Annotated in this window: 47 protein-coding genes and 2 tRNA genes (2 of these 49 only partly in view); 39 read left to right on the top strand and 10 right to left on the bottom strand. The window is 63.7% G+C overall.

Annotated features, from left to right (window positions below; translation table 11 throughout):
* On the top strand, nucleotides 1–4,404 hold the end of the coding sequence (locus C7435_RS13640) for an autotransporter outer membrane beta-barrel domain-containing protein (protein WP_147422702.1). It extends 5,985 nt beyond the left edge of the window; the window shows 4,404 of its 10,389 coding nt (coding positions 5,986–10,389); its start codon lies beyond the left edge, outside the window; it ends in the stop codon at nucleotides 4,402–4,404.
* Nucleotides 4,405–5,125: 721 nt separating this feature from the next.
* Here C7435_RS13640 and C7435_RS13635 read toward each other — a convergent pair.
* Nucleotides 5,126–5,200 (bottom strand) — tRNA-Thr (locus C7435_RS13635).
* 401 nt (nucleotides 5,201–5,601) lie between these two features.
* On the opposite strand from C7435_RS13635, the gene murA reads away from it, so the two are divergent.
* The 9 genes from murA to C7435_RS13585 all read left to right on the top strand — a co-directional run bounded on the left by murA (nucleotide 5,602) and on the right by C7435_RS13585 (nucleotide 10,744).
* Nucleotides 5,602–6,873, top strand: coding sequence for a UDP-N-acetylglucosamine 1-carboxyvinyltransferase (gene murA / locus C7435_RS13625; RefSeq protein ID WP_121212107.1), 1,272 nt, complete (start codon nucleotides 5,602–5,604; stop codon nucleotides 6,871–6,873).
* 18 nt (nucleotides 6,874–6,891) lie between these two features.
* Nucleotides 6,892–7,353 carry a DUF2948 family protein gene (locus C7435_RS13620; protein ID WP_121212106.1) on the top strand — a complete coding sequence of 154 codons (462 nt, stop codon included), beginning with the start codon at nucleotides 6,892–6,894 and terminating at the stop codon, nucleotides 7,351–7,353.
* Nucleotides 7,350–7,832 (top strand): UPF0262 family protein, encoded by a 483-nt coding sequence (locus C7435_RS13615; RefSeq protein WP_121212105.1) that lies wholly within the window; start codon nucleotides 7,350–7,352, stop codon nucleotides 7,830–7,832. The genes C7435_RS13620 and C7435_RS13615 overlap by 4 nt, the downstream gene beginning before the upstream one ends.
* The gene (locus C7435_RS13610) at nucleotides 7,829–8,263 is read left to right on the top strand and encodes an arsenate-mycothiol transferase ArsC (RefSeq protein WP_075189570.1); all 435 of its coding nucleotides are present in this window, start codon (nucleotides 7,829–7,831) and stop codon (nucleotides 8,261–8,263) included. Before C7435_RS13615 ends, C7435_RS13610 begins: the two co-directional genes overlap by 4 nt.
* 120 nt (nucleotides 8,264–8,383) lie before the next feature.
* A complete protein-coding gene (infA, locus tag C7435_RS13605; protein ID WP_011643070.1) occupies nucleotides 8,384–8,602 on the top strand; it encodes a translation initiation factor IF-1 in 219 nt (72 codons plus the stop codon).
* A 23-nt stretch (nucleotides 8,603–8,625) separates the two neighbouring features.
* Nucleotides 8,626–9,252, top strand: coding sequence for a Maf family nucleotide pyrophosphatase (locus tag C7435_RS13600; protein ID WP_075189571.1), 627 nt, complete (start codon nucleotides 8,626–8,628; stop codon nucleotides 9,250–9,252).
* The gene (locus C7435_RS13595; RefSeq protein WP_121212104.1) at nucleotides 9,249–10,322 is read left to right on the top strand and encodes a ribonuclease E/G; all 1,074 of its coding nucleotides are present in this window, start codon (nucleotides 9,249–9,251) and stop codon (nucleotides 10,320–10,322) included. The genes C7435_RS13600 and C7435_RS13595 overlap by 4 nt, the downstream gene beginning before the upstream one ends.
* 42 nt (nucleotides 10,323–10,364) lie before the next feature.
* Nucleotides 10,365–10,532 carry a DNA gyrase inhibitor YacG gene (locus C7435_RS13590; protein WP_075189573.1) on the top strand — a complete coding sequence of 56 codons (168 nt, stop codon included), beginning with the start codon at nucleotides 10,365–10,367 and terminating at the stop codon, nucleotides 10,530–10,532.
* A gap of 137 nt (nucleotides 10,533–10,669) precedes the next feature.
* A tRNA-Phe gene (locus tag C7435_RS13585) sits at nucleotides 10,670–10,744 on the top strand.
* Nucleotides 10,745–10,819: 75 nt separating this feature from the next.
* Here C7435_RS13585 and C7435_RS13580 read toward each other — a convergent pair.
* Both C7435_RS13580 and C7435_RS13575 read right to left on the bottom strand, forming a co-directional pair.
* Nucleotides 10,820–12,205, bottom strand: a complete 1,386-nt coding sequence (locus C7435_RS13580; RefSeq protein WP_075189574.1) for a hypothetical protein — start codon at nucleotides 12,203–12,205, stop codon at nucleotides 10,820–10,822.
* Nucleotides 12,206–12,479: 274 nt separating this feature from the next.
* The gene (locus C7435_RS13575; RefSeq protein ID WP_121212103.1) at nucleotides 12,480–13,580 is read right to left on the bottom strand and encodes an NADH:flavin oxidoreductase; all 1,101 of its coding nucleotides are present in this window, start codon (nucleotides 13,578–13,580) and stop codon (nucleotides 12,480–12,482) included.
* A gap of 195 nt (nucleotides 13,581–13,775) precedes the next feature.
* Between C7435_RS13575 and C7435_RS13570 the strand changes: the two genes are divergently transcribed.
* The 5 genes from C7435_RS13570 to C7435_RS13550 are packed head-to-tail and all read left to right on the top strand — an operon-like array spanning nucleotide 13,776 to nucleotide 19,432.
* Entirely contained in the window at nucleotides 13,776–14,780 is a 1,005-nt protein-coding gene (locus C7435_RS13570) for an ATP-grasp domain-containing protein (protein ID WP_121212102.1), read from the top strand.
* On the top strand, nucleotides 14,777–16,084 hold the full coding sequence (locus C7435_RS13565; protein ID WP_121212101.1) for a bifunctional folylpolyglutamate synthase/dihydrofolate synthase: 1,308 nt from the start codon (nucleotides 14,777–14,779) through the stop codon (nucleotides 16,082–16,084). Before C7435_RS13570 ends, C7435_RS13565 begins: the two co-directional genes overlap by 4 nt.
* 52 nt (nucleotides 16,085–16,136) lie before the next feature.
* Entirely contained in the window at nucleotides 16,137–17,630 is a 1,494-nt protein-coding gene (locus C7435_RS13560) for a flavin-containing monooxygenase (RefSeq protein ID WP_121212161.1), read from the top strand.
* Nucleotides 17,627–18,460: an SDR family NAD(P)-dependent oxidoreductase gene (locus tag C7435_RS13555; RefSeq protein ID WP_121212100.1), complete on the top strand. Its 834-nt coding sequence runs from the start codon at nucleotides 17,627–17,629 to the stop codon at nucleotides 18,458–18,460. Before C7435_RS13560 ends, C7435_RS13555 begins: the two co-directional genes overlap by 4 nt.
* A gap of 9 nt (nucleotides 18,461–18,469) precedes the next feature.
* Nucleotides 18,470–19,432, top strand: coding sequence for an alpha/beta fold hydrolase (locus tag C7435_RS13550; RefSeq protein WP_075189579.1), 963 nt, complete (start codon nucleotides 18,470–18,472; stop codon nucleotides 19,430–19,432).
* Nucleotides 19,433–20,045: 613 nt separating this feature from the next.
* Here the strand turns inward: C7435_RS13550 and C7435_RS13545 are convergent.
* Complete coding sequence (locus C7435_RS13545) at nucleotides 20,046–20,945, bottom strand: hypothetical protein (RefSeq protein ID WP_233350779.1); 900 nt, start codon at nucleotides 20,943–20,945, stop codon at nucleotides 20,046–20,048.
* Nucleotides 20,946–21,834: 889 nt separating this feature from the next.
* On the bottom strand, nucleotides 21,835–25,275 hold the full coding sequence (locus C7435_RS13540; RefSeq protein WP_121212099.1) for a pyruvate carboxylase: 3,441 nt from the start codon (nucleotides 25,273–25,275) through the stop codon (nucleotides 21,835–21,837).
* Nucleotides 25,276–25,940: 665 nt separating this feature from the next.
* Between C7435_RS13540 and C7435_RS13535 the strand changes: the two genes are divergently transcribed.
* From C7435_RS13535 to C7435_RS13510, 6 genes are all read left to right on the top strand, one after another.
* Nucleotides 25,941–26,330: an ArsR/SmtB family transcription factor gene (locus tag C7435_RS13535; RefSeq protein WP_121212098.1), complete on the top strand. Its 390-nt coding sequence runs from the start codon at nucleotides 25,941–25,943 to the stop codon at nucleotides 26,328–26,330.
* Nucleotides 26,327–26,917 carry an SRPBCC domain-containing protein gene (locus C7435_RS13530; RefSeq protein WP_121212097.1) on the top strand — a complete coding sequence of 197 codons (591 nt, stop codon included), beginning with the start codon at nucleotides 26,327–26,329 and terminating at the stop codon, nucleotides 26,915–26,917. The genes C7435_RS13535 and C7435_RS13530 overlap by 4 nt, the downstream gene beginning before the upstream one ends.
* A gap of 2 nt (nucleotides 26,918–26,919) precedes the next feature.
* Nucleotides 26,920–27,489, top strand: coding sequence for a DUF4287 domain-containing protein (locus C7435_RS13525; protein WP_121212096.1), 570 nt, complete (start codon nucleotides 26,920–26,922; stop codon nucleotides 27,487–27,489).
* Between the two features lie 303 nt (nucleotides 27,490–27,792).
* Entirely contained in the window at nucleotides 27,793–29,058 is a 1,266-nt protein-coding gene (locus tag C7435_RS13520) for a threonine ammonia-lyase (protein ID WP_121212095.1), read from the top strand.
* Between the two features lie 89 nt (nucleotides 29,059–29,147).
* Nucleotides 29,148–29,801, top strand: coding sequence for a fructose-6-phosphate aldolase (gene fsa / locus C7435_RS13515; RefSeq protein ID WP_075189586.1), 654 nt, complete (start codon nucleotides 29,148–29,150; stop codon nucleotides 29,799–29,801).
* A 123-nt stretch (nucleotides 29,802–29,924) separates the two neighbouring features.
* A complete protein-coding gene (locus C7435_RS13510; protein WP_121212094.1) occupies nucleotides 29,925–31,106 on the top strand; it encodes a lipase family protein in 1,182 nt (393 codons plus the stop codon).
* Nucleotides 31,107–31,234: 128 nt separating this feature from the next.
* Here the strand turns inward: C7435_RS13510 and C7435_RS13505 are convergent, their stop codons facing one another.
* Complete coding sequence (locus C7435_RS13505) at nucleotides 31,235–32,308, bottom strand: DUF2855 family protein (protein ID WP_121212093.1); 1,074 nt, start codon at nucleotides 32,306–32,308, stop codon at nucleotides 31,235–31,237.
* A 285-nt stretch (nucleotides 32,309–32,593) separates the two neighbouring features.
* On the opposite strand from C7435_RS13505, the gene ccoN reads away from it, so the two are divergent.
* The 8 genes from ccoN to ccoS are packed head-to-tail and all read left to right on the top strand — an operon-like array spanning nucleotide 32,594 to nucleotide 40,508.
* Entirely contained in the window at nucleotides 32,594–34,246 is a 1,653-nt protein-coding gene (gene ccoN, locus C7435_RS13500) for a cytochrome-c oxidase, cbb3-type subunit I (RefSeq protein WP_121212092.1), read from the top strand.
* A 9-nt stretch (nucleotides 34,247–34,255) separates the two neighbouring features.
* Nucleotides 34,256–35,014 carry a cytochrome-c oxidase, cbb3-type subunit II gene (ccoO, locus tag C7435_RS13495; RefSeq protein ID WP_075189590.1) on the top strand — a complete coding sequence of 253 codons (759 nt, stop codon included), beginning with the start codon at nucleotides 34,256–34,258 and terminating at the stop codon, nucleotides 35,012–35,014.
* Nucleotides 35,015–35,018: 4 nt separating this feature from the next.
* Entirely contained in the window at nucleotides 35,019–35,222 is a 204-nt protein-coding gene (locus C7435_RS13490) for a cbb3-type cytochrome c oxidase subunit 3 (protein WP_075189591.1), read from the top strand.
* Entirely contained in the window at nucleotides 35,209–36,132 is a 924-nt protein-coding gene (gene ccoP / locus C7435_RS13485; RefSeq protein WP_121212091.1) for a cytochrome-c oxidase, cbb3-type subunit III, read from the top strand. Before C7435_RS13490 ends, ccoP begins: the two co-directional genes overlap by 14 nt.
* A 41-nt stretch (nucleotides 36,133–36,173) precedes the next feature.
* On the top strand, nucleotides 36,174–37,655 hold the full coding sequence (gene ccoG, locus C7435_RS13480; protein WP_121212090.1) for a cytochrome c oxidase accessory protein CcoG: 1,482 nt from the start codon (nucleotides 36,174–36,176) through the stop codon (nucleotides 37,653–37,655).
* The gene (locus C7435_RS13475; RefSeq protein WP_170150478.1) at nucleotides 37,655–38,125 is read left to right on the top strand and encodes a FixH family protein; all 471 of its coding nucleotides are present in this window, start codon (nucleotides 37,655–37,657) and stop codon (nucleotides 38,123–38,125) included. Before ccoG ends, C7435_RS13475 begins: the two co-directional genes overlap by 1 nt.
* The gene (locus tag C7435_RS13470; protein WP_121212088.1) at nucleotides 38,113–40,308 is read left to right on the top strand and encodes a heavy metal translocating P-type ATPase; all 2,196 of its coding nucleotides are present in this window, start codon (nucleotides 38,113–38,115) and stop codon (nucleotides 40,306–40,308) included. The genes C7435_RS13475 and C7435_RS13470 overlap by 13 nt, the downstream gene beginning before the upstream one ends.
* Nucleotides 40,308–40,508 (top strand): cbb3-type cytochrome oxidase assembly protein CcoS, encoded by a 201-nt coding sequence (gene ccoS / locus C7435_RS13465; RefSeq protein ID WP_075189596.1) that lies wholly within the window; start codon nucleotides 40,308–40,310, stop codon nucleotides 40,506–40,508. The genes C7435_RS13470 and ccoS overlap by 1 nt, the downstream gene beginning before the upstream one ends.
* Here the strand turns inward: ccoS and C7435_RS13460 are convergent.
* Nucleotides 40,505–41,260 (bottom strand): DUF2189 domain-containing protein, encoded by a 756-nt coding sequence (locus C7435_RS13460; protein WP_121212160.1) that lies wholly within the window; start codon nucleotides 41,258–41,260, stop codon nucleotides 40,505–40,507. The two genes, ccoS and C7435_RS13460, sit on opposite strands and share 4 nt — an antisense overlap.
* 125 nt (nucleotides 41,261–41,385) lie before the next feature.
* Between C7435_RS13460 and C7435_RS13455 the strand changes: the two genes are divergently transcribed.
* From C7435_RS13455 to C7435_RS13435, 5 genes are all read left to right on the top strand, one after another.
* The gene (locus tag C7435_RS13455) at nucleotides 41,386–42,099 is read left to right on the top strand and encodes a sulfite exporter TauE/SafE family protein (protein ID WP_121212159.1); all 714 of its coding nucleotides are present in this window, start codon (nucleotides 41,386–41,388) and stop codon (nucleotides 42,097–42,099) included.
* 127 nt (nucleotides 42,100–42,226) lie between these two features.
* Nucleotides 42,227–47,089 (top strand): alpha-2-macroglobulin family protein, encoded by a 4,863-nt coding sequence (locus C7435_RS13450; RefSeq protein ID WP_121212087.1) that lies wholly within the window; start codon nucleotides 42,227–42,229, stop codon nucleotides 47,087–47,089.
* Between the two features lie 2 nt (nucleotides 47,090–47,091).
* Nucleotides 47,092–49,158, top strand: a complete 2,067-nt coding sequence (gene pbpC / locus C7435_RS13445) for a penicillin-binding protein 1C (protein ID WP_121212086.1) — start codon at nucleotides 47,092–47,094, stop codon at nucleotides 49,156–49,158.
* Between the two features lie 119 nt (nucleotides 49,159–49,277).
* Nucleotides 49,278–49,799: a hypothetical protein gene (locus C7435_RS13440; protein WP_147422701.1), complete on the top strand. Its 522-nt coding sequence runs from the start codon at nucleotides 49,278–49,280 to the stop codon at nucleotides 49,797–49,799.
* A gap of 66 nt (nucleotides 49,800–49,865) precedes the next feature.
* On the top strand, nucleotides 49,866–50,936 hold the full coding sequence (locus tag C7435_RS13435) for an isoaspartyl peptidase/L-asparaginase family protein (protein WP_121212084.1): 1,071 nt from the start codon (nucleotides 49,866–49,868) through the stop codon (nucleotides 50,934–50,936).
* 31 nt (nucleotides 50,937–50,967) lie between these two features.
* Here C7435_RS13435 and C7435_RS13430 read toward each other — a convergent pair whose 3' ends face one another.
* Nucleotides 50,968–51,876: a LysR family transcriptional regulator gene (locus C7435_RS13430; protein WP_075189601.1), complete on the bottom strand. Its 909-nt coding sequence runs from the start codon at nucleotides 51,874–51,876 to the stop codon at nucleotides 50,968–50,970.
* A 100-nt stretch (nucleotides 51,877–51,976) separates the two neighbouring features.
* Here C7435_RS13430 and C7435_RS13425 point away from each other — a divergent pair, with 100 nt between their 5' ends.
* The 3 genes from C7435_RS13425 (at nucleotide 51,977) to C7435_RS13415 (ending at nucleotide 54,393) form a co-directional block, all read left to right on the top strand.
* Nucleotides 51,977–52,450 (top strand): tetratricopeptide repeat protein, encoded by a 474-nt coding sequence (locus tag C7435_RS13425; protein ID WP_075189602.1) that lies wholly within the window; start codon nucleotides 51,977–51,979, stop codon nucleotides 52,448–52,450.
* A 194-nt stretch (nucleotides 52,451–52,644) separates the two neighbouring features.
* Nucleotides 52,645–53,274, top strand: a complete 630-nt coding sequence (locus tag C7435_RS13420; RefSeq protein WP_121212083.1) for a carbonic anhydrase — start codon at nucleotides 52,645–52,647, stop codon at nucleotides 53,272–53,274.
* 111 nt (nucleotides 53,275–53,385) lie between these two features.
* A complete protein-coding gene (locus C7435_RS13415; protein WP_121212082.1) occupies nucleotides 53,386–54,393 on the top strand; it encodes a fumarylacetoacetate hydrolase family protein in 1,008 nt (335 codons plus the stop codon).
* 438 nt (nucleotides 54,394–54,831) lie between these two features.
* On the opposite strand, the gene hspQ is transcribed toward C7435_RS13415, so the two are convergent.
* Nucleotides 54,832–55,167: a heat shock protein HspQ gene (gene hspQ / locus C7435_RS13410; RefSeq protein ID WP_075189605.1), complete on the bottom strand. Its 336-nt coding sequence runs from the start codon at nucleotides 55,165–55,167 to the stop codon at nucleotides 54,832–54,834.
* Between the two features lie 221 nt (nucleotides 55,168–55,388).
* Between hspQ and C7435_RS13405 the strand changes: the two genes are divergently transcribed.
* A complete protein-coding gene (locus tag C7435_RS13405) occupies nucleotides 55,389–56,519 on the top strand; it encodes a Ppx/GppA phosphatase family protein (RefSeq protein ID WP_075189606.1) in 1,131 nt (376 codons plus the stop codon).
* Nucleotides 56,516–57,346 (top strand): RlmE family RNA methyltransferase, encoded by an 831-nt coding sequence (locus C7435_RS13400; RefSeq protein WP_233350777.1) that lies wholly within the window; start codon nucleotides 56,516–56,518, stop codon nucleotides 57,344–57,346. Before C7435_RS13405 ends, C7435_RS13400 begins: the two co-directional genes overlap by 4 nt.
* Nucleotides 57,347–57,387: 41 nt before the next feature.
* Here the strand turns inward: C7435_RS13400 and C7435_RS13395 are convergent, their stop codons facing one another.
* On the bottom strand, nucleotides 57,388–57,671 hold the 3' end of the coding sequence (locus C7435_RS13395; RefSeq protein ID WP_121212081.1) for a putative bifunctional diguanylate cyclase/phosphodiesterase. Its footprint extends 1,768 nt past the window's final position; 284 of the gene's 2,052 nt are visible here — the last part of the coding sequence; its start codon lies off the right edge, out of view; its stop codon occupies nucleotides 57,388–57,390.

Here is a 57,671-nt window from a genome sequence, read left to right as displayed (position 1 = left end):
GGGTCGGACTCGGTCAATCTGAGCTTTGCGGTCGGCGGGACCGGCGGCACGGGCAATACCGGCAATACGGTCACCGTCAACAATTCCGGTTCGATCACCGCCTGGGGCGAAGCATCCCACGCGATCTTCGCCCAGTCGGTCGGCGGTGGCGGCGGGGATGGTGGTTTTGCCGGCCTCGACTCCAGCGCCTTCGGAACCCAGATCATTGGCGACCAATGCCTGCCTGAATCCGAGACGCCTTGTGCGCCGACCGGCGGCGGCGGTGCGGGTGCCGGCGGGATCGGCTCGAACACATTCAACCTGGCAACCTCGGTCGGCGGCTTCGGCGGCACCGGTGGGCATGGCGGCGATGTGTTTGTGACCAATAGCGGCACGCTCGTCACCGTGAACAAGGACGCTCATGTCGTCTTCGCCCAGTCTGTCGGCGGCGGCGGCGGCAATGGTGGGCCCAGCATGTCGGCGACAGGTGCAGCCGGGGCCAGCGAGTCGGCCTCGATCGCGATAACCGTCGGCGGGTCTGGCGGCGCGGCCGGTAATGGCGGTGATGTGTCCGTCGACAATGAGGGCACGATCATATCCTGGGTCCGTGGCTCCAACGGTGTCTTTGCCCAGTCCATCGGCGGCGGCGGCGGCAATGGTGGCAGCGCGACCGGATTTGCAATCACGCGTGACGCATCCAGCGTCAATGATGACACCAAGAATCTTGAGCTGGTCGCCGTGGTTGGCGGATTTGGTGGTGCCGCGGGCAATGGTGGCGATGTCACGGTTGCCAATAGCGGCGCAATCACGACCTTCGGCGCCGGTTCGGACGGCATCAAGGCCCAGTCTGTCGGCGGCGGCGGCGGCAATGGCGGCGGCACGTCGCTGGATGGCGAGGAACTGGATGCCCTGTTGTCCAGCAGTGACAATGACTCGCTGAGTTTCACGCTGGGTGGATTTGGCGGAGCTTCGGGTGATGGCGGCGATGTGCGGGTCACCAATTCGGGTTCGATCAATACCTGGGGCGATGGTGCGCGCGGTATTTTCGCACAATCGGTTGGTGGCGGTGGCGGCGAAGTCGGCATGGGCGGTGCAACCGCCACCGGCACGATCGCGATCGGTGGGTTTGGCGGCGCAGCGGGCGATGGCGGTGATGTCACCGTCATCAATACCGGTTCGATCCAGACCTCCGGCACACGCTTTTTCAGCGCCGATGATGACCCGAATTACGGTGAAGACGGCGACCTAGCCTATGGCATTTTCGCCCAATCTATCGGCGGTGGCGGCGGCAATGGCGGCGCCGGCAATATGGACGGCTCACGCGATACCCGGAATGCCGTCATCGAAAACAATGGCGATCTGGGCAGCACTTTCCAACCGGACATCAGCATCGGCATGGGCGGCTTTGGCGGCGCATCCGGTGATGGCGGCAATGTGGTTGTGACCAATAGCGGTTCGATCGTCACGACCGGTGACAATGCCCACGCCATTCTCGCCCAGTCGATCGGCGGCGGCGGCGGCAATGCCGGCGACGGCTATATCTCGAATGCCGGCGCGATTTCCTTCGGTGGTATCGGTGGCAATGCCGGCGATGGCGGCGATGTCACGGTCACACACACCGGCGATATCACCACGCATGGCATTGGTGCCTACGGTATTTTCGCCCAGTCGATCGGTGGCGGTGGCGGCAATGCCGGCGATACTACGGTCGGCGTGCAGGAAGCGGGCGTTGATGTCGCCCGCAATCCGATTGGCGGCAATAGCGGTGATGGCGGTGATGTCACCATCAATTCCAGCGGCACGATCAACCTGCTTGGCGGCGGTGCCATCGGCATTTTCGCCCAGTCGATCGGTGGCGGTGGCGGCACATTTGGTTCAGCCAATGGACTGGGTTTCTTCGGCGCCATGGGTGGTGAAGGCGAAGCGGGCCGGGTGATCGTCAATCACACCGGTGCCATCATTTCGTCCGGCCGCAATGCGATTGCCTTCTTCGCCCAGAGCCTGGGCACGACATTCGCGCCGGCCGAACCGATTGCTGCGATCGCTCCGGACCAGGCCGAGGCACAGGCCGGCGTACATGTCGTCGCGGCAGCCACGGAGGCGGCAGAAACGCGTTCGGTGATGCCGTCCTTCACCGACCGTTTCGGTCCGGCCGGCCTTGCCGAATTCGTTGATCCCGAAAGCCGGGCTGACGCGGTCGACGTGATGAGCGCGCTGGCGGCTGCGGCCATCACCGTGACGCTGGACAATGACATTCGTGGCGGGTCGGATCGCGGGATCGGGGTCTTCTTCGACGGCGGCGCCGATAATACGTTGTTCACGTCAGGCAGTGTGTCGGCTGTGTCCGGCAATGCCATTGTCACCACAACCGGCAATGACCTGATCGAGAATACCGGCCTGGTGGTTGGCAATGTGGATCTGGGTTCGGGCGTGAACCGGTTCGACAACCAGGCGGGGGCGACCTTCATCGCCTTCGACACAATTGACCTGAGAGATGATGCGGTCAGCCCGCAAACGGTTCTGGGTCAGGGCAATAGTGTGTCGGTGGACGCGGCTGCCGCAGGCGCTGTGTCGCAATCCGAGCCGGTCGCGACGGGTGTGACCGAAGCGACGACCAAGCGGCCGGTTCAGGCTGATCTGGTCGCGCACCCCCAAACAACGCCAGCACCGCTATCGCCCATGGCGGGCAATGGCGATGCATCTGTCGGCGTAAAGGGAGCCCCGGTTCAGGAGGCCCTGTCAGGCCCGATCCCGGAGGGTGACCTGCAGGCCGGGCTGGCGGACGGCAAGCCGACCGTCCAGGTCATGGCGGAACTTGACCGCGACATGACAGGGGCAGAGCTGGCCGGCGAGCCAGTGACGCCCGTGGCTGCGCCCAGCCCGGTTGGCGCAGCGACCTTCCGCAATGCCGGCAATTTCATCATGGGACTGTCAGCCTCGACCTATCCGATCGATCTCCTCAACGGCGATACGTTCGGGAATTTCGATGCCGTTGGCGATCCGACGACCAATCTTCTCTATGGCGCGCGGGTCATCAACACGGTCGAACTGGATGGTCATTTCGAGCAGACGGATAGCGGTCATCTGGTGTTTGACGTTGCCTATGGTCCGTATGCGTCGGACCGGGTGAATGTCACCGGTGGTGCCACGGTCGCCGGGACGGGTGATGTCACCCTGACCTGGCTGCAGGACCGCGAGGCGGTCACGCTGTTTGCGACGGCTGATGGCGCGGTCGACAACGGGCTGTCCATTCGTGACACGCTGGCGGTCGATTTCTCGATTGCCGCTGATGCGGCCGGCATCCATCTGCTGATCGACACGGATTTCGGTCTGGCGAGTTTGAACCGGAACGGTCGGGCGCTGGGTGCGCATATGGATTCGGCCCTGGATGTCGGCGGGTCTGCCGGTATCGGGCGCTTGCTGGCTTTCCTCGGCAATATGCAGTCGGACCAGCTTGATCTCTACGAGGCAGTCTTTGCAGAACTCAATCCGGAGCCTCATCTCGCCGTGATGCATGGGCAGCTCAGTTCGGCCAATGATTTTGCCGATGATCTGTTCAATTGCGGATCACCGATCGGTCGTCGCGATGATCAATGCGCCTGGTCGCGACTGGAAATGACCGCGAGTGCGCGCGATGCAGGTTTCGAAAACCTGCACACGGAAAGCGAGTCGATGCGCTTTACCGGCGGATTCGAGCAACGCGTCGGTGATGACTGGTCCGTCGCCGCGGGCGTCAGCTATGCGCAAACCGACCCGATCCGCATTGACGGGCATCGGGCCAGGACCGAGAGCAGTGGTTTCGTGGTCGGGCTTGGCGCCGAGCGCAATCCCGCGACCGGTCCCTATTACGGCGCCTCCGTTTCCGGTGGCTGGTCATGGCATGAGACCGAACGCGCGGTGGAAGTCTTCACAACCGGTATCGGCACGTCTTCACCGGAAACCGGCCATGCCCGTCTCGATGGTCATGTGGGTGAAAGCTTCCGTCATGGCAGCCTGTTCGCCCGCCCGCAGGTCTCGGCCTCGCTGACCGCGCTCTACCATGATGGCCTGACGGAAGAGGGGCTTGACGGTCTGGGCATCGAGGTGCGGGCCGACAAGGAGCTCATCGGTGCGATCAATCCGCAGCTGACGGTTGGCCATATCTTCCGGGAAACGGAGGGCATGGTCGGGGTTGTGTCGCTGACCGGTGGCCTGCGCCTGAGCACACAGGACCGTCTCGAGTTGCCGATGCGTTTCCTCGGTTCCAACCCGCTGGCAGAGCCGGCGATGATCGGCACCTCGCTCGATCAGCTGGTTTACCAGATCGGTGCGGACATCGAGATCGCGGGCAATGAGCGGGTCGGCCTGTCGATCGGCTATGACGCCGAGTTCGGCGCCGAGACCGAGCATCAACGCGCCGGCATCGACTTCCGCGTCCGCTTCTAGACGGAGCGACCAAGCGCAAGCACAAGGCGGCCGGCCGGAGATAGTCCGGGCGGCCGTTTTGCCTTGGCCGGACCGCCCAATCGCATAATCTCCGGTATGCGATGCACATGATGGAACTCGCAGGCAGTGCGCCGATGCGATGCCCATACAGTCATGTCGACGACCCAGGCGCTGTTCAGGTCCAGTCCAGGCTGCCGATCATGATGTGAAGCTTGAAAGTTCGGCGCGGCATGTAGCCCGGCTTGGAAGCTGGCGAAAAATGTCGAGATCGTGTGGTGCGGAAGCGGTTCGGTTGGTCGTTGGTCCGAATGGGTTAGCCCGTGGTGCTTGCCCGCGGAAATCCTGATCATCGCGGCTTGATTGGCCGCCGGCAATTTGAATCCGGCTACCCGAGCGCATCGGCAATGCACAGGACCATGCCGGGCAATCGCTTGTCATGAAATCCACAGCGAATTTGCGATGCCGTCTCAGATGCCGTCTCAATTGTAGAAACGGCCGCTCGTCGTGACGGATAGGTGCCGTGATGCACTGAAAAGATCATGCAGCGCTGTCGATCACATGCGGCCCGGTATTCATTCAATGTTTCGGGGAAATGCGCGGGCGGAAGGAGCGAAATCAAGCACCTTCCGATTCGGTCCGACGCGAAGCGATCAGGCACGCACTCGCGAAATGGCGCCGTGGCGAATGTCGATTTAACTCAACAATATCAAAAACTTGAAAATGGTGCCGCTAGAGTGAATTGAACACTCGACCTCTCCCTTACCAAGGGAACGCTCTACCCCTGAGCTATAGCGGCGCCGGGTCGCCTTTCGGCGAGCGAGAGCCGGGCATATAACGCAAGCCTGTCGCCGCGCCAAGAGAGTCTTGACGTCATCTGCAGCGTTCGACATGACCTTTTGCATGAACAAGCCCGTTGATCCGCCCGTCACACCGTCGCGCGCAAAGCGCGTACAGCCAGAGCCGAACTCCCGGGAGGCCCGCCTGGCCGAGGCGCTGCGCGCCAATCTGCGCCGCCGCAAGGCGGCCGTACGCACACCCGTTGACGATGGCGTGGAAAATGACAGTGACGCTGCACAAACTGCCTCAGAAAAGTCCCCCGACCCGTCATAATGCCGCCCGGATCGCGCCCTGCTATGGCGCCCGTCCCAAGGACGCCCCATCTCGGGCGTCCCGCATCAGCGTATCCAAGGAGTTCACATGGACCGGATTGTCATCCAGGGCGGCGCCCGCCTTGAAGGTCGTATCGATATCAGCGGCGCCAAGAATTCCGCGCTCAAGCTGATGGCGGCCGCGCTGCTCACCGACGAGCCGGTCATCCTTACCCGCATGCCACGCCTGGCCGACAGCCGTTTCCTGGGGCATTTGCTGGCGAAACTCGGGGTCGAAGTGTCCGAGCGCGATGACGCCCAATTGTCGCTGCACGCGGCGACGATAACCGACACCTTCGCGCCCTATGATCTCGTCCGAAAAATGCGGGCGAGCTTCAATGTGCTCGGGCCGCTCCTGGCGCGCGAGGGGCATGCCCGTGTGTCGCTGCCAGGCGGCTGCGCGATCGGGGCGCGGCCGGTCGATCTCCACCTCAAGGCGCTCAAGGCGCTCGGCGCCGAGATCGAGATCGCGGAAGGCTATGTTTCCGCCAAGGCGCCCAAGGGCGGTCTGGTGGGGGCTGAGATCGATCTGCCCTTTGCCTCGGTCGGCGCCACCGAGCATGCCATGCTCGCAGCGGCGCTGGCGCGCGGCGAGACCGTGATCGAGAACGCGGCCCGTGAGCCGGAGATCGGTGATCTGGCCGATTGCCTGACCGCCATGGGCGCCACCATTGAGGGCGCAGGCTCGTCGACCATCCGCATCCAGGGGCAGCCGCGACTGACCGGCGTTACCCACAAGGTCGTCGCCGACCGGATCGAGACCGCGACCTATGCGCTCGCCGTGGCGGCCGCCGGCGGCGACGCGGTGCTGGACGGTGCCGTGCTGGCGCACAACAAGGCGCTCTGGTCGTCAATGCACGAGGCCGGCGTGACCGTCGAGGCGGTCGAGGGCGGTGTCCGCATTGCCCGCAATGGCAGCCGTCTGAACAGTGTCGATATCGAGACCCAGCCTTTCCCGGGCTTCCCCACCGATGCCCAGGCGCAATTCATGGCGCTGATGTCGATGGCGACCGGATCATCGGTGATCCGCGAGACGATTTTCGAAAACCGTTTCATGCACGCGCCCGAGCTGGCGCGCCTTGGCGCCGATATCACCGTGCACGGCAATGAGGCGGTGGTGCGCGGCGTTGAACGCCTGCGCGGGGCGCCGGTAATGGCGACCGATTTGCGCGCCTCTGTGAGCCTTGTCATCGCCGGTCTTGCGGCCGAGGGCGAAACCGTGGTCAACCGGGTCTACCATCTGGATCGTGGCTTCGAGCGACTGGAAGCCAAATTGTCCGGCTGTGGTGCCAAGATCGAACGCCTTCCCGGCAGTGCCTAGACGACAGGACAAGACGCCATGACGCCTCCCTTGCGATTGTCAGCCTTCGACGGGCAGGATCTGGACGCGATATCGGCGGCGCTCCAGGACGCGGTGGCGCTGTTGGGGGACTTCGAGCACTCGCAGCGACTGCGCAGCTTCACCATGGCGTTCAACCGCTTTTGCTGGGAGGCCGGGCGGCGCAATCGGCGGGTGCGCTGCGGGGTTCAGATCGGCCATGTGACGGCCGCCCGATCCCGCAATATCCGGCAAGGTGCCGAAGACGCGGTGGTCAATCTGCTCTCAATCCGCTTTGAACCGGGGCAAATGCCGTCCGGACAGGTCATCTGCACATTTTCCGGTGGCGGCGAGCTGCGGCTTGATGTCGAATGCCTGGATGTCGTCCTGGTCGATCTCAGTCGCTCCTGGCGCGCGACCGGTCGCCCCGATCACAGGCCGGCGGATGATGACGACGCGGACGGAGAAACGCACACACAATGACCCAGTCAGCAGACAGGATCGTCCGCATCGATCTCGATGGCGCCAGCATGGGGCCGGGTGATGTCAATGCCGACCATGAACGCCGGGTTGCCATTGCCGACCTGCTGGAGGGCAACCGGTTTCGCCCTGATGGCGATGTGGATGGCCCTTTTGCCCTGCGTCTCGCCATCGAGCATGACCGTCTGGTCTTCGATGTGCGCCAGGAAGACGACACGCCGGTTCGCGGCTTCATGTTCGCGCTGGGGCCGTTGCGGCGCATCGTCAAAGACTATTTCCTGATCTGTGAAAGCTATTACGAGGCGGTGCGCGACGCGCCGCTCGAGCGGATCGAGGCCATCGACATGGCCCGGCGCGGTGTCCACAATGAGGGCTCGACGCTGCTGCGCGAGCGCCTGGTCGGCAAGATCGATGTCGATTTCGACACCGCCCGGCGCCTGTTCACCCTGATTTGCGCCTTGCACCGGCGGGCCACGTCATGAGCCTGCCATCGGTGCTTTTCGTCTGCGGCCGCAACGCCATCCGCTCCCCGATGGGCGAGGCCTTGTGGCGCTTGCGTTTCGGCAGCGATGTCATTGCCCGCTCCTGCGGTGTCATTCCGGCAGCTTTCGTCGATCCTTTCATGGTCTCGGTCATGCTGGAAAAGAAGGTCGATCTGGAGGACTTCTCGCCGATCGCCCTCAATGGCGTCGGTGAGCCACCGGCCGATCTCATCGTCTCGCTGTCGACAGCTGCCGACCGCATGGCCAAGGAATATGCCGCGCGCACCGGGGCCGAGTTCCAAGCCTGGCCGATTCCCGATCCCAGCGAGACCGGCGGCAATCGCGACATGAAGGTCGCAGCCTATCGCGAAACCCGTGACGCCATTGCGGCCCGGATCGCGCAATGGCAGCCGACGTCAAAAAGCGCCTGAACACTCGACTTTTGCCTGCAAGGGGGAGTATACAGCGCGCTCCGGGGCGCCGGCCGCTCGGCGAGTCGGCCCATACACCCCAAATTCTATGCCCCCACAGGGTCAGAAACGAGGAGCCGCATGGCGAAAGAAGAGTTGTTGGAGTTTCCGGGCGAAGTCACGGAACTGCTTCCGAATGCGACCTTCCGGGTCAAACTCGAGAATGAACACGAAATCATTGCCCACACTGCGGGCAAGATGCGCAAGAACCGTATCCGCGTGCTCGCCGGCGACAAGGTCCTGGTCGAGATGACGCCCTATGATCTGACCAAGGGCCGGATCACCTATCGCTTCAAATAGCTCTTTTCAGGCGTGGTGACGCGATGACGCTTGCCGACCCGGCAAATCCCCGCCCGCGCCTGATCCTGGCCAGTGCCTCGCCCCGTCGCTTCGACCTGTTGAGCGGGGCGGGACTGACACCCGACGCGGTCGAACCCACCCATATCGACGAGCACGAAATCCCCGGCGAGCTGCCCGGGCCTCTGGCGCTGCGCCTGGCGCAGGAAAAGGCCATGGCCCATCCGGGCAGCGCTGATGGCTATATCCTCGCCGCCGACACGGTGGTTGGCGTCGGTCGTCGCATCCTGCCCAAGACAGAAGACGAAGCCGAAGCGCGTCGTTGTCTGGAGCTCCTGTCCGGCCGCAATCACCGGGTTTTCACCGGCATCGCTGCCCGCGCGCCGGATGGCCGCTTTGCCGCGCGGGTTGTCGAGACACGCGTCAAGTTCAAACGCCTGTCCAGGCCCGAGATCGACGCCTACATCGCCTCGGGTGAATGGCGCGGCAAGGCGGGCGGCTATGCCATCCAGGGCCGGGCCGGGTGTTTCGTGATCAATCTGATCGGCTCCTTCACCGGCGTTGTCGGCCTGCCGCTCTATGAGACCGCCAATCTGCTGAACGGGCTGGGCTATCCGGTCACCGCGCGGATGGGCGAGGGAGGTTCAGCATGAACCGGCAGATCCTGATCGAGGAAAATATCGGCGAAACACGGGCCGCCGTGGCCGAGAATGGCCGCATCGTCGAGCTGCACCTGGACCGTTGGTCCGAAGCCGGACAGCGGGCGGTGGAAGGCGAGATTTACCGCGGTCGCATCCGTCGCGTTGAGCCGGCGCTGAATGCCGCCTTTGTTGATCTCGGTGTCGGCGAGGAGGGGTTCCTGCCCTTCGGCAAGGCCGGCCGGCCCAAGGGGTTGCACGAAGGCGCGGCCATTGGCGTGCGCATTGCCCGCGAGGCCTATGCCGAGAAGGGCCCAAATCTCGGCCTCGTCGAGGTCGAGCCGGGTGAAGCGCCAGACTGCCTGGAGCCCGCCGACATCCTGGCCCAGCGTCTTGTGCGGACCTTCAGCGATGCCGAGCCGGTCTGGGCCGATGAGACCGATTACGATCTTGAGGAAGCCTTCGACGAGGCGCTGGAGCCACAGGTCGCCATTCCCGGCGGTGGTTCGCTCTATATCGAGGCGACGCGGGCCATGACGACGATTGATGTCGATGCCGATGGCCGCAAGGGGCAGGGCAATGCTGCGCAGCTGGCTGTCCAGCTCAACAATTCGGCAGCCAAGGAAGCCGCCCGCCAGGCCCGCATGCGCGGGATTGGCGGCATGATCGCGATTGATTTCGTACACATGCGCGGCCAGCCGGACCGCAAGGCCGTCGAGCAGACCCTGCGCGGCGCCTTCCGGCGTGACCGGGCCAAGGTCGATGTCGCCCCGCTCTCGCAATTCTGCATCGGTGAGATTGCCCGCCAGCGTCGCGGTCGCACCCTGGCCGAAATCATGCTGGAGACGGATGGTCGTCCGACCGTCGAAACGGCAGCCCTGGCGGCCCTGCGCCGGCTGGAAGGCGAGGCACGGTCCGACCGGGCGCGCAAGCTGCGCCTGACCGTTGGTGCCGAGGTGTATGCCTGGTTGGACGGCGATAGTATTGCCTGGCGCGCCGCGCTCGCTGATCGGATCGGCCCGCGCTTCGAGCTCGCTGAGAGCGCGGAGCTTGATCGCGAAACCTGCCGTGTGGCCCGCGCCTGAGTCTGTCTACGCCGACCGCCTCCCCCTGAAGGAGCCAAGATCATGAAATGTCCGATTTGCCGCCAGCCCGCCGCCCCTGATTTCAAGCCCTTCTGTTCAAAACGCTGTGCCGATGTCGATCTGGGCAAATGGGTCAGCGGATCCTATGCCATTCCCGGCGAGCCTGCAGACGTCGCCGAAGACAATCCGGCCAGCAAGGAAGATCAATAGGGACACGCGCGGGCGCGGCCCGATGCCGGTGACTGCCACCGGTTGTGATTTCGCTGAAAAGAGCCATGGACACGCCTTCATGGCCGACCTATAAACCGCGCTCTCGATTGGCTGCCGAGGCAGTTCTTCGACACGGTGCCCGGGTAGCTCAGGGGTAGAGCAGCGGATTGAAAATCCGCGTGTCGGTGGTTCAATTCCGCCCCCGGGCACCATTTATCTCCCGAACATGTATGTATTTCAGGATGCGCGCCGGACCGCGCGGCGTCGGCACACGGGGGATTTGCGCGTCACGCGGCGCGGGACAGCAGGCTCTGTAGCGTTGTTTCGATCAGCGGGGCCGGGGTTTTCATGTCCTTGCCGATGACCGCACCGGTGAAAATCTCGTAGCCGGCATCAATGCCGAACTGGAGTTGTTCGGCGGTGTCGACCTGGGTGAGCGCACCGCGTGCCCCGACGCGCCGGATGGAGATCGCTTGGTCGACAAGCTTCTTGACGACGCCATCGCTCAGGCCGGTGTGGGCCCATTTGCGTTCCAGCGACGAGCTGTAGATGGCGATCGAACAATTTTCGAACCGGTTGAGCCGGACCGTGCCGGGTTCGATCTTCGCCAGCAGGTTGGACCCGAAAATCCGCATCGATCGGAACAATTCTTCCATCTGGCCGATCGGCGCTCCGTCGGGAATATTGTCGACGCGGATGTAGAAATACTTCCGTTGGGCCTGGGGAATGTTCTGGAGAATGGAGAAGTACCGGATCCGGTCCTGCGTGCCGATCACGGTCTCGTAATTGACCGGAATGACGACCGCGCACTTCTTGCCGCGGGCCAGCTGTTTCAGAAAGCCGCGCTGAGCCGTCGTTGCAACCGCATGATCCATCGCCTGCAGAATATCGGGATCACGATTGCCGAGGAGCGTCTGACGCCCGTAAAGGTCAGTCCCGTTGTGATGGCGGTGTGGCAGGCAGAAATTGGCGGTGATGTACTTGAATTTGGCATCCCATGACGGCTTGAAAATGATCTCGTCCCATTCCGCTGTCGGTACCTTGAACGGCAGTGTCGACAGCTTGTCGAGATCGGCAGTGGCGTCGATGCTCGGCGGCAAGTCCCCGACGATTTGCGACAGGGCCGGATCGGGGAGGCTGGGTGATTTGTGCTTTGACAGATCACGTGAGGTGGACGCGCCTGACCGGCGATCAATGTCGCGCCAGTTTCCGGCGGCATCCGTCTTCGGCACAACCTTGATGGCACTCCTGCTCGCCTGGCCGATTTCTGCCGCTTGCGATACATCGCTGCGTTTGACCAGTTCGGCGAATTCCGCGACCGACAACTCTTTGGTTTGCGAGCTGATTTCGAGATTTTTGAGAATCCGGTCGCCCAAGAAGTAGTGGTTCAGTCCATCGGATAGTTCGGCGGTTTTCCGCACGGCATCGGCGCCGGAGAGCGTCGAGAATACCAGTATGAAGCCGCCCCGACAGCGGACCAGAACGTCATCCTTGGCGAGGCGCTTTTCAATGTACTGGGCGGAAACGCTGTAGATCTTCTTGCGCACTTCGATCCATTGCTCACCGACCTCGTTCTTGATCATGTCCAGGTTGATCCACTGGAAATGACCAATATCGATTCCGTCGCGTCCGGTCAGGGCCGTTTTGATCCGGTCGAGAACATCAGATGTCACAATATCAATCCATCAAAGGTGCAATCCGGAGAGGCTAGATGGATACGTGTTAATGTGTCGTTCGATAGCTGATGGCAACCGTTCGCAGTGCTGCAATATTTTGTAACTTGCTGATAATGATAAGAAAATAGGCCTCATATGTTATTCGCATCCCGGTTTCTCGAGCGATAACACTCATTGCGTCCGGCATACGCCCCCGGCCGGATAAACAAAGTTGGGCCGGGGGCGGGTTTCCCCGCCGGAAGGCGAGGCGATTGCGGAGGTGAGTCCGGCGTTACACCAGTTCTTTCAGCGTCTCCGCGCTGAAATCCTCCAGCTCGCCAAAGCGACCATCGCGGACCTTGGCGGCCCATTCCGGATCCGAGATAAGGGCGCGGCCGACGGCGACGAGGTCGAATTCGTTGCGTTCCATCCGCTCGATCAGCCCGTCGAGTGAGGCAGCAGGCGAGTTCTCGCCCATGAAGGCGCCGATGAAGTCGGAGTTGAGGCCGACCGAGCCGACCGTGATGGCCGGCTTGCCGGTCAGTTTGCGGGTCCAGCCGGCGAGATTGAGGTCGGAGCCCTCGAATTCCGGGATCCAGAAGCGCCGCGTCGAGGCATGGAAAATATCGACACCGGCATCGGAGAGCGGGCCGAGGAATTCGCCCAGCAATTCGGGCGTGTCGGCGAGGCGGGCATTATAGTCCTGCTGTTTCCATTGCGAGTAGCGCAGGATGAGCGGCAGGTCGGCCGGGATTTCGGCGCGGATGGCCTTGACGATTTCCTGCACAATCGTGGTGCGCTCGACCAGCCCGCCGCCAAAGCGGTCATCGCGTTGGTTCATGCCCTCCCAGAAGAACTGGTCGAGCAGATAGCCATGGGCGCCGTGCATCTCGATGGCGTCAAAGCCGATCTCGGCAGCGGCCTTGGCTGCCTTGGCGAAGGCGGCGATCGTGTCGGCAATATCCTCGGCACTCATCGGCTCGCCGACCTGTTTGCCGCCCGGGACAATGCCCGACGGGCTGTCGGATTTGGCGTCCGGGTGCGGGCCGGTGCCCGGCTTGCGGGCCAAGCCGACATGCCAGAGCTGCGGCGCGATCTTGCCACCGGCGCCGTGGACGGCGTCAACAACGCGCTTCCAGCCGTCCAGCGAGGCGGAATCATGAAAGTTCGGTATGGCGGGGTCGAAGCTGGCGCCGGGCCGGTCGACAGTGGTGCCCTCGGTGATGATCAGGCCGACGGCATTCTCGGCCCGGCGGCGATAATAGTCGACGACGGGCTGCCCCGGCACGCCGCCCGGGCTTTTCGAGCGCGTCATCGGGGCCATCACGATGCGGTTGGGCAGTGTCAGCGAGCCCAGGGAGAAGGGCTTGAAGAGGGCGGAAGTCGAGGTCATGCGGGCATCCTTGCGAAATCAGTTGCGCCAAGACGTAGTGAAGTCTGCGACAAAATCGACCCTTCGGTATGTATTCGGGTCATGCATTTTGCGGCGGTGCAGCAAGCGGGCGCGCAATTTCCGGCGCGCGGCCTTGTCGAAATCGACGTGCAGGCAGGGATAGGCGGGCTTGCGGCACGCTTGTAGAAGAGGCGGATGGTCGCCACTGCTTCGTCCCATCATTTGCCCTTCAATGCCCGCTTCGTGCGCTCGGTCTGCGCGCGGCAGGGTTGGCGTCATGTCGATCTGGATGGCGGTGCGGGCTATCTGTTTGCGGTCGAGGCCGATGGCGCGCGTGTCTTGTGCGGATCCGGTGCGGTCTGCGCCTATCCGACCAATTCGGCGACCGCCTACACGATCGCACGCGACAAGGCCTTCACGGCCTCGGTCTTGGCGGCGGCCGGTTTGGCGCATGTTCCGACCGAGCTCTGGTTCGTCGAGACGGCCCGCCGGCATTTGCGCCCACCCGGTCGCGAGCGCGCCGACCTTGAGGCCGGGGCCGCTGCCCGGACCTATCCCCTGTTTGCCAAACCCAATCGCGGCGCTCATGGCGATTTTGCTGAACGCATCCCGGATGCGGCCGGCTTGCGGGATTATCTCGCCCGGATCGCTCCGGTGCACGATCAGATCGTGATCCAACCGCTTGTCGAGGCCGCGGAATATCGGGTGTTTGTGGTCGGCGGGCAGGCTCGCTTTCAATACGGCAAGAGCGAAGGCGGTCTGACCGGCGATGGCGTGTCGAATTGGGCGGACCTGTTTGCGGCGCTCAATGCGCAGCTGCAAGCCGATGCGCTGAGCCCGGTGATTGATGGTCTTTTCGAGACCGGGTTGGCCGCGATCGGCGCGGCGCCATCGGACATCGCCGGCACGGGGCAGCGCCTGCCGCTTGCCGGGCGCCGTAATCTGGCGACCGGCGGATATCCGGTCGGCTTTTGCACCAAGGTCGATCCGGCACTGGGCGCGCTTGCAATTGCCGCCACCGCGGCGCTGGGCCTTGATGTGGCCGGTGTCGACATTTTTGCGCCGGCTGCGGGTGATCCGCTGGTCCTGGAGGTCAATGCCAATCCGAGTTTTTCCTCGCTGGAATCCTTGGGTGAGACAGCGCTGGCCGAGGCGATCTGGACCGACGTCCTGGGCCGTGCCCTGGCAGCGGCGCGATGAGGGTGAGCACGCTCAACCTGCCGCGCTTTGGCGCCGGGATCGGCCTGGCGCGGACGGCGTTGATCGCGCAGCGTCTCGGGCTGGATCTGGCCGCGCTGGGCCGGCGATCGGTTGTCATTGCCGGCAGCAATGGCAAGGGCAGTGTCGCGCGCATGCTGGCCAGCCTGTTTGCCGGGGCGGGCGAGCGGACGGGTCTGTTCACCTCGCCGCATCTGCATGCGTTCAATGAGCGCTTTGAGATCGCCGGGACGCCGATTGATGACGCTGTGCTCGAGAGGCTGGAAGCCCGCGTCGCGAGCGCCATCGCGGATCATCTCGTGGCATGTCCCGGAGATCAGCCGGCCGCGTTTGAAGCCGGTTTCCTGACGGCGCTGTTGTGGTTTGAGGAGGCGGGTGCCGACCGTCTTGTCATCGAGGCAGGCATTGGCGGGCGTTATGATCCGACCCGGCTCCTGCGGGCGCCACATGTCGCACTGGTCAGTCTAGATGCCGAACACATGCCGCTGCTCGGCACGACGCTGCGCGAGGTTGCACTGGACAAGCTGGATGTGGCGCCGCCCGGCGCACGGGTTGTACTTGGGCGCAGCCTGGCCGGCGAACGCGCTGCCATCGAGACGGTCGCCGGTCTGAAGGATGTCGTCGTCACTTGGGTCGCCGATGTGTGGCTGGCGCCACGCTCGTCGGACAGCTTGTCCGGCCATGCGGTCAGGCTGACCCATGGCGAGCGTGGCAGGCTGGACATGACAATGGCGATGCATGGTCGTTTCCAAGCGGACAATCTGGAAGTGGCGCTCGACGTGTTTGCGGGCGCTCGCCCCGACCTGTTCGCGGCCGGGTGGCCGTCCTTGATCGCTTCGGCGCTGGCGGGTTGCCGCAATCCGGCCCGGATGGAGTGTTTCGACCGCGGTCCCGGCCTGATCCTCGATGCCGGCCATACGCCGGCGGGGATTGGCGCGGCTGTCGAGAGTGTCCAGACCTTGCTGGACGGGCGGCCGGCGACCCTGTTGCTGGGCATGTCGGCCGACAAGCCGGTCGCGGCCATGCTCGACGTGGTCGCGCCAGCCTTTGACACTGTGATCGTGTCGGCCGCTGCCGGCGGCGTGCCGACGGCAGAGCTGGCAGCCGCTTACTTGCAGCGGCAGCCGGCGGCGCGGGTAAGGCAGGCGGCGGATGCCGACGCCGCGTTGGCGCTGGCCTGCGAGGATGGCGACGACCGGATATTGGTGGCGCTGGGCGGGCTGTTCTGGGCTGCTGCCGTGCGCGAGGCTTGGCTGGCGACAACAGCGACCACTTGCGCCGAGTAGAAAACGGTGTTCACTTTTCTCCGTCCGCTGAAGATGCGGTATGGGAGAAAACATGTCCGCGACTGATTTTGATGTGTTGATCGTCGGGGCCGGCCTGTCCGGTATCGGCGCTGCCTATCACCTGCAAACACGCAGCCCCGGCCGCAGTTATGCGATCCTGGAATCGCGTGACGCGATCGGCGGCACCTGGGACTTGTTTCGCTATCCCGGTATCCGTTCGGACAGCGACATGTACACATTCGGCTATGCCTTCCGGCCGTGGACCGGCGGCAAGGCCTTCGCCGACGGCCCCTCGATCCGGCAATATGTCCGCGATACCGCCAGCGAGAACGGGATCGACTGCCATATCCGCTTTGGCCACAAGGTGTTAGCCGCCAATTGGGACAGCGCCAGCGCGCGCTGGCAGGTCCGCTCAACCGACGGGCAGGGCGGTGAGACGGTCCTGACGGCCCGCTTCGTCATGCTGTGCTCGGGTTATTATCGCTACGACCAGGGCTATCTGCCGGAATTCGCTGGCTATGATGATTTCAAGGGCGCCATTGTCCATCCGCAGCATTGGGACAATGCGCTGGACTATGCCGGCAAGAAGGTCGTGATCATCGGCTCCGGCGCGACGGCCGTCACGCTGGTTCCGGCGATGGCTGACAGTGCCGCCCATGTCACCATGTTGCAGCGCTCACCGACCTATATCGCGGCGCGTCCCTCGCGCGATGTGATTGCCGAGACGCTGCGCAAGGCCCTGCCGGCCAAGCTCGCCTATCTGCTGTCGCGCATCAAGAATATCGGCTTGGCGATCTATGTGTATCAGCTCTCCAAGCGCTGGCCGGACTTTGTGAAGAAGGCGGTGATCAAGGCGGTCCGGGACGAGTTGGGCGAGGGCTTTGACGTCGAGACACATTTCACGCCGCGCTATAATCCCTGGGACCAGCGCTTCTGCCTGGCGCCCGATGGCGACTTTTTCCAGGCGCTGAAATCCGGCAAGGCGGACATCGTCACCGACCATGTCGAGCGTTTCACCGAAACCGGTATCCAGCTGAAATCCGGCGAACATATCGAAGCCGACATCATTGTCCCGGCGACGGGTCTGGAGATGCAATTGGCTGGCGCGGCGCAGATTTCGCGCGATGGCGTCGTGGTCGATCCGGCCGATCTTTATACCTATCGCGGCATGATGCTGGGCGATGTACCCAATCTGGCGCTGGCCTTCGGATATACCAATGCATCCTGGACCTTGAAGGTCGATCTGACCTGCGAGCGGGTCTGCCGCATGCTCAACCACATGAAAAAGACCGGCACCGATATCGCCGTGCCGAACGTGCCCGCCGACATCACCCCGGAACCCTTGCTCGATTTCTCCTCGGGCTATGTCCAGCGGGCGATCGCCCACTTGCCCAAACAGGGCGATCGGGCGCCGTGGAAGACCTATCAGAACTATCTGCAGGACATGCTGACCATCCGCTTCGGCAAGCTGGAGGACGGTTACATGACCTTCTCGAAGGCCCCGGAACCGGTGCGGCAGCTGAGCGCCCGGGAGGCAGCAGAATGAGCGGGCGTTTCGACTATGCCGGCCGCACCGCGCTGATCACCGGCGCGGCGAGCGGTATCGGCGCGGCGCTGGCCGCTGGTCTGGCGGCGCGCGGGGCGCATCTGATCCTGGTCGACATCAATGCCGAGGGCCTTGAGGCGGTGGCGGTCCCGCTGCGTGAGGACGGCTGCAATGTCTCGACTTTTGTCGTCGACATGGCCGATGCGGCGGCCATCGCCAAACTGGCATCGGATGTCGCGACCGCGGGCGATCCGGTGCATCTGCTGATCAACAATGCCGGCATCGCGTTGGGCGGGATGTTCGAAGAGGTCGAGATGGCCGATTTCGAACGCGTTTTGGACATCAATCTTTATGGCGTCATCCGCATGACCCGGGCTTTCCTGCCGGCGCTCCGGGCCGTCGAGGACGCGCATATCGTCAATATTTCCAGTATTTTCGGCATTATCGCGCCGGCGGGTCAGGCGGCTTATTCGACGGCCAAGTTCGGCGTGCGCGGATTTTCCAACGTGCTGCGCCACGAACTGGCAGGCTCGTCCATCGGTGTGACCACGGTCCATCCGGGCGGGATCGCGACCAATATCGCCGCCAGCGCCAAACCACCGCCCGGTGCGTCCGAGGCCGAGATCGCGGCCGCCAAGCGGCAAACCCAGCGCCTTTTGGTGATGCCGCCGGCTGAAGCGGCCCGCATCATCCTTAAGGGCGTTGCGCGCAAGAAACCGCGAATCTTCGTGGGCCGTGACGCCCACACCATGATGTGGTTCGAGCGGATTTTCCCGACCCGCTACTGGTCACTCATGCAAAAAATGGTCGGCGCCAAGCGCGCCTCCTAGGGGATTTTCATGCTCACGGTTCTTTCCAGCGTCATTGTCGGCATCATCCTGGTCATCTTGCTGGTGATCTTCATCGCCTGGCGTTTCAGTCATATGGTGGCGGGCAAGGCGGCGGCCGCCCTGCCGCCACGAGGACGCTTCACCGATGTTGCCGGTGGGCGCCTGCACTGGGTCGAGAAGGGCGACGGGCAACCCGTCGTGATGATCCACGGGCTTGGCGGCAACCACCATAATTTCACCTATGCCATGACCGATCGCCTCGCCGCCGCCGGCTATCGTGCCATTGCCATCGACCGGCCCGGCTGTGGCTGGTCCGAGCGCGACAGTGACGAGCAGGCGCGGGTGCCTGAACAGGCCCGCATGATCGCCGAGATGCTGGAGAAGGAGGGCATAGACAAGCCGCTCCTGGTCGGTCATTCGCTCGGCGGGGCAGTGTCACTGGCCCTGGCTGTCAATCATCCCGACCGCGTTGGCGGGCTGGCCCTCGTCTCGGCCCTGGTCACCCCGCCGGATGCACCGTCGGAAGCCTTTGCCGGCATCAATGTCGCCAATCCGCGTGTGCGCCGTTTCATCGCCGAGACGCTCGCCGTCCCGATGTCGATCCGCAATGGCGCCAAGACGTTGGCGATCATTTTCGGACCGGATGCCGCGCCGGAGGATTTCCGCGTTCGCGGTGGCGGCCTGCTCTCGCTGCGTCCGGATGCCTTCTACGCCGCTGCGACCGATCTGACCGCGGTGGAACGCGACATGGCCGGCATCACCGCCCGGATCGGCGAGATCACTGTTCCGGTCGGCCTGTTCTACGGCATGGATGACCGCATCCTCTCAGCCCCCGAACAAATCGCCGCCCTGACGGCTGCCCTGCCTGATGCTGATGTCGAGACGATGGAAGCGCGCGGCCACATGCCGCCGATCATCGAGCCGGAGCGGCTGCAGGCGTTTGTGGAGCGTATGGCGGGGAAGCTGGGTTAGGGGGGCTTCCTAAGGTTGTTCACCCGGGCTGAAGCCTTGAGACTGGTTGTTGCGAAAGAATCAGCCATCGAGGAGAGCCCGCCCAGATGCCCGCGCAAACGGTGCTTTGCAATATCGCTTCATTTAGCGGTGTTTGGTTCGACCGCACCCGCATGTTGCTCGAAGTGCTTTGTTCGGCAGTACGCGCTATGCGTGGAATTCTATCCACACTTATCTACGATGCCGTTCCCACCATATCTTGCATGCTCAATCTCATTGTGCACGAAATATAGATATGAAGAGCGATTCTCTAGTGGGAAGAGCGGCATTGGGGGATTTAACTTTGAGCGATGGCCGAACTTTCTGAGACATTCGGAAACGTTTACGATTACAAAACGTTACAGGCTTTGACGCCCTATATCGGCTATCCAACTGCACGTATGTTGTTCTTGATGGGTTATAAAGACCTGTTCGCAATCGCCGAAGCACGGCCCACTAATATCCGATATCTGCCACATGTCGGGCCGGAGCGATTTTCAAAAATTGTTGAGTGTCTCAACTCGGTTGGTTTGGATTTTGACTATTCAGATGCCGGACCGAAATCTCTTATGGACAATTTCGGGATAAATTCACCCTAACTCGGGATTTCCGCGGTGATAAGGTTGCCATCGACCTTTGACAGCGCCTCGACCTTTCCAAACTCATACTCGGTTGCAGGAAACATTAGATCGAAAGGCGGCATAGTATACTCAGTGGCCTCGGCAAACTCTGCCAAGATCTCGTATAGGGCCATCGCGAAGGCCTTTGTGACGGCATATGCCCGATTAACCTTGCCGGTATCTTCCTCATAGCCCGCCAGGAGCTTGGCCGAGAAAATATTCTCTGCGACGTTGGACCCGTAGTCTGACCGGAGGCGAGATACAATCGTGTGATCTGAAACTGCGTCGCCAAGCGCGCGGCGAATTTCTGAGATGTATCTTGGTTCAACCATCCACACAGACGGGACGATTGCGTTCTCGCACAAGCCTCTGCGCGTGCTTTCGCCGTCGCCTGTAATATCCGTGACAGCGGATTCACAAAAGTGGGTCGCAGCTCGAATTGTGTTGTGGAGCCTCAATATTTTGAACGCGCTGAGAGGATAACGTCGATGTAGCGCATCAACGTCGCTGCGGCCGATTGTGTTGGGCCCAGAATAAAAGTCAGCGGCCGCCCCATTCAATTGGTTGGATAGTCCGACGGCGAACTTTTCCAATGCCGTCGTTAGTGGCGACACGGCGTTTTGAAGGTGAGAAAAACTACCGGTGACGAAAAAGAGATCGCAATTTCGGAATTCTAGAACCTGATCATCAGAGAAATCGCCGACGCACAATGACTTAAACTGCGCCGTATTGTCGATTACGTACCGGCGCTTCGCGGGGCGAAGCTTACGTTCTTTGTCCCGAATCTCGTCAGTCGTGAGCCCAGTGGCACTGAGCTCATTCGTGTCGAATTCGTCCTTGGTCAGAACGAAGGGTATGTCGGTTGCTGGATACATCACCATCCACTGAAACTAGACACAACTTAAACTAACCACAATGAAAACGTGTGCAAGTGCCGCAATCGGGCTAAATCACGTTTGACTTTAGAAAAGTCGTTGAGCAGCAGATGATTAAACCCGATATGCGGCACTTCAATTGGCCTGCATTGTTACAAAACCGTCACCAATCGAACGAAAGCTTCGAATAATGCGATGAAATCCCCAGGGGATGCGCTCATCGTCCCTCACTCCCCTCAAGCCTGAGTCAACGACATGGCGCCCGCCAGCAATTCGCCACCTACTCCGCACCGATGCAATCGGGAAGGAGGTGAACTAAGCATGGAAATTGTTAGCGTGATTTCGTCGGAAATGCTCAATGTAGCGATCGGTGTGGCGGGACTAGTGCTAGGCTGCATAAGCTTGCTGCTGCAGCTCATCGATAAATCCGGGCGCCGCTAGGTTGGAAAGCGGCGAGTAACGCGTGAAAATGGCAACGATCTGAAGGCGCGAGATGCGCCTTTTTCTTTGCGGCCCCTTTTTTGAAAAAAAATACATCAATCTAAGAAATAAATGGTGACAGGCACCCATTCCCGGCGCGAGGCACAGACCGGCCCATACATCCCATGTCAGCCAGCGGGCCGTATCCGGTTCTTGAGGTCAAGGGCGGCGTAGCCGCCGCTTCGCGGGCATGCCCCTTGAGCTCAAGAACCGGATACGGCGTTCTCTCGGCGAGGGATTTATGGCGGGGTGAGCGCCGCGCGCCGCGTGTAAAACAACGTGTTCCCTCTCCCCAGGGCGAGGGTGGCCGGAGGCCGGGTGAGGGGGGAACCTCGGTGCCGGCCTCGCTGATCCCCCTCATCCGTCGCTTCGCGACACCGTCTCCCCCGGGAGAAGGACGCGCCCCGCCTCACTCCACCACGGCCAGCAAGTCCTTGGCATCAACCTGCGTACCTGCGCTGACCGGCAAGCGTTTGACCGTGCCGGCCTGGGGTGCGGTGATCGAGGTTTCCATTTTCATGGCTTCCAGGGTCATCAGCAGGGTGCCCGCCTTGACGGTGTCGCCTTCCTTGGCGGCGAGGGTGGCGATCAGTCCGGGCATGGGGGCAGGGATGTGGGCCGGATTGGCCATGTCGGCCTTTTCATTGGCGATGACGGTGGAGGCGACGGACTTGTCGTCGACGCGGACCACGCGCGGCTGACCATTGAGTTCGAAGAAGACTTCCCGCTCGCCATGATCATTGGGCTCGCCGATTGCCATGAAGCGGATATTGAGTGACTTGCCGCGGTCGATCTCGACGGAAATCTCCTCGCCCGGCTCCATGCCATAAAAGAAGACCGGCGTGGGCAGGCGGTCGACGCGGCCGAATTCGCTGCGATGGGCCTCATAATCGGCGAAGACCTTGGGGTACATTATGGCCGAACACAGGTCGTTATCGTTGATCTCGCGCCCGCCATGGCCCTTGATCGTCGCACGCACGGCGTCGAAATCGACCGGGTCGAGATGTTGGCCGGGACGGTCGGTGCGCGGCTTTTCGCCTTTCAGCGCCTTGGCCTGAAGCGCCGGCGGCCAGTCGCCCGGTGGTTGGCCGAGATCACCGCGCAACAAGCCGATCACGCTTTCCGGGAAATTGATCTCGGTATCCGGGTCCAGCACGTCTTCCGGCGTCAGGCCGGACGAGACCATGTAGAGCGCCATGTCGCCGACCACCTTGGAGGAGGGCGTCACCTTGACGATATCGCCGAACATCATGTTCACCGCGGCATACATCTTGGCGACTTCATGCCAACGCTCGGCCAGCCCCATCGAGCGGGCCTGTTCCTTGAGATTGGTGAATTGCCCGCCCGGCATTTCGTGCAGATAGACCTCCGACGCGCCGGCCCGCAGGTCGGGCTCGAAAGCGGCGTATTGCGTGCGCACGTCCTCCCAGTAGTCCGAGAAGCGGCGGATCACCGCCGGGTCGATCCCGGTGGCGCGATCGGTATCGCCCAGCGCGGTGACGATGGAGCCGAGATTGGGCTGGGAGGTCAGGCCGGAGAAACTGTCCATCGCCGCATCGACGGCATCGGCGCCCGCCTCGCAGGCCGCCAGAACCGTTGCTGCGGCGATGCCCGACGTATCATGCGTGTGGTAGTGGATCGGCAGTCCGGTCTCGTCCTTGAGCGCTTTCACCAGGGTGCGGATCTGGGCCGGGCGGCACAGGCCGGCCATGTCCTTGATGCCGATGATATGCGCGCCGGCGGATTTCAGCTCGCGGGCGAGGCCGAGATAATAATCGAGCTGGTATTTCGGCCGCTCGGCATGCCCGAGATCGCCGGTATAGCAGATCGCCGCTTCGCACAGCCGGTCGGTCTTGAGCACCGACTCCATGGCGACTTTCATGTTGTCGGCCCAGTTGAGACTGTCGAACACCCGGAAGACGTCGATCCCGGTTTCGGCCGCCTGTTTCACAAACAGGTCGACGGCATTGTCGGGATAATTGGTGTAGCCGACAGCGTTGGAGGCGCGCAGCAGCATCTGCAGCATGACGTTCGGCATGCGCTGGCGCAGGTCGGCGAGACGGTCCCAGCTGTCTTCTTTCAGGAAGCGCAGGGCGACGTCAAAGGTGGCACCGCCCCAGCATTCGACCGAGAAAAGCTGGGAGAGATGTTCCGCATAGGCTTCCGACACGGTGACCATGTCGTGCGAGCGCATGCGGGTGGCCAGCAAGGATTGGTGACCATCGCGCATGGTGGTGTCGGTGATCAGTACGCGTTTTTGGGCCAACATCCAGTCGCGAAAGCCCTCCGGTCCCAGCTGGTCGAGCAATTGCTTGGTGCCGTCTGGCGCCTTGCCGGTGCTGGGCGGCGGCACCGGCGTGACGGCATGGGCCGGCGGCAGCGGGCGGCCGGCTACCTCCGGATTGCCATTGACCGAGACGTCGGCGATGAAGCCGAGCAAACGTGTGGCGCGGTCGCGGCGCTTGGGGAAGTCGAACAGGGCCGGCGTGGTGTCGATGAAGCGGGTGGTGATGTCACCGGAGACAAAGTCCGGGTGATTGATGACGTTTTCCAGGAAGGCGATATTGGTCGAGACGCCGCGGATGCGAAACTCGCGCAGCGCCCGGTCCATCCGGCGCACGGCTTCTTCCGGCGTTGCTGCCCAGGCCGTGACCTTCTCCAGCAGGCTGTCGAAATAGCGCGTGATCACGGCGCCGGAATAGGCCGTGCCGCCATCGAGACGGATGCCGAAACCGGTGGCGCCGCGATAGGCGGTGATGCGGCCATAATCCGGGGTGAAATTATTCTGCGGGTCTTCCGTGGTGACCCGGCATTGCAGGGCGTGGCCGTGCAGGGTGATTTTCGACTGTTCGGGGACACCGGTCTCGGACTCGATACCGATATGGCCGCCACGGGCGATCTGGATCTGGGCACGGACAATGTCGATCCCGGTCACTTCCTCGGTCACGGTATGTTCGACCTGGACGCGCGGATTGACCTCGATGAAGTAGAATTTCCCGGTCTCGGCATCGAGCAGGAATTCCACCGTCCCGGCGCCGCAATATCCCGCATGGCGCACCAGCCGCAGGGCCGCTTCGCAGATCGCGGTGCGGGTGTCCTCGGCCATGTCCGGTGCCGGGGCGCGTTCGACGACTTTCTGGTTGCGGCGCTGGACGGTGCAGTCGCGCTCGTAGAGATGGACCAGATTGCCATGGCTGTCGCCGAGGATTTGGACCTCGATATGGCGCGCCTTGCGGATCAGTTTTTCCAGATAGACCTCGCCATTGCCGAAGGCGGCTTCGGCCTCGCGGCGACCGGCTTCGGCCTGGGCGTGCAGCTCGCTGGCCTCCTCGATCACCCGCATGCCGCGGCCGCCACCGCCCCAGCTCGCCTTGAGCATGAGCGGATATCCGACGGCTTCGGCCATCGCGGCCCAGTCATCGGAAGCGTCGGGCAGGGGGCCTGTCGCAGGGACCACCGGTACGTCCGCCTCGACGGCCATGTTTCGGGCGGCTACCTTGTTGCCGAGGGATTTCATCACATCCGGTGAGGGACCGATGAAGGTCAGGCCGGCGGCGGCGCAGGCCTCGGCGAAGTCCGGGTTTTCCGACAGGAATCCATAGCCGGGATGGATCAGCGTCGCGCCGCACTTCTTGGCAATCGCGATGATGCCGTCAATGTCGAGATAGGCTTTCACCGGCCCGAGACCGGCGCCCACGCGATAGCTCTCATCCGCCTTGAAACGGTGCAAAGCGAGTTTATCTTCCTCGGCATAGATCGCGACCGTGCGCAGGCCGAGCTCGGTGGCGGCGCGCATGATGCGGATGGCGATTTCACTGCGATTGGCGACGAGGAGTTTTTCGGTAGGCAAGTGAAGTCTCCTGGGGCAGCAGGGTGGCACGCGCCGGTCAGCGCGTTGGTAACGTTACCATAACGCTCGCTTCACGCCGGATGAAAGCGAAATATTGCACTGCGGCAGATGAGGGTGACGCGTTTTCATGGCTGCGGCAAGGGACGTCGGATCGGGGCGCCGCTACCGGGATTTGCCCCTCACCCTGACCCTCTCGCTGTATGGGCCGGGGAGGGGGCAAGTGGCAGGAGCGGGAAGGCGAGGTCTCTTTCTGTGAGCCTGCTTCGATCAGACCCGCGCCCGCGCACACGCCGCCTTAAATCCCTTGCCGGCAGTTCGCCGTATCCGGTTCTTGAACTCAAGGGGCATGCCCGCGGAGCGGCGGCTTTGCCGCCCTTGACCTCAAGAACCGGATACGGCCCGCTGGCTGACAAGTGATCTATGGGCGGGTCCGCGCCGGGCGCCATACCAAAGCGACTTTCTGTCGATTTCGACAGTGTAGTGGCTCCAAATTACTGTTCCCAAGGCGATTTTTTCATGTGATCTGGTCCTGCCCCCAAGTGTCTGCGGATGCCCGTAATATGTAAGTATTTTAGATTAATACGGTCGGTGTAGGCGCTTAATGCCAATTATCGCTTGTCTTGTGAGCGCTAATATGTAATGAACTCATTACATGAGGTGTTGAGATGATGTCTCCGGACACGATGGATGCGGTTTTTCAGGCGCTCGCGAGCACAACGCGGCGGGCGATGCTCGATATTGTCCGCAATGAGCCGGGCTGCTCGGTCGGGGCGGTGGCCGGCCGTTTCGATGTCAGCCGGATCGCGGTGATGCGCCATCTGTCCGTGCTGGAAGAGGCCGGTCTCATCATCTCGGACAAGCGCGGTCGGACGCGGCATCTCTACATGAATGCCGTGCCGATCCAGATGATCCATGACCGGTGGACGAGCGAGTATTCCGCGCTCTGGTCGGGCCGCATGCTGGACATCAAATATCTCGCTGAACAGCGCCGGGCCCAAGAGGGGGATGGTGCGGAAACTGACGATATTGCTCACAAGAAGGGGGAGCCAGGATGAGTGAAGCACACGCCAAAACCCTGTCCGGGGAAATCCGGACCTCGATGTACCGGGTTGTGATCCGGGCGACGATCGACCAGGTCTGGTCCGAACTGATCCGGACTGACCGGCCTTTGCCGTTCTTTTTCAACGGCCAGTATGACACGCCGGGCCTCAAGGATGGCGCCGCCTTTGCCATGCGCACGCCCGACGGCAAGCACACGCTGGTCATGGGCAAGGTGATCGAGTTCGAGCCGCCTTATCGCTATGCGCACACTTTCCGCTTCACCACGGCGGAGGATCCGGTCTCGATCGTGCGCTATCTCCTCAAGGAAGTTGAGGGCGGAGTCGAGTTCACGCTGATCAATGAACATGCCGGCAGCGACGCCGTCTCGAAGTCCGAAAAGCAGATGGCCCAGGGCGCCAAGTTTATCTGCGAAAATCTCAAGGCGCTGGTTGAAACCGGCAAGGCCACGACCGGCGGACGCATGATGTTGTTCATGTTCTCGCTGATGGCGCCGATGACACCGAAATCCGCGTTGAGCAGCAACTGGCCGCTTGAGCGCGCGCCGGACCTTGCGGCGATCAAGACTGTTGAGGAGGCCTGAGCATGGCAAGTTCACCGGAAGACATGGCGCGGTCGATGATCGCCAACATGCCGGAAAAGACCGGCAAAACGCTCGATGAATGGGTTGCGATCGTCAAGGCCAGCGGTCTGGAGAAGCACGGCGAGATGGTCAAGCTGCTCAAGAGCGAGCACGGCATGACCCATGGCTTTGCCAATCTCGTGGCGCATGAGGTCAGGGGTGGGGTGGTGTCGGCGCCGGCTCCGGCTGATGATCTCGTCGCCGCGCAATATGCCGGCCCCAAGGCCGGGCTGAAGCCGATCCATGACAGGCTGGTCGAGGCTGTGTCGGGATTTGGCAAGGATGTCGAGCTGGCCCCGAAAAAGGCCTATGTCTCGCTGCGCCGGGCCAAGCAGTTTGGCCTGATCCAACCGTCGACCAAGGCGCGGGTTGATCTCGGCCTCAATCTCAAAGGGGTGGAGCCGTCTGGCCGGCTGGAAGCGTCCGGCTCCTTCAATGCCATGTGCACGCACCGGGTCCGGCTTGATGGCGTTGATGCGGTCGATGCCGAGATTCTGGGCTGGCTGAAGCAGGCGTATGATGCGGCTGGTTAGCCCGGCGCGGTTTATTGCTGGACAGAGCTGCCGGGCTTCGGCAGGGTGGGGGTGAAATCTTGTTGGAAGGTGGCGTTATGCGTCAATTGACGGGTAAAATCGTGCAAACAGGCCGGGGCGGGGCATTCGCCGCGCTTGGCGTGTCTGCGCGTCGTCTTCCGCTCATTTCAATTATTACCGTCATAGCGCCACATGGAGCGACGACGTTCACGACCTGACCCCTTAATTAGGTTTCGTGCAGTTTGACCCCGCTCCTGGCACCAGGAGCGGGGTTTTTTCTGTGCGGCCCTGCGGAGCGATTGCATGACCCTGCCTGCCAAAACCCGCCCGTCTGCGGCGACCCCTCCGTCGGACCCCCGTCTGGCGGCGGCCTTTGACCATGTCGACCAGCTGCGCGCCGACGGTTTCGGCGGCATTTTGCGGGCCCCGCTGATCGCATCGCCCGGCCTCGCCGCAGCGGCGGGCTGCGAGCTGTATGTGAAACTGGAAAATCTCCAGGTCACCGGATCGTTCAAGGAGCGCGGCGCCTTCGCGCGCATGGCTGCGCTGTCGCCGGAGGAGCGGGCGCGCGGCGTGGTCGCGGCGTCAGCCGGCAATCACGCCCAGGGCGTGGCGCGCAGCGCCGCCGCGATGGGGATTGGTGCGCGGGTTTTCATGCCGGTCGGGACGCCGATGGTGAAGGTGCATGCGACGCGTGGCTTCGGCGCCGAGGTCGAGATCGCCGGCGAGGATTTCGACGCTGCCAAGGCGCTGGCCCAGGCCGCGGCGCGCGAGACCGGTGCCGTTTTCATCCATCCGTTCGACGATCCTGTCGTGCTGGCCGGGCAGGGTACGGTGGCGATGGAGATGCTCGAGGACCAGCCCGACCTCGACGTGCTGGTCTTCCCGGTCGGCGGCGGCGGCTTGGCGGCCGGAGCCGGCCTCGCGGCGCGGCGCATCAAGCCGGAGATCGAGCTGGTCGGCGTCCAGTCCGATCTCTTCCCGGCGTTTGCCAACCGGTATCATGGCGAGGATCGTCCGGTCGGTGGTTTCACGCTGGCCGAAGGCATAGCCGTGCGCGAGCCCGGCGGGTTGACCGGTGATTTGCTGATGGACCTGCTCGACGATGTCCTGCTGGTCGACGAGCGCCAGATCGAGCGGGCCCTCAACCTGTTCATCTCCCAGATGCGTGTCCTGCCCGAAGGCGCCGGAGCGGCCGGTCTGGCAGCGGTGTTGGCCAATCCGGACCGGTTTGCCGACCGCAAGGTCGGCCTGGTCCTGTCCGGTGGTAATGTCGATACCCGGCTCCTGTCGTCACTCTTGCTGCGCGATCTTGCCCGCTCGCACCGGCTAGCCCGGTTCCGGATCGAGCTGGTCGATGTGCCGGGACAGCTCTCCGCCGTGTCGGACATCATTTCGCGCGAGGATGGCAATGTGACCGATGTCGCCTATCACAAGACCTTTTCCGACCTGCCGGCCAAGGTGACCTATATCGACATCTCGCTGGAGGCGCAGGACGGCGTCCATATGGACCGGATCCGCAGCGCCCTGCAGGCGGCCGGTTTCCGGGTCGAGCTTGCCGGCTACTGAGCTTTTCTGTCCAACAGGCTTTGAAATGTCACACGGGCTGGTTACCGGTAACGCACGCCCCACATCCGACCGCCCGCGAGGAGAGCATCATGAAATTCTTTGTCGACACTGCCGAAACGTCCGAGATCGCCGAGCTGGCCGAGGCCGGTCTGGTTGACGGCGTCACCACCAATCCCTCGCTGATCGCCAAGTCGGGCCGTGATTTTCTCGAAGTGGTCAAGGAAATCTGTGATCTCGTCGACGGTCCGGTCAGTGCTGAAGTGACCGCGCTCGACGCGCCTGCGATGATCTCCGAGGGCAAGAAACTGGCTGAGTTGGCGGACAATGTCGTGGTCAAGCTGCCGCTGACCTTTGAAGGCCTCAAGGCCTGTCAGGCGCTCACCGCAGCCAATATCCAGACCAATGTGACGCTGTGCTTCTCGGCCAATCAGGGCCTGCTCGCCGCCAAGGCGGGCGCCACCTATGTCTCGCCCTTCATCGGACGCCTCGATGATCTCGGTGTCGATGGCATGGAGCTGATCGCCAATCTGCGCACGATTTTCGACAATTACGCCTTCGACACCCAGATACTGGCGGCCTCGATCCGCTCCGCCGACCATGTCCAGCAATGCGCCCTGCTCGGTGCTGATGTCGCCACCGTGCCGCCATCGGTCCTGAAAAACCTGGTCAAGCACTCGCTGACCGACAAGGGTCTGGAAGCCTTCATGGCCGATTGGAAGAAGACCGGTCAGAGCATTCTCTGACGGGTCGCGAATGAGCCGGTCGGAACGCTGCGCTGAAAGCGTGTCAGGTCGGTCAGCTCAATCTGTGGATGACTTGCGGCGAGCGGATCGCTAGGCTGGTCCTTCCTTTTCGGGGAGGGGCGCATGCAGTTCACCGGGCATTTTGACGCCGATCTGGCCACCCAGCCGACCAAGCGGGCAGCCTATTCCGACCGCACGGCCTGGCTGATGTCGGTGATGTCGCTGTTCGCCTATCTGCCATTCGAGGACCCGTTCGACCAAACCGCCCTGCGCCGGGTCGCCGAAGCCCTGGCCAGCAAAACCGACGCGACCGAGATCATGGCCGAGTTGTCACGCCTGATCCGTCCCGGTGAGGGCGAGGCCGGTCGTGAGAAATTGCGCGGCCTGCTGGGCGAGTTTGATTTTGAACTCCTCAAGACCATCAGTCTGAGCGAAGGCCTGCGGCATGATACGCAATGCTTCATCGCCCGGCTCAGCCGTGAGCCGGAAGCGGGAAAACCGCCCGAGGACATGCTGGTCCTGTCCTTCCGCGGCACCGAGCCGACGCGGATGGCAGACTTGCGCACCGACCTCGATCTGGAATTGATGGAATTGCCGCACGGCCTCTCGCTGGAAGCCGGGGTCGCCAAGGTCCACAAGGGGTTTTACCTCGCCTATCGCTCGGTCGAGGACCAGATCGCGGCGATTCTCACGCGCGATGACTGCAAGGGCCTGCCGCTTTTCGTCACCGGGCACAGCCTGGGCGGTGGCCTGGCCGTTGTGGCGACCCGTTTCGTCGCCAACGGGTCACGCGGTGCCTGTTACACATTCGGTTCCCCGCGCGTGTCGAACCAAGCCTTCACGAACCAGATATTCACGCCGGTCTACCGGATTGTGAATGCAGCCGATATCGTGACGGCCGTGCCACTGAACTCGACCGTAATCAATGCGACCCGCATGCTCATTCGCTGGCTTCCGGTGGTGTCGAAACTTTCGCCTTATCTCGAAAGGGTCCGCGAATACCGGCATGGCGGCGACCTGCGCTATCTCGGCCCAGCCACGCCCTCGCAAACCGCGAGCGGGCAGATCGACTTTCCCGGCATGCGTTTCCTGAACAATCCCAGCCTGATCGAGCGCTGGTGGCAGAGCGGGCGACGCTTGATCATGAGCTGGTGGCGGGCTGGTCTCGAAGATCATGCCATCGAGACCTATATCGCCAAGCTGGCCTATTATGCCCGACTGCGTCAGCTCATGCGGGCCAGTCTCAACCCGCCACAACCGCCTGCCGCGACAGAGATGGACGGCGATGCGGTTAGCCATCAGTGAAAACGGGACGTGTCGCGGTTTATGGCGGCGTGTGCGCTTCAGGCGCCCTCGGCGCGACACAAAGGTCGGAAAAGCCGGGACACGCACCCGTCAAACCGACCCCATGCCACACGCGACGCCCCACCCGGTCACACCTTGATGCTGATCCCGTCGCGCGGCGCGGCCTTGCCTTCCAGCAGTGATTTGTAGACCGACAGGGCGCCCTCGCTTCCCGCCTCACTGCGAAAGTCGAAATAGTCCGGAGCAGCAGCCGCGAATGTGCGCCAAGCCGCCTTGTAGCGCTGGTCAAATGCCTCCGGCCCCAAGGATTTGATCAGGGTGCGGGCGGCGTCGGGCGCGAAGAAGAATTGCGGTTTTGGCGGCGGCAGGTCGCGCGGCGGGGCGGACTTCTCCCAATGCGCGCCACCGACCCGGATATTGCCGGCAAGGCGACCGGCCAGTGCGGTGTGAAGGGCGCGGTTGAGATCGGCATCGCCGGCAAAATCGACAATCGCGGCCGGCCGGGCCGGGTCGAGACTGTCCACCGCATCATAGGTCGTAACCGCGTCATAAAGGTCCAACCCGGTGACGAAATCGGCATTGCGCGTCGAGGTGAGGCCGATGGCCTGTCGCCCGCCGCCGGCTTTCAGGGCGAAGGCGAGGGCGATGGCGGTCTTGCTGGACGCGCTGGTGAGCAGGATCGGCGCATCGGTGAAACCATTGGCGTCATCGCGCAGGAAGAAGTCGAGCAGCCAGGCGGTGATGAAGAGCGGCTGCAATACCATCTGCGCCGCTTCGCCGTTTTCGGTCCAGCCGGGATCGGCGCTGCAGCGGACATAATTATTGTAGGCGGGCGGCAATTCGGCGCGGTGCGGTGCGGTGTCGATGAAGGCGCCGGGCGTGATCTTGCCGGGGCTGACGATCAGCTCGCTGGCGGCCGGGAAATAGCCATATAGGCGTTCGCCGACGGCCAGCCCTTCGACCCGGCTTTCGGCGATGTCAGCAAAGCCCCAGACCGGCAGGCGGCAGCGATCGTCGGTGCCGGGAAAGAAGTCCCAATAGCGCATCGCATCACCGAAGGCGGCATAGGTGATATTGTTCGCCGTCAGCGCGAAGCTGTCGACGGCAAGGCGAGCTTCGCCATCGGCCAGCGGGCGGGCTGTCTCCTCGATGATGCGCACGTCGGTGATGGTCTTGCGGTCGATGGACAAGGCCCAATTCATGATCTCTCTCCCGTTGTTCGACCGTCTTGGCGGTCTGTTGCGAGGCAGAGTTGCCGGGTTCCCGCGGACGATCAAGCCGCGATGTTGGCGCTTGGGCCGCCGCGCACCCAGTACGCCGGATAGTGGCGTGAAAAATGATCGGGGCTGCAATCGGTGCGCGCCATGATAGGCTCGCCTAAAGGGTGTGGAACGGGTCGGGTTTGTCGCACGTGACAAATTGCCATAGATATTTTGTGGAAAATTGAGTTACACCCGGACCATGAAAGCCAATCTCCGGGGGCACACATGATATCCGCTCAAGGGCTGAAACGGGCCGGTTCCGACCCATCGACAGCCATTGTACTCCTCATCACCGTTCTGGGCGCCCTGTGGGCACTTTTCGCTGCGGCCTACGCTCCGGACGCGGCCATGCGCGGCCAGTCCTGGCTGATTCTCGGCGGTTTCCTGACCGGGATTTTCCTTCTGACCGGCTCGATTGCCGGCGGAGGCGTGATCACTGACGAGCGCGAATACAATGAAAGCCTCATCAAAGCTGGGGTGATCGCATCGCTATTTTGGGGTGTGGCCGGGCTGCTGGTCGGCGTCATCATCGCGTTCCAGCTCGCCTTTCCGGTGCTCAATCTGGAACCCTTCGGTTTTACCAGTTTCGGGCGCCTGCGACCGCTTCACACCTCGGCGGTGATTTTCGCCTTTGGCGGCAATGTGCTGATCGCGACCTCCTTTTACGTCGTCCAGCGCACCTGCCGGACCCGGATCGCCGGTGGAATCTGGCCGTGGTTCGTGTTCTGGGGCTATCAATTCTTCATCGTAATTGCCGCCTCGGGCTATCTGATCGGGATCACCCAGGGGCGCGAATATGCCGAGCCGGAATGGTATGCGGATATCTGGCTGACCCTGGTCTGGGTGGCCTATCTCCTGGTCTTCCTCGGCACGCTGTGGAAGCGCAAGGAGCCGCATATCTATGTAGCGAACTGGTTCTATCTGGCCTTCATCGTCACGATCGCCGTGCTGCACGTGATCAACAATCTGGCGATGCCGGTCTCCTGGCTCGGTTCGCGCTCCTACTCGGCCTTTGCCGGGGTGCAGGATGCGCTGACCCAGTGGTGGTACGGCCATAACGCGGTCGGCTTCTTCCTCACAGCCGGCTTCCTCGGGATCATGTATTACTTCATCCCCAAGCGGGTGAATCGGCCGGTCTATTCCTACCGCCTGTCAATCATCCACTTCTGGTCGCTGATCTTCATCTATATCTGGGCCGGCCCGCACCATTTGCACTATACCGCGTTGCCGGAATGGGCGCAGACGCTGGGCATGACGTTTTCGATCATGCTGTGGATGCCGTCCTGGGGCGGGATGATCAACGGTCTGATGACGCTGTCAGGCGCTTGGGACAAGCTGCGCACCGATCCGGTCGTGCGCATGCTGGTCATGTCGGTCGCTTTTTACGGCATGTCGACCTTTGAAGGTCCGGTGATGTCGATCCGGGCCGTGAATGCGCTGTCGCACTATACCGACTGGACCATTGGCCACGTCCATTCCGGCGCCCTGGGCTGGGTCGGTTTTGTCTCCTTCGGCGCGCTCTATTGCCTGGTTCCCTGGCTGTGGAAGCGCAAGGGCATGTATTCCAAGGCGCTGGTCGATTGGCATTTCTGGGTCGCGACCATCGGCATCCTTCTCTACATCACCTCGATGTGGTCGGCGGCGATTTTCCAGGGCCTGTGGTGGCGCACCTATAATGCGCTCGGCTTCCTGGAATACTCCTTCGTGGAGACCGTTGAAGCCATGCATGTTCCCTACATTATCCGGGCAGTTGGCGGCGTGCTCTACCTCGTGGGCGCCCTGATCATGGTCTACAATGTGTACCGTACCGTGCGCGGTGACGCGGTTGAGGACGATGAAAACGTCATCGATCAACCCGCCCTCGAAGCGGCGAAATAGGAGGTCGATATGTCAGGGAAAAAATCTCTCTGGAGCGATCTTCACAAGTCGCTCTTCGAAAAGAACTCGCTCATCCTCACGGTCGGGGTGCTGGTGACGGTGTCGATCGGTGGCATCGTCGAGATCGCGCCGCTCTTCTATCTCGACTCAACGATCGAGGAAGTGGACGGCATGCGGCCCTATACGCCGCTGGAACAGCTGGGCCGGGACATCTATCTGCGCGAGGGCTGCTATAATTGCCATTCGCAGATGATCCGCCCGTTGCGCGACGAGGTCGAGCGCTACGGCCACTACTCGCTGGCGGCCGAGAGCATGTATGATCATCCCTTCCAATGGGGATCCAAACGGACCGGGCCGGATGTTGCCCGCGTCGGCGGGCGGTATTCCGATGAATGGCATCGCGACCATATGCGGCGGCCACAGTCGGTGGTGCCGGAATCGGTGATGCCGGCCTATCCCTTCCTGGAAACCTCCGAGCTCGATTTCGGCAATGTCGCGGCGCATTTGCGCGCCCTGCGCACGGTCGGCGTGCCCTATAGCGATGAGATGGTGGCGGCAGCCGTGTCGGACGTCGAAACCCAGCTGGATCCCTATGCCGAGGATTATGACGGCTTCCAGGAACGTTATCCGGGCGCTGTGATGCGCGATTTTGACGGCAATCCGGACCGGGTGACCGAGCTTGATGCGCTCATCGCCTATCTGCAGGTGCTCGGCACCATGGTGGACTTCTCCACCTATGAGGCCGAAGCCGACGAAAATCTGAGGTAGGGCGATGTATGAGATCCTCTCCACCTTCGCCCAGACTTGGGGGCTGTTGATCTTCGTGGTGCTGTTCGCCGCGGCGCTGGTTTATGCCCTCTGGCCACGCAACCAGGCCCGTTTCGACGCCGCCGCAAACGCACCGCTCACTGAAAATGACACGCCGGCCATTGCTGATGAGGCCGAGACCAAGGACGAGACCGATGTCCGAGCATGATAAAAAGCGTGAAACCGACGCCCATACCGGCACGGAAACGACCGGTCACGAGTGGGACGGGATCAAGGAACTCGACACGCCGCTGCCGCGCTGGTGGCTGTATATCTTCTATGCCTGCTGCGCCTGGGCGGTGGTCTATTGGATCTTCATGCCGGCCTGGCCGGCCCTGCCGGGACTGGCGGGGGAGACCGACCACACGCGTGGCCTGCGCAATCATTCCGAGCGCGCCAATGTCGCCATGGCTCTGGACGCGCTCGACGCCCAGCGTGCCGACGGCTTCGCGGCACTGGCGGGAAGCTCGATCACCGAGATCGAGAACGACCCGGAACTGCTCGGCTTTGTCCTGGCAGCCGGGGAGGCGGTGTACGGCGATAATTGCGCGACCTGTCACGGTGTCGGCGCCCAGGGCTTTGTCGGCTATCCCAACCTCAATGATGATGTCTGGCTGTGGGGCGGTTCCTACGACGATATCCGCACCACGCTGACCGTCGGTATTCGGTCCGAGCATCCCGACACACGTTTCTCGCAGATGCCGGCCTATGGGCGTGACCAATTGCTCAGCCGCGCCGAAATCGGTGATGTCACCGATTATGTGCTCTCCCTGTCGGGCACCAGTGCCGATGTCGGGGCGATCCAGCGCGGCGCGACCGTGTTCGAGGTGCAGTGTGCCAGCTGTCACATGGCTGACGGCACTGGCGACCGGGCACAGGGTGCGCCGAACCTGACGGACCGGGACTGGCTCTATGGCGGCAGCCGCGAGCAGGTCATGGCGACCATCCATCGCGGTCCCTATGGCGTCATGCCGGCCTGGGAAAGTCGTCTCGACGAGGCCACCATCGACGCCCTGGCGGCCTATGTTTTCCTTCTTGGCGGCGGGGAGGATGCGACAGCTGGTCCCACGGGTCAGTAGGTCGCATATCGCCCAGATGATTTTTCGGGTCCAAACCAGTCATGTCTGATACCGCCAAACACGGCATGGCTGCACCCGGCATTTCCCGTTCGAAGGCCGAGGCGGTCAATGCGGCCGAGACCCGCGAGCTCTACAAGAAGCGCGAGCCGATCTATCCCAAGCTGGCGCATGGCAAGTTCCGCTTCGCCAAATGGCTGATCATGGGCCTGACGCTGGGGGTGTATTATCTCATCCCCTTCCTGCGCTGGGATCGCGGACCCGATGCACCGGACCAGGCGGTGCTCGTCGATTTTGCCCATGGCCGCTTCTATTTCTTCTTCATCGAGATCTGGCCGCAGGAAATCTATTACATCACCGGCCTGTTGATCATGGCGGCGCTGGGCCTCTTCCTGGCCAGTGCCTTGTTCGGCCGGGTGTGGTGTGGCTATGCCTGTCCGCAGACCGTGTGGACCGATCTTTTCATCATGGTCGAGCGTCTGTTTGAGGGTGATCGCAATGCCCGCATCAAGCTCGATCGCTCGCCCTGGTCGATCAACAAGGCCTGGCGCAAGACCGGCAAGCATGCGGTCTGGCTGGTCATTGCCTTTGCCACCGGCGGTGCCTGGATACTGTATTTCCACGACGCCTGGGACACGCTGGCCAATTTCTTCGCCGGCACGGCGGCGCCGTCCTCCTACGTCTTCGCCGGCGTCCTCACCTTCACCACCTATACGCTGGCCGGGACCATGCGCGAGCAGGTCTGCACCTATATGTGTCCCTGGCCGCGCATCCAGGCGGCGATGACCGATCGCGAAGCCGTCAACGTCACCTACCGCATTGATCGCGGTGAGCCGCGCGGCGCCCACAAGAAGGGCGACAGTTGGGATGATCGTGGCGACTGTATCGATTGCAAGCAATGCGTCGCGGTGTGCCCGATGGGGATCGATATCCGCGACGGGGCCCAGCTGGAATGCATCCAGTGCGCGCTGTGCATCGACGCGTGTGACGACATCATGGACAAGGTCGGGCGTCCGACCGGACTGATCACCTATGAGACCGACGACAATGTCGATCGCTTCGTGGCCGGTGAGGCGCCGCGTTATCGCTTCATCCGGCCGCGGACCTTGGTCTATGCGGTATCTCTGGCGATCGTCACGGCTCTGATGCTGGGCGCCCTGATCACCCGCACCGAGCTCGAGCTGAATTCGCAGCGTGACCGCAATCCCAACTTTGTGCGCCTGTCGGATGGTTCGGTGCGCAATGGCTATACGGTGAATGTGATCAACAAGGCCAATTCCGCACGCGTGATGCGATTGGAGGTCGAAGGCGACGCCGCCATCAATGCGCGTATTCTCGGGGTCAGCGATGACCAGCCCGACCAGATCCGGATCGGTGCCGATCGTTCGCAACGTTATGTCGTCTACCTGACCCTGCCGGCAGACGCGATCGATGGTCCGAGCGAGGATATCCGTTTCCGTGTGTCCGATATTGCGACCGGCGAAACCGCGACCACACCGTCAGTCCTGATCACCGGAGCTCCATGATGCGCAATCCGTTGAACCCGCTGCGCGGCTGGCATGTGCTGATCATGATCATCGCCTTCTTCGGCGTCACGATCGGCGTCAATGCGGCCTTCATCACGCTCGCCGTCCGGACCCATCCCGGCGAGGATGTGCCGCGCTCCTATGCCCAGGGTTTGAACTACAATGACACGCTCGACCGCCGCGACGCCCAGGCCGCCCTCGGCTGGCAGGCGCGCATCAATCTGGTGGAGCGTGACCTGCTGGTCGCGATCAGCGATGCCCAGGGCGCACCGGTCGGCAATCTGGCACTGGCCGGCACGCTGATCCACCGCGCAGATACGGACCGCGACTGCCCGCTCGAATTTACCGAGTCCCGTCCCGGCCTCTACCGGGGCAGCCTGCCGTGCGAGGGCAGCGGTGATTGGCGCGTTGAGGTGCACACGGTCGAGGGGGCGCCGTTTGAAATGGTCAGTGAGTTATGGCTGCCATAGACGTTCATGCCGATGATGCCGGGCTGGCCGGCGGTGCCGACCCGCAGGCCTTCGTGCGTCGCAAAGACGATGTCGCCCATCTCGACCTGATGGTCCGCGGGGCGACGTGCGCCGGTTGTATCGCGCGGATCGAGAGCGGGCTGAAGGCCGATGAGCGAGTGGAAACCGCGCGTCTCAACCTGTCCACCGGTCGGCTGGCCCTGAGTTGGCGCGGCGAGGCGGGGCTGGCCTCCGGCTATGTCCGCCTGCTCGGCCAGCTTGGCTATCCTGCGACGCCCTACGAACCGGAAAGCGACGCCGATCCGCAGCGCGAGGAGGAAAAACGCCTGCTGCGGGCCATGGCGGTGGCCGGCTTCGCGATGATGAATGTCATGCTCTTGTCGATCTCGGTCTGGTCCGGCGGGCTGGAAATGACCGACACGATGCAGGCACTCATGCACCGGATCTCGGCCCTGATCGTGCTGCCGGCGGCGGCCTTTGCCGGTCAGCCTTTCTTCCGCTCGGCCCTGGCGGCTTTGCGGGGCGGCCATGTCAACATGGATGTCCCGATCTCGCTGGCGGTATTGTTGGCCTGCAGCCTGTCGGTCTGGGAGACATTTATCGGTCACGGTCAGACCTATTACGACGCCGCCGTGATGCTGCTCTTCTTCCTGCTGATCGGACGTTTCCTCGATATGCGGCTGCGTGCCCGCGCCGGCGAGGCCGCGCGGGGTCTCGCGGCGATGCAGGCCGCGACGGCCAACCGGCTCGAGAGCGATGGCAGTCTCCGCGCAATCCCGGCCCGCGAGGTCAAAGCCGGTGACCGCCTTGTCCTGGCCGCGGGCGACCGGGTGCCGGTCGATGCCCGCATCCTGGAGGGCGAGGGGGCGCTGGACGGATCTCTGGTCACCGGTGAAACGGCGCCGGTCACCGCGCGTCCGGGACTGGATGTCTATTCCGGCATGCTCAATCTTGACGGCAAGCTCGTGCTTGAAGCGCGGGCCGATCGCGACAATTCCCTGCTCGCCGAAGTGACCCGGCTGGTTGAGGCTGGCGAACAGGCGCGCTCGCGCTATGTCCGACTGGCCGATCACGCGGCACGGCTTTATGTCCCCGTCGTGCACGGACTCGCCGCGCTGACCCTGGTCGGTTGGCTGTTGATCGGCGGCGAGGTGCGGCCGGCCATCATCAATGCGATCGCGGTCCTGATCATCACCTGTCCCTGTGCGCTGGGGCTGGCGGTTCCGGCGGTGCAGGTCGTTGCGTCAGGGCGGCTCTATCGTGAAGGCGTATTGGTGAAATCCGGTGATGCATTGGAGCGATTTGCCGGTGTCGACACGGTGGTGTTCGACAAAACCGGGACGCTGACCGAAGGAAGGCCCCGTCTCGTCAATATTGGTGAATTGCCCGCGGACGCGCTGGAGCAGGCCGCCCGTCTGGCGCGGACCAGTCGTCACCCCTTGTCACGCGCTATCGCCGATGCAGCCGGCATGGGTGAGGCTGCAGCCGGTGTCCGTGAACAGCCCGGCGGTGGCCTGGAAGCGAGCCGGGATGGCGTGCCGGTCCGCTTCGGCGCCGCACGCTGGCTCGGCATCACGGCGCAAAGCGACCCGCATACCGAAGCCTGGCTGCAGGTCGGCGATAGCGAGCCGGTGCGGTTCCGCTTTGAAGACCGCCTGCGGGCCGATGCCTTGGAAACCGTGTCCGGCCTGACCGCGCGGGGGTGCCACGTCCTGTTGCTCTCCGGCGACCGGCCCGGACCTGTCGCTGCCGCAGCCAAGGCGCTGGGCGTTGCCGATTGGCGGGCCGAATTGCAGCCGCAGGACAAGATCGCCGCGCTGGAAGCCATCAAGGCCGGGGGACGGTCGGTGGCGATGATCGGCGACGGCATCAATGACGCACCGGCACTGGCGGCGGCCCATGTCTCGGTCTCGCTCGCCTCGGCTGCCGAGATCTCGCAGGCCGCTGCCGATTTCGTGCTGCAGGGTGATCGACTGGCGGCCTGTCTGGTCACACTGGATATCTCGCGCGGCGCCAAGCGGCGGGTGCTCGAGAATTTCGGTCTGGCTGCGGCCTATAACGCGATCGCCGTTCCGATGGCCGTCGCCGGCCTGGTCACGCCCTTGATCGCCGCCATCGCGATGTCGGCCTCGTCGGTCCTGGTGACGCTGAACGCCTTGCGTCTGGCGCGGGGGCAGAGCTGATGTCGGTCCTGATCTGGCTCATCCCGGTTGCCCTGGCGATGGGCGCACTCGGTCTGGTCGGCTTTTTGTGGAGCCTGCGCAGTGGCCAGTATGAGGATATGGACGGCGCCGCCCAACGCATCCTGATGGATGATGACACGCCCCTGTCGTCACCGGGTGAGACCCGACGGGACGACAACACCCGCGATGGCGACGACTAGCCAGCCTGTTCCGCGGGCAGGAAGTCGCGATAGGCGTGCCAGGTCGCCAGCGCGATCCAGGGAAAGGCGACCGCGAGGCCGATCCCGAAAAAGGCGATGCCGGCGCCGATGAAAAAAGCAATCAGCCAAGCCCAGGTCAGCATCACAAAGGGCTGGTTGATGACGGCCTTCAGGCTGGTGGTGAGGGCGGTGATGGCATCTACATCGCGATCAATGAGCATCGGGAAGGCGAGTGCGGAAATGGCGAAGGCGAGGGTGGCCAAGCCGGCTCCGACCAGCGTGCCGATCGCCAACAAGGTAAGCCCGGCCGCGTCTGTGAGAAGGTAGTTGAGAAAAGGGCCGGCCTCGAGCGGGCTATAGGGGGCGATCACGATCAGCAGGACCTGTGCGATCCGCACCCAGACCAGCAAGAGCAGCAAGAGCAACAGGCTCAGAAAAGCGATTTGTGAGATGCGGCCAGGAATTCGCGACACAATCACGAGAAAGCGGGGTGTTTCACCGCGTTCGAGCGCATGGCTGACCTGATAGATGCCGACCGCAAAGGCGGGGGCCACCAAGGCGAAACCGCTGAGTGCGACCGGAACAGCGGACGAGAAACCCACGAGGCCGAGCCCGAGTGTGATGACCAGGCCGATAACGACGAAGATGGCGCCATAGGTCAGGCAGACGCGCGGCGCGCGCACGAAATCCTGCCAGCCGGCCCGCAGCCATTGCCAAGGCGCATCGCGCCGGACTTGTTTCACAGTGATCATCATAGCCTCCCCAATACCCGTTCGTTCCGGCTTGCCGGGTTTGCGGTATTACGCCACACTTTTTTTATGGCTTTCCAGCTTTCTTGACAGTGGCCCAGCCTGGCCGCTCGTGGCAAGGAATGATCATGACCGACACAACGCTCGTCCCGCTCAGCCTTGTCGGCGGGTTTCTCGCCGGCTTTGCCTCCAGCCTGCATTGCGTCGGCATGTGTGGTGGGATCGCGTCGAGTCTGACGATGACACTCTCACCCTCAGCCCAAAACGGTGCCCGCTTGCGCACCCTCATGCTCGCCCAGCTTGGCCGCGTGATGGCCTATGTCGTGGCAGGGGGCGTGTTGGCGGCCCTGGGGTCGCAGGCCTATTTCGAGTTTGATCGGGCCGAAGCCCATCTCATCCTGCGCTGGGCCGGTGCCCTGGTGCTGGTCTATATCGGCTTGTCCGTTATCGGCTGGGCACCGTCACTCGCTGGTTTTGATCGGGCCGGTGCCGGAATCCAGTCCTTTATCGCGACGCGGCTCGGCCACCGCGTCCAGGCGGCAAGCCCGGTCATGGCCGGCCTGGTCTGGGGCCTGCTGCCCTGCGGCATGGTCTATGCGACACTGTTCTATGCCCTGCTGTCCGGCAGCGCCGTTTCAGGTGCGATGATCATGCTCGGTTTCGGACTGGGAACCATGCCCGCCGTCACTGCCGCCGCGCTCGGGATGTCTCACATTCTCGCTTTGGCGCAGCGACAGCGCATGCGGCTGGCGGTCGGCCTGGCGATCATAATTCTCGGTTTCGCGTCGGCGGCCTTGCCGTGGCGCACCATCGCCGCCCTGTGCGGCCTGCCGCTCGCCTGAGCGCCAGCGATCGCGCCTGCACGCTGATCGGGCAGGGCTAAGAAACCTCAATGTTTCGTAAGCTTTGTGGATGCGTTCCGATTGGCCTTGGCCTATGGTGCGCGCGCTGGGACAGGGAGAGACAGGAATGGCGCAACGGTCCGTAATTTGGCTTGCCGGCTTGCTGGCAATGGCTTTGGGCGCGTGTTCGGGTGGCTCGGACGAGGCGGCGACAGGGCCGGCGTTGGAAACGCGCGATGCCACCGCGCCGCGGGCTGCGGAAACCACGCCCGGCCAGTTCGCCTTCCTGCGCTATTCGGTCGATGTCGACGGCGATGCGCCGAACCTGTGTCTCGGTTTCACCCACCCGCTCGACCCTGCCGTTGATTACGCCTCCTACGTCTCTGTCACCCCGGCCCGCCCGATCGCGCTCGACGCCGACGGTCAGACCCTGTGTGTCGGCGGTCTCGGCTTTGGCGACGGGCAATCGCTGACCCTGCGTGCCGGTCTGCCGGCAGCCAATGGCGATGGCTTGTTGGTCGATGAGACGGTTGATGTCGATTTCGGTGACCGGCCCGCCTATGTCGGCATTGCCGGTGATGGCGTCATCCTGCCGCGTCTCGACGCTGACGGGCTGGCGATCGAAACGGTCAATGTCGACAGTGTCGCGATTGTCCTGCGCCGTATCAATGACCGGGCACTCGCCTTCCGCTCCATCACCTCCGGCGCCAATGTTGCGGCGGGCGATTATTACTGGTCCGAGCAGGACGAGGATCCCGACGCGGTTGGCGAAATCATCTGGCACGGCGAGATGGACACGGCCGGTCTGCTCAACACGCCGGTCAGCACCATCTTCCCGATTGCCGAAGCCATCGGCACCCTGTCGCCCGGCGCCTATCACATCAGTGTTGTCGATGCGGCCGAGGCGGAAGATGATTATCGCACACCGGCCCAGGCCACGCGTTGGTTGGTGATCACCGATCTCGCCCTGACCGCCTATCGCGGCGCCGAGGGTGTCGATTTCATGGTGCGCTCGCTGCAGACCGCCCGACCGGTTGCCGATGTGCGCGTCGAACTGGTCGCCCGCTCCAATGAAGTGCTGGCCAGTGTCACCACCGATGCCAGCGGCCGCGCCCGTTTCGATGGGCCGCTGACGCGTGGTGAAGGCGCCATGGCGCCGCGCCTGCTGACCGCTTACGGCCCGGACAATGATTTCGCCGTGCTCGATTTCCAGCGCAATCCGGTCGACCTGTCCGGGCTCGACACGTCCGGCCGCCAACGTCCCGAGGGGGCTGACGGTTTCGTCTATCTCGACCGCGGGATCTATCGGCCCGGCGAGGCCGTGCAGGTTAGCGCCCTGATCCGCGACGCCGAAGCCCGTGCCATCAGTGACCGGCCGGTTGATCTGACCGTGTTCGGTCCCAACGGGATCGAGGCCGCCAATGTCCGGTTTCCGGCAGCAGCCGACGCCGGTGGTGTCACTTGGACCTGGGATATTCCCCGGACCGCCGCACGCGGGGAATGGCGGATCGTCGCCGAGATGGATGGTTATGGCCGCGTTGGTCAGGCCCGTTTCTCGGTCGAGGACTTTGTGCCGCAACGTGTGGCCCTGACGCTGGACGGTGATGATGAAACGCCGATCCGGGCTGGCGAGACCCGCGATATCGAGGCCAATGTCCGCTTCCTCTACGGCGCGCCGGGGGCCGGTCTGGTCGTTGAGGGACGGGTGCGTGTTGAAGCCGACCCCAGCCCCTTCTCCGACTATGCCGACTTCCGCTTTGGCCGGTCCGATGAGCCCTTCCGCGAATTCACCGATGATCTGCCGGATACGGTTGCCGATGGTGCCGGCCAGGCGGTGCAGACGATTGCCCTGGGCGCTGCCGGTCGCGATGCCAGCCAGCCGCTGCGCCTGCGGGCGGTGATCTCCGCCATCGAGCCGGGCGGTCGCCCGGTCGCCGATGATGTGCGTATTCCCTACCGTCCGGCCGATCTCTATCTTGGCCTGCGTCCGCAATTTGACGGTCGGGCCGAGCGCAATCGCGAAACCGCCATCGATGTTGTCGCCCTCGATCCGGCCGGTGCCGCGCAAGCGGTCCCGCTGGACTGGCAGCTGGTGCGCATCGACTGGCAGTATGACTGGTACCGGGTCGATAATGGTCGCTGGCAATGGCGCCGCACGCGCGAAGTCATTCCGATCGAACAGGGCGTGATCACGACCGCCGCCGCCGGCCCGGCCTCGATCGATATCCGGGCGCTGGATTGGGGCAGCTACCGCCTGGTGGTGACCGATGCCGTCAGCGGGCAGGGCGCTTCTACCGATTTCTGGGTCGGCTGGGGTTCGACCGCCCAATCGGGCAGCGAGGCTCCCGATCGTGTCGCCTTGTCGACGCCCGACACGGCGACCGCGGTCGGTGACCAGGTCACGCTCAGCCTGTTGCCGCCCTATGCCGGTGAGGCCGAGATTGTGATCGCCAGCGATCATGTCATCGAGACGCGCTCGATCACGATCCCGCAGGAAGGCGCCGAACTGTCCTTCCGTGTCACTGAGGAATGGGGCGCCGGTGCCTATGCCATGGTGTCGCTGTTCACGCCGCGCCACCCGGTCGACCAGCCGGCCCCGCGCCGCGCTGTCGGTATCGCTTATCTGCCAGTCGACATGGGCAATCGCACCTTCGAACTTGCGCTTGATGTGCCGGATCGCATCCATCCGCGGCAGACACTTGATCTCGGCATCACGCTGGATGGTCCGGTGCGCGAAGGCGCTTTCGTGACGGTGGCGGCAGTTGATGAGGGCATTCTCGCCCTGACCCGGTTCGCTTCGCCGGACCCGGTTGACTGGTTCTTCGGTCAGGCGGCGCTCGATGTGGCACTGTATGATGATTACGGCCGCCTGCTCGATCCCAACCAGGGCGCTGCCGCGGCCGTCCGGTCCGGTGGCGACCAGATCGGCGGGGCTGGCCTGACCGTGGTGCCGACGCGCACTGTGGCCCTGTTCAGTGGTCCGATCTCGGTCGGTCGCAATGGTCGCACGACGGTCAGTCTCGATATTCCAGACTTCAACGGCGAGCTGCGACTGATGGCGGTGGCCTGGAGCGCGTCGGCGGTGGGCGGGCTGTCCCAGCCGGTGACCGTGCGCGATGATGTGCCGGCCGAGCTGATCCTGCCGCGCTTCCTGGCGCCGGGCGATGTCTCGACCGCCACCCTGACCATCGACAATGTCGATGGTGCGGCGGGTGATTATCAGACGACCGTGTCGGCAACAGGCGCGGTCTCGGCCTCTGCCGGGGACAGGCTGAGCCTGCAGCAAGGCGAACGGGCCGACCGTCGCTATCCGCTGACTGGCGCCGATGCCGGCATTGGTGCCGTCGGTCTGGCGGTGGCCGGTCCGGATGCGTTTGCCGTGTCGCGCGACTATCCGATCGAGGTCCGCTCCGCCTGGTTGCCGTCCTCGACCGTGACACGGGGTCGATTGCTGCCCGGCGAAAACTGGACGTTGAGCGCGGAGGCCTTGGCGGCCTATCTGCCCGGCAATTCGGCGGTCTCGCTCAGCTTCTCCCCGACGCCGTTGGACGAGGCGGCTCTGCTGCGTTCCTTGTCGCGCTACCCCTATGGCTGCACCGAACAGATTACCAGTCGGGTCATGCCGCTCCTGCTGGCAGACCCGCTGGCGGGAGCCGCCGGAATTGGCGGGATGGATGGCAGTCGCGCCATCATCCAGGAAGCCATCGCCACCCTGCTCAACCGGCAGGCCAATGATGGTGCCATCGGCTTGTGGCGGATCGGCGATCGCCAGAGCCGGCCGTGGATCGGAGCCTATGCCGTCGACTTCCTGGCGCGCGCCAAGGCGGCCGGCTACACCGTCCCCGACGCTGCCCTTGATCGCGCCTATGCTGTGCTCGAACACATTGCGGCGCAGGAAAGCTGGCGCGCCAGCGGCTATGATACCAGCATCTATTCCTGGCGTGGCCAGACCGATACGGCCGAGCGCCTGTCGGATCGCAGTGCTGCCTATGCGCTTTATGTGCTGGCCCGGGCCGGACGGGTGGATCGTTCGCGCCTGCGTTATATGCATGACGAGCGGCTGGACCGGATCGACAGCCCGTTGGCCCGCGCCCAGCTCGGCGCCGCCTTGCACCTGATCGGCGACCGCGCGCGTTCGCGCAGTGCCTTTGACGCGGCCGAAGCGGCGCTGGGCTATGAAAACCGTGGTGACTGGTACCAGTCGGCCCGCCGCGATCTTGCCGGTGTTGTCGCCTATGCCGCCGAGGCGGGGGATGCCGAACGCATTGCCCGGCTGGCCGAGCGCGTGGTGGCCGAACTGCCGGAGCCCTCGCGCCTGTCGACCCAGGAAAAAGCTTTCCTCCTGATGGCCGCCCAGGGCCTGTCCGGCGGCGCCGATGCCTTGTCCATTGACAGCGTGTTGACGGCTGAAAACCCGGCCCGCCCGGTCTATCAGCTGACGCCGGACATGCTGGACGCACCGCTCGACTTCCTCGCCGCTGGCGACGGCCCGGTCTGGGTCACCCAGCTCGCCCGCGGCGAAACGCGTGAGGCGCCCGGTGAAGCGGCGGAGGGCCTGTCGGTCCAGAAACGCGTGCTGGCACTTGATGGCTCGACTGTTGACCTTGAGAACCTTGTCCAGGGCGATCGGCTGATGATCGACATCACCGTCTCGCCGCACGAGCAGCGCTTGATCCCGGCCATTCTCGTGGACCTTCTGCCGCCGGGCTTCGAGATCGAGGCGGAAATCGCGCCGTCCGATGCCGGCGCCCGCGGTCCTTATCGCTGGCTGGGCGAGGTGTTTTCGCCATCGATGAGTGAGATCCGTGATGACCGCTATGCCGCCGCGATGGACCTGACCCATCGGCGACCGCGCCGGCTGGCCTATATCGTGCGCGCCGTGACCCCGGGCGAGTACACGCTGCCCGGCGCTGTGGTCGAGGACATGTATCGCAGTGACGTCTTCGCCCGGTCGGAAACTCGCCGCATCGTGATCGCGCCGCGCGACTGATCATGTTCGGACTGGGGCGGGCATATTGGTTCATCCTGGCGCCACTGGTGGCGCTGGTCGGGCTGTTGGCGCTGGATCGCGCCCTGCCGCCGCCACTGCCATCGCCGGGGGCGGTTTCGGCCGTTGTCCGTGACCGCAATGGCGAGGTGCTGCGTGCGTTTCCGGTCGAGGAGGGGCGCTGGCGCCTGGCCGCCGATCTCGACCAGCTCGACCCGGATTTCGTTGCGGCCCTGCTGGCCTATGAGGATGAGCGCTTCTTCGAGCATTGGGGCGTCGACCTGCCGGCCCTGGTCCGCGCCGCGCGCGACGGCGTGATGGCCGGCCGGATCGTGTCCGGCGGATCGACCATCACCATGCAGCTGGCCCGCCTGATCGAGCCGCGCGAGCGGACATTCGGGGCCAAGCTGATCCAGATGGCGCGGGCGCTGCAGCTGGAACTGCGTCTCAGCAAGGCGGAAATTCTCGAGCTCTATCTCACCCTGGCCCCCTATGGCGGCAATCTGGAAGGGGTGCGGGCGGCTAGCTGGGCCTATTTCGGGCGCGAGCCGGATGATCTGACGATTGACCAGATCGCCATGCTGATCGCCCTGCCGCAATCGCCCGAAGCGCGTCGCCCTGACCGCCGGCCGGACACTGCGATCCGCGCCCGCGGCCGGGTGCTTGACCGTCTGGCGGCGGTCGGTCTGGCGCGCACCACCGCTTCGGCCGATGCGGCGAACGATCCGGCTCCCACGCGTCGCGCCTTTCCGGCCGAAGCTTGGCATGTGGCCGAGGCCCTGGTCGCGGCGCGACCCGAGGTCCGTGATCATGTCTCGACGCTGGACCGGGCGCTGCAATTCATGTTGCAGGACAGCCTCGCCGCCGAATTGCCGGAGACCGGGAATGATGTGCAATTTGCGGCCATCATCATCGAGACCGAAAGCCGGGCCGTGCGCGCTCTGGCCGGGTCGGCCAGCCGGGGGCGCCCGGGTGGCTGGATCGATCTGACGGATCGGCCACGTTCGCCCGGATCCACCCTGAAGCCGTTTATCTACGGCATGGCCTTTGATGACGGTATTGCTGCGCCGGGCACACGCATTGCCGACCTGCCGCGCCGCTTTTCCGGCTATCAGCCCGATAATTTCGATCGCCGTTTCCGCGGCGATGTGACGATTGCCGAAGCGCTGCAGCACTCGCTCAACATTCCCGCCGTGACGACGTTGGACGGGGTCGGCGCGCGGCGTTTCAATGCGGCGCTGGGCTTTGCCGGTGCCTCGCCACTGCGACCCCGCCAGGCCGGTCAGGACAGCGGGCTGGCGGTGGCGCTGGGCGGTGCGGGCCTGACCGTGCGGCAAGTCGCAACGCTCTATGCCGCGCTGGGCGATGGTGGCGCGGCCCGGCCGCTGGTCTGGTTCGAGGACGAGGCGCGTGCCCCCGTCGGGGACGAGGGCGCCTTCCAGATCCTGTCAGCGGAATCGGCGGCTGAAATCCTTGCCGTGCTGCGCCGGGCGCCGCATCCGGGCGGTCGCATGCCGGCATTGTTGGCGCGCGGCGCGCCCGACATCGCCTTCAAGACCGGCACTTCCTACGGTTTCCGCGATGCCTGGGCCGCCGGCGTGGCGGGGCGCTATACCATCGTGGTCTGGTCGGGCCGGGCCGACGGGGCGCCGCGCGAAGGTGTGACCGGTCGCGATGCGGCGCTGCCGGTCCTGTTCCGCATTGCTGACGGGATCAGCCAATCCGGGCCGGATGCCGGCATGGATGTCGAGGGGGAGTCCGACACCTTGCCTGACGATACACCGCAAACCCTCGCCGAGTTCCGCCAGGACAGGGCGCCGCACATCCTGTTCCCGCCCGATGGGGCCGAAGTATGGTCGGACCATGCCGGACGCGGTTTCATCCTGGCAGCCCAGGCGCCGGGGCCGCTACGCTGGTATGCCGATGGCCGTGCGGTCGGCCATAATGCGTTGGGCGAACCGGTCTGGGTGCCACCGGGGCCGGGCTTCTATTTGGTCAGTGCTGTCGACGAGCGCGGCCGTGCGACTGAGGTCAGCGTCCGCGTTCGCGGCGCCGCCCGACGCGCGCAATGATCGCGCACAATCAGGGCGCCGCATTGACCGTGAGCATGCGCACGCGCTTGTGATTGATGTGTGTGCGGACAAAGCCCGATTGAGCGCCTAGGTTGGCGCGATCAGGAGGCCGGTATTGCATGCTGACAAGTCTACTCGTTTCGTTGGTGTTGAGCCTTGGCCGTGCGGGTGAGGGCGAGGAAATGGTGCTCGGGCAGACCACCGATTATCATACCAGTCTGATCGCCCTGTCCGGTCATGATTTTTATGGCTTGCAGATCGCAGTACGTCGCCATCGGCCCTGCCAGGTCCGCGCCTTCTTCCACGATGCGCCACCGCGGGCGGCGCAATACTGTTTCGGACGTGTCACGCAGCGCCATGTCACCGAGGCAGGGTCAGGGATTCTCGATGCCGGTGAACGCGTCAATGGCGTGGCGGCCTGCTTTACAGCGGCCGACCGGGTCGGGGCGGTGCGGCTTTATACATTTTCCGGCGAGGCGGTGACTGCGCGCGTGGGTAATTGCGTCACCGAGTTTCGCACTGTGTGGTGCGAGCGCGGTTGGACGGTGCAGGGGCTGCAGCTCTATTTTGACCGTCCGGCGGGCGGGTTGAGCCATGCCAGCCTGGTCGGCATGCGCCCGCTCTGCGTCGACTCCGCCTGAACCCTTCCCTTGCCCAATCAGGCCGGGCGCGAGAAGCTTCGCCCGAATTAGGGGAGGGACTTCATCATGCTGCGTTATCTCATTGCGGTCGCCCTGGCGGCCAGCACGCTTGGCCACACGACAGCGGCGCTCGCCCAGACCGAAGATAGCGCCAATTGGGCCATCGTGATCCATGGCGGTGCCGGCGTCATCGAGCGCGGCGCCATGACGCCCGAGCGCGAAGCCGAATATCGCGCCGCCATGGCCGCCGCGCTGGCGCGCGGTGAAGCGGTGCTGGACGGTGATGGCAGTGCGCTCGACGCGATCGAGGCCGTCATCCATGGTCTGGAGGACGATCCCCTGTTCAATTCCGGTCGGGGCGCTGTATTCACAGCTGCCGGACGCAATGAGCTGGACGCCTCGATCATGGATGGCGCCACGCTCAATGCCGGTGCCGTGGCGGGTGTGACCCAGGTCCGCCACCCGATCTCGCTGGCCCGCGCCGTGATGGACAATTCGCGCCATGTCATGCTGCAGGGTGAGGGCGCCGAGACGTTTGCCCGCGAGCAGGGGTTGGAGATCGTGCCGCCGGCCTGGTTCTTCACCGAGCGCCGATGGGCGGCGATGGAACAGGCCCTCGGTGCGCTGGGGCTCGACATTCCGGCGCGGCCCGAGGGTGCGCCTGCGGCCGCCGGGGTCGATCATGGCGAGCTCGAGCGTGATGCCCGCGAGCATCGTTTTGGAACCGTCGGCGTGGTGGCCCTTGATCGCGCCGGCAATATCGCGGCCGGGACGTCGACCGGTGGCACCACCGCCAAGCGTTGGGGCCGGGTCGGCGACAGTCCGATCATCGGGGCGGGCACTTATGCCAACAATGCCAGTTGCGGTGTGTCGGCTACCGGCACGGGCGAATACTTCATCCGCCTCACGGTCGCCAGCCGGGTTTGCGCTCTCGTGGAGCTGCAAGGGCTGAGTCTGCAGGCCGCTGCCGACCAGGTCATCATGGACGAGCTGAGGGCGCTGGACGGCGATGGCGGCATTGTCGCGCTGACCCCTGCCGGCGAGATCGCCTGGAGCTTCAACACGCCGGGCATGTATCGGGCCCGCCAGAGCGAGGGCGGTGAGGCGGTGGTTGCCATTTATGGCGACGAGGATTGACGCGCACCGCTTGTCAGATGGCGTTTCGGGGCTAGAGAATCGAGGGCTCGCCGCGGCTGAAATAGGCCGCGTCGGCCTTCATTTGCGCGATGATGTGGTCGAAGGCCGCACGCACCCGCGCGCTCTTGCGCACGGTTTCATGGGCCACCACCCATAAATCCAGCGAGCTCTCGAAATCCGGCAGGATGCGCTCCAGCTCGGCGCTGCTGCGGGCGAGGCGATGCGAGGTCACGCCGACCCCGAAGCCGGCCTCCAACCCTTTGACATGACTGGCCGGGCTGTTCGACTTGAAGGAGACATGGCGCGGCAGAACAGGGGCGCCGGCCGCTGTCGCGGGCCAGCCGAAATAATCGCCGATCGACCAGCCCACGCCGGCATGGTCGGCCAGGTCCTCGACCACTTGCGGTCGGCCATGCTTGTCCAGATAGGTGCGCGAGGCATAGAGGCCGGCGCCGACCGTGGCGCCGCGGCGACCGACCAGACTTTGCTGGGTGCCCGGTCCGTTCCAGCGCAGGGCGATATCGGCTTCACGGTCAGCCAGATTGGCCGAATTGTTCTTGATCGTGATGTCGATCCCGATACCGGGATTGGCGACCTGGAAACTCACAAGCGCTCGCGGCAACCAGTCGGCCCCCAGACCTTCGGAGGCCGAGACCACGACCAGGCCGGACAGTGACTGGTCCTGCGCCATGGCGGCGCGTTCGATGGCCGAGGCCTCGTCGCGCATGCGGGCGGCGTGAGCGACGACCCGCTGGCCCAGCGGGGTCAGCCTTGTCTGTCCTTGCTCGCGCTCGAACAGGGGCTCACCGAATCGCGATTCCAGCGCCTGCAGGCGGCGCGTCACCGTGGGTTGACTGACCCCGAGCTCATGGGCTGCGGCGGTCAGGCTGCCAGCCTCGGATACAGCGAGGCAGACGAGATAATCAGACCAGTCATCCATACGAATTTGTATTCCGATGATCATGATATCGTCAATTCCATTCGCGGAACTTCGTTCTAAATATAAACAGTGTTCACCGCACTGCTCATATTCGGAGGGAATGATCGTGCGTACCATCCTGCTCGCTGCAACACTGGCTGTTGCCGCAACCCCCATGACGTTTGCGCAGTCCTGCGATGCTGAACCGGCGCTTGCCGGTCACCGCACCGCCAATGGCACCGTGCGCGCCCAGTACAACGCCGTCGAGCGTGGTGAATGGGCAAATGCCGTCCATATCGGTGAAGGCCTCGTCGACACCGGCATCTCCTCGCGCAACAAGATCGCCGCTTACTCCAACCTGTGTGCCGGCTATGCCGGGAACGGCGAGTTCGAAGCCGCCGTGACGGCCTGCAATTCGGCGCTCGAGCTGAATGACGGCGCTTGGCGCGCACTCAACAATCGCGGCGCGGCCCATTGGCTGGCCGGCAATCGCGATGCGGCGGCTGCCGACTTCCAGGCCGCCAATGCGGCGTCGTCCGGTGAGGACGAAGTGGCTGCGAATCTCGCACTGCTTACGTGCATGACATCAAGCTGATCCTCCCAGACTGGTTTGTAAGCTGCACAGACTGGCGGCCGGGGCGTGTTCTGCCCCGGCCGCTTTTTTGTCGCTGGCAGCCAGGCTCGGGCGGCGGCTGCGGTCGCAGGCTTCTAAATGGTTTCGATTGCAACTAAAACGGCGGGATCGATGTGACCGACCGGCGCGTGCCGGCCTGACGCAGGGGATACGCCATGACGACCCTCCCGCCCAAGCAGCTGCTGGACGGCTATCGCGATTTTTGCCGCGATGAGTACAAGACGCAGCGCGAACATTATGCCGAACTGGCCAAGGGTCAGAACCCGCACACGCTGATCATCGCCTGTTCCGACAGTCGCGTGGATCCGGCCGTGGTCTTCAATGCCCGGCCCGGCGATCTCTTTGTCGTCCGCAATGTCGCCAATCTGGTGCCGCCGCGCGATGATGATGGCGGGCGACATGGCGTCTCGGCCGCCATCGAGTTTGCTGTCAGCGCCCTCGGTGTCGACCATATCGTGGTGATGGGGCACGGCCAGTGCGGCGGTGTTGCCGCTAGTGTCGCCGGACTGGATACGCTGTCTTTCAAATATCTCGGCCCGTGGTTGGAGCCGCTCGAGTCGGCCCGCGCCGAAGTTCACGCAGACCATGCCGGTGCGGACAGTGAAACACTGTGTTCGGCGCTGGAACTCAACTCGATCCGCCACTCCATCGAACGCTTGCACCAATTCCCCTTTGTCGAGCGCGCCATCGCCGAACGGGGGCTGCAATTGCACGGTGCCCGCTTCTCCATCCATGACGGTGTGCTGGAGTGGATGGGGGAAGACGGCGAATTCCATCCGGTCTAGCCTCGTCAGGCCGTGGGCGCTGCCAGCCAGTCAATTCCGCGAAGATCAACCGGTCGGGAACGGACCGGAACTATTCACAAGCCACAGGGCACAAGCCACAGGGAAACCCGGATGAAACTCGCAACACTGAAATCGGATAGCCGCGATGGACGCCTCGTCGTGGTGTCGAAAGACCTTGCTTGGTGTGCCGACGCCCATCAGGTCGCTCCGACGCTGCAGGCCGCGCTTGATGACTGGGCGCGCTGCGAGCCGGAGTTGCGGACATTGTCAGACGAGCTCGAGCGCGAGACCATTCCGCGCGAGCGTTTCCATGAACGCGAGGCCCTGTCGCCGTTGCCGCGCGCCTTTCAGTGGGCCGACGGCTCGGCCTATGTCAATCACGTCGAACTGGTCCGCAAGGCCCGCAATGCCGAGATGCCGGCCACTTTCTGGACCGATCCGCTGATGTATCAGGGCGGCTCCGACGCTTTCCTGGCGCCGCGCGCCGACATCCCGCTGGGTGATACGGCCTGGGGCTGTGACATGGAGGGCGAGATCGCCGTCATCACCGGCGACGCGCCGGCGGGCTGTTCGGTCGAGGATGCCGCCAAATCGATCCGCCTCGTCATGCTGGTCAATGACGTGTCCCTGCGCGGGCTGATCCCGGGCGAGCTGGCCAAGGGCTTCGGCTTCTTCCAGTCCAAGCCGCCGAGCGCCTTCTCGCCGGTCGCGGTGACGCCGGACGAGCTGGGCGAGGCCTGGGATGGCAAGAAACTGCACCTGCCGCTCCTGGTGAAATATAATGGCGAGCTGTTCGGCAAGGCCGAGTGCGGCATCGACATGACCTTCGATTTCGGCCAGCTGGTCGCCCACCTGGCCAAGACCCGTCCGGTGACCGCCGGCACGATTGTCGGTTCGGGCACGGTGTCCAACAAGCTTGATGACGGCCCCGGCAAGCCGATCAGCGAAGGCGGCGTGGGCTATTCCTGCATCGCCGAAATCCGCATGATCGAGACGATCAATGACGGCAAGCCAAGCACGCCTTTCATGCAATATGGCGATACGGTGCGTATCGAGATGAAGGACAAGGACAACAAGTCCATCTTCGGCGCGATCGAGCAGGAAGTGGTCAAGGCCTGATCTGCCGGTCGGGGGATGGACTCAGCAAGACATGAACGGGGCGGGGCGGTGGTCCCGCCCTTTTCGTTGCGGGCAGCGATTTGCTGGTTCGCGTGGGGAAGACGGGGACGGGCATCCAAAATCCGGCGCGCTGCGCGGAGCTGTCCATAAATCCCATGACAGCCAGCGGGCCGTATCCGCTTCTTGAGGTCAAGGGCGCCGCAGGCGCCGCTTCGCGGGCATGCCCCTTGAGTTCAAGAACCGGATACGGCTTTCTCTCGGCAAGGGAATTATGGCTCGGTGGGCGCGCTGCGCCAGCCTTTCTTTTACCAGCCATATCCTCAAATCCCCGTCATCCCTCGGCTTGTCAGGGGGGACCTTGTCCAGCCGGTCGATGGGGATGGCCGGGCTGGAGGGAAAACGAGGCCGAGGCGCGTCGGTCCTCGGATGGGTGATGACCTAGTGCGCCTGGTCCGGCGTCATTTTCAGCTGGTAGCGGGTGCCGTCAAAGCCCTCGAAGGCCTCGGAAATCTGCGGATGTTCGACCGGGCCATTCTCGGCGTCGGGCAGGAGATTGCCCTCGGACACGTAGGCGCCGTAATAGCTCTCATCATTCTCGGCCAGCAGATGGTAGAAGGGCTGGTCCTTGGACGGGCGGACATCTTCCGGGATGGACTCGTACCATTCCTCGGTATTGGCGAACTCGGGATCAACATCGACCACCACCCCGCGGAAGGGGAAAAGGCGGTGGCGTACCACATCGCCGAGTCCGAATTTGGCGTCGCGAACGATCATGCTCAACACTCTGACACAAATCTGCCGGCGCGGACCATCCTCGCGCGGCAGCCCATATTTAGGGTGTTTCGAGCAATAAGCTACGGCCTGCGCTGCCATCGGTCACGCATCCTTGCAGGGCCGTCGCTTCCTTGTATCCTGCAACCAACATTGTGATCAGCCCGATTCGAGCCGCGCCTCCCGATCCCGGATGCGGCGCGCCGGTCGGCAAGAGGTATATCATGGCGGAGCCATCGTCCCGGGGCTCTCCGGGCAAGGACGCCGCCGCACGCAAGCGGAGAGGGCGCAAACGCGCGCCATCTCCCGTGTACGGCGCGATTGATCTGGGTACCAATAATTGCCGCATGCTCCTGGCGCAGCGCTCGGGCAGCAGTTTTCATGTTGTCGACGCCTTCTCGCGCGTTGTCCGCCTCGGTGAGGGGATAACCGGCAGTGGTGCGCTTTCCGAGGGCGCCATGGACCGGGCCGTCGAAGCGCTGAAAGTCTGTGCCGACAAGATCCGGCGCCAGAATGTGGTCAAGCATCGCTCCATCGCCACCCAGGCCTGCCGCATGGCGGTCAATGGCCAGGACTTTCTCGACCGGGTCGAGCGCGAGACCGGGCTGACCTTTGATCTCATCTCTGCCGAGGAAGAGGCGCGACTGGCCGTGCATGGCTGTGTCGACTTGCTCGACGAGGACAAGGAAGCGGCCCTGGTCATCGATATCGGGGGCGGTTCGACCGAGCTGTCCTGGGTCGACCTCGCCGAATGGCGACGCCGTGGCGGCCGCGAAAGCGGCGGCCGTCCGCCGATGAAATCCTGGACCTCGACACCGGTCGGCGTGGTCACCCTGTCGGAGCGCTTTCCCGAACGCGAGGGCGATCGTGCTGAATGGTATGCCGAGATGAAGGCCTATGCCCGCGACCTGATGAAGACGCCGCGCGGTGCCAAGGCGATGCGGCCGCTGTTCCGCGAAGGTCGGGCCCATCTGGTGGGAACGTCGGGAACGGTCACCTCGATGGCCGGTGTCCATTTGCGTCTGCCACGCTATGACCGCTCCAAGGTGGATGGGTTGTGGATGACCGGCGAGGAGGCGTTGGACGCCTGCAAGCGCCTGCGTGAGCTGGACATTCATGGACGTGCCCAGGAGCCGACCATCGGGACTGACCGGGCCGAGCTCGTCCTTGCTGGCTGCGCGATCTATGAGGCCGTCGCGGAACTCTGGCCGGCCGAACGCTTGCGTGTGGGCGATCGGGGCTTGCGCGAAGGCATGTTGCTCAATCTGATGCGAAAGTCCAAGAAGCGCAGGCGCCGTCGCCGCAAGGGCGAGAGCACAACCCCGGCGACGCAGACCACGGGATCGGACGAATGAGCGACGACGACAAGACACCGCCGGACGAGCCGACCCCGCCCAAGGATCAGGGCGGCAAGGACGAGGCTGACGGCGAGGGCCGCGATGCCGACAGCAATGCTGAACTTCCCGGCTGGGGCAGTAGTGACAAACGCCGTCGTCGCCAGTCCGGTCCGATGAAGAAGGGCGGCGACGCCCGGGCTGCCAAGCAGATGTTTGAACGGGTCAAGACGGCGCGCGGCCGCAAGACCTCCTCGACCCGCTGGCTGCAGCGCCAGCTCAATGATCCTTATGTCAAGAAAGCCCAGATGGAGGGCTATCGCTCGCGCGCCGCCTACAAGCTGCTGCAGCTGGACGAGCGTTTCAAACTGCTCAAGCCCGGCATGCGCGTGGTCGATCTCGGCTCGGCGCCGGGCGGCTGGGTGCAGGTGGCGCTGAAGGCGGGCGCCTCGGAAGTTGTCGGTATCGACTTGCTGGAAATCGAGGCGATTGCCGGCGCGACCCTGCTGGAAAAAGACTTCACCGATGATGACGCGCCGGCTCTGGTCAAGGCGGAGATGGGCGGCGCCGCCGACGCCGTGATCTCCGATCTCGCGCCGTGGACGACCGGCCACAAGAGCACCGACCATTTGCGCATCGTTGCCCTTGCGGAGCTCGCCGCGCATTTCGCCGCCGAAACCCTTACGCCTGGCGGCTTTTTCATTGCCAAGGTTTTCCAGGGTGGATCGGACGGCGAATTGCTGAACTTCCTGAAAGCCAATTTCGAGAAAGTCCGCCACTTCAAGCCCGACGCCAGCCGTTCGGAAAGTGCGGAGACCTTTGTGGTGGCAATGGGGTTCAAGCGGTAGGGGCGCCAGCGACGCCACTGACGATTAGCGATCGTGTACGTCTACGCCGTACCGCTCTTGGGCACGGCATCCGCCAGCACGATGTCTGATGCCGGTGTCTCGGCCAGGATATCCATCGGCGCCGGGCGTCCCAGGAAGAAGCCCTGACCTTCGTCGCAGGCCTCGTCGCGCAGCAGGTCGAGCTGCGTCATCGTTTCGATGCCCTCTGCAAGGACCGGAATTCCCAGGCTCTTGGCCAGCGCCAGGATGGCACGCACCACGGCCAGCGAGCGATGGTCGCTTTCCAGCTCGCCGGTGAAGGACTTGTCGAGCTTGATCTTGTCGA

Origin of the sequence: Maricaulis maris (assembly GCF_003634045.1) — a bacterium.
In the GTDB taxonomy this organism is placed as follows: domain Bacteria; phylum Pseudomonadota; class Alphaproteobacteria; order Caulobacterales; family Maricaulaceae; genus Maricaulis; species Maricaulis maris.
The sequence above is the reverse complement of the archived record's forward strand: the minus strand, read 5'-3'. Positions and strand labels throughout refer to the sequence as shown.

Coding starts and splice junctions, on each gene's coding strand:
- murA (WP_121212107.1), top strand. CDS start 5,602: ATGGACCGGATTGTCATCCAGGGCGGCGCCCGCCTTGAAGGTCGTATC.
- C7435_RS13620 (WP_121212106.1), top strand. CDS start 6,892: ATGACGCCTCCCTTGCGATTGTCAGCCTTCGACGGGCAGGATCTGGAC.
- C7435_RS13615 (WP_121212105.1), top strand. CDS start 7,350: ATGACCCAGTCAGCAGACAGGATCGTCCGCATCGATCTCGATGGCGCC.
- C7435_RS13610 (WP_075189570.1), top strand. CDS start 7,829: ATGAGCCTGCCATCGGTGCTTTTCGTCTGCGGCCGCAACGCCATCCGC.
- infA (WP_011643070.1), top strand. CDS start 8,384: ATGGCGAAAGAAGAGTTGTTGGAGTTTCCGGGCGAAGTCACGGAACTG.
- C7435_RS13600 (WP_075189571.1), top strand. CDS start 8,626: ATGACGCTTGCCGACCCGGCAAATCCCCGCCCGCGCCTGATCCTGGCC.
- C7435_RS13595 (WP_121212104.1), top strand. CDS start 9,249: ATGAACCGGCAGATCCTGATCGAGGAAAATATCGGCGAAACACGGGCC.
- C7435_RS13590 (WP_075189573.1), top strand. CDS start 10,365: ATGAAATGTCCGATTTGCCGCCAGCCCGCCGCCCCTGATTTCAAGCCC.
- C7435_RS13575 (WP_121212103.1), bottom strand. CDS start 13,580: ATGACCTCGACTTCCGCCCTCTTCAAGCCCTTCTCCCTGGGCTCGCTG.
- C7435_RS13570 (WP_121212102.1), top strand. CDS start 13,776: ATGGTCGCCACTGCTTCGTCCCATCATTTGCCCTTCAATGCCCGCTTC.
- C7435_RS13565 (WP_121212101.1), top strand. CDS start 14,777: ATGAGGGTGAGCACGCTCAACCTGCCGCGCTTTGGCGCCGGGATCGGC.
- C7435_RS13560 (WP_121212161.1), top strand. CDS start 16,137: ATGTCCGCGACTGATTTTGATGTGTTGATCGTCGGGGCCGGCCTGTCC.
- C7435_RS13555 (WP_121212100.1), top strand. CDS start 17,627: ATGAGCGGGCGTTTCGACTATGCCGGCCGCACCGCGCTGATCACCGGC.
- C7435_RS13550 (WP_075189579.1), top strand. CDS start 18,470: ATGCTCACGGTTCTTTCCAGCGTCATTGTCGGCATCATCCTGGTCATC.
- C7435_RS13545 (WP_233350779.1), bottom strand. CDS start 20,945: ATGTATCCAGCAACCGACATACCCTTCGTTCTGACCAAGGACGAATTC.
- C7435_RS13535 (WP_121212098.1), top strand. CDS start 25,941: ATGATGTCTCCGGACACGATGGATGCGGTTTTTCAGGCGCTCGCGAGC.
- C7435_RS13530 (WP_121212097.1), top strand. CDS start 26,327: ATGAGTGAAGCACACGCCAAAACCCTGTCCGGGGAAATCCGGACCTCG.
- C7435_RS13525 (WP_121212096.1), top strand. CDS start 26,920: ATGGCAAGTTCACCGGAAGACATGGCGCGGTCGATGATCGCCAACATG.
- C7435_RS13520 (WP_121212095.1), top strand. CDS start 27,793: ATGACCCTGCCTGCCAAAACCCGCCCGTCTGCGGCGACCCCTCCGTCG.
- fsa (WP_075189586.1), top strand. CDS start 29,148: ATGAAATTCTTTGTCGACACTGCCGAAACGTCCGAGATCGCCGAGCTG.
- C7435_RS13510 (WP_121212094.1), top strand. CDS start 29,925: ATGCAGTTCACCGGGCATTTTGACGCCGATCTGGCCACCCAGCCGACC.
- C7435_RS13505 (WP_121212093.1), bottom strand. CDS start 32,308: ATGAATTGGGCCTTGTCCATCGACCGCAAGACCATCACCGACGTGCGC.
- ccoN (WP_121212092.1), top strand. CDS start 32,594: ATGATATCCGCTCAAGGGCTGAAACGGGCCGGTTCCGACCCATCGACA.
- ccoO (WP_075189590.1), top strand. CDS start 34,256: ATGTCAGGGAAAAAATCTCTCTGGAGCGATCTTCACAAGTCGCTCTTC.
- C7435_RS13490 (WP_075189591.1), top strand. CDS start 35,019: ATGTATGAGATCCTCTCCACCTTCGCCCAGACTTGGGGGCTGTTGATC.
- ccoP (WP_121212091.1), top strand. CDS start 35,209: ATGTCCGAGCATGATAAAAAGCGTGAAACCGACGCCCATACCGGCACG.
- ccoG (WP_121212090.1), top strand. CDS start 36,174: ATGTCTGATACCGCCAAACACGGCATGGCTGCACCCGGCATTTCCCGT.
- C7435_RS13475 (WP_170150478.1), top strand. CDS start 37,655: ATGCGCAATCCGTTGAACCCGCTGCGCGGCTGGCATGTGCTGATCATG.
- C7435_RS13470 (WP_121212088.1), top strand. CDS start 38,113: ATGGCTGCCATAGACGTTCATGCCGATGATGCCGGGCTGGCCGGCGGT.
- ccoS (WP_075189596.1), top strand. CDS start 40,308: ATGTCGGTCCTGATCTGGCTCATCCCGGTTGCCCTGGCGATGGGCGCA.
- C7435_RS13460 (WP_121212160.1), bottom strand. CDS start 41,260: ATGATCACTGTGAAACAAGTCCGGCGCGATGCGCCTTGGCAATGGCTG.
- C7435_RS13455 (WP_121212159.1), top strand. CDS start 41,386: ATGACCGACACAACGCTCGTCCCGCTCAGCCTTGTCGGCGGGTTTCTC.
- C7435_RS13450 (WP_121212087.1), top strand. CDS start 42,227: ATGGCGCAACGGTCCGTAATTTGGCTTGCCGGCTTGCTGGCAATGGCT.
- pbpC (WP_121212086.1), top strand. CDS start 47,092: ATGTTCGGACTGGGGCGGGCATATTGGTTCATCCTGGCGCCACTGGTG.
- C7435_RS13440 (WP_147422701.1), top strand. CDS start 49,278: ATGCTGACAAGTCTACTCGTTTCGTTGGTGTTGAGCCTTGGCCGTGCG.
- C7435_RS13435 (WP_121212084.1), top strand. CDS start 49,866: ATGCTGCGTTATCTCATTGCGGTCGCCCTGGCGGCCAGCACGCTTGGC.
- C7435_RS13430 (WP_075189601.1), bottom strand. CDS start 51,876: ATGGATGACTGGTCTGATTATCTCGTCTGCCTCGCTGTATCCGAGGCT.
- C7435_RS13425 (WP_075189602.1), top strand. CDS start 51,977: ATGATCGTGCGTACCATCCTGCTCGCTGCAACACTGGCTGTTGCCGCA.
- C7435_RS13420 (WP_121212083.1), top strand. CDS start 52,645: ATGACGACCCTCCCGCCCAAGCAGCTGCTGGACGGCTATCGCGATTTT.
- C7435_RS13415 (WP_121212082.1), top strand. CDS start 53,386: ATGAAACTCGCAACACTGAAATCGGATAGCCGCGATGGACGCCTCGTC.
- hspQ (WP_075189605.1), bottom strand. CDS start 55,167: ATGATCGTTCGCGACGCCAAATTCGGACTCGGCGATGTGGTACGCCAC.
- C7435_RS13405 (WP_075189606.1), top strand. CDS start 55,389: ATGGCGGAGCCATCGTCCCGGGGCTCTCCGGGCAAGGACGCCGCCGCA.
- C7435_RS13400 (WP_233350777.1), top strand. CDS start 56,516: ATGAGCGACGACGACAAGACACCGCCGGACGAGCCGACCCCGCCCAAG.